Source organism: Rhodococcus sp. 5G237 (genome assembly GCF_053764735.1).
Window position 1 is genome coordinate 1 of the sequence record NZ_JBSNCD010000009.1, and the last position, 56,969, is coordinate 56,969.

Consider the following 56,969-nt stretch of genomic DNA (forward strand, 5'->3'; position numbering starts at 1 on the left):
CCTTGACCGGAATACCGGCGTTGACCAATCGCGTGAGTTGGTTACCGAATCGGTCGCAGTCCTCCTGAAACGACATGATCGTCGCAACCTCTCGTTGAGAGTGTTGCGACGATCATGTGAACCCGCCAATTCTCCGGACGGGCCCTTTCGTGTCTGTCGGCTCAGCCTTCCGCGGCGAGCTGACCGCACGCTGCGGCAATCTCCTGGCCGCGGGTGTCGCGGACGGTGCACGACACGCCCTGGGCCTGCACGCGCCGCACGAACTCGCGTTCGACGTCCTTCGGGCTGGCATCCCACTCGCTGCCCGGGGTGGGGTTGAGCGGGATGAGGTTCACGTGCACGAGCGACCCGAGAGCCTTGTGAAGCTTCTTACCGAGCATGTCGGCGCGCCACGGCTGGTCGTTGACGTCGCGGATGAGGGCGTACTCGATCGAGACGCGCCGGCCGGTCTTGTCGGCGTAGTACCGCGCCGCCTCGAGGACCTCGGCGACCGACCACCGGTTGTTGACCGGGACGAGGGTGTCGCGCAGTTCGTCGTCCGGGGTGTGCAGCGACACCGCGAGGGTGACGCTGAGTCCTTCGTCGGCGAGGCGGCGGATGGCCGGTGCGAGTCCCACCGTGGAGACGGTGACCGAACGCTGCGACAGACCGAGGCCTTCGGGCGCAGGTGAGGTGATGCGCCGCACCGCCGCGACCACGCGCTTGTAGTTCGCGAGCGGCTCGCCCATGCCCATGAACACGACGTTCGACAGCCGTCCTGGTCCGCCGGCGACGTCGCCGTCGCGCAGGGCAGCGGCGGCCGCGCGCACCTGGTCGACGATCTCGGCCGTGGACAGGTTGCGGTCGAGACCACCCTGGCCGGTCGCGCAGAACGGGCATGCCATGCCGCATCCGGCCTGGCTGGAGATGCACAGCGTGGCGCGGTCGGGATAGCGCATGAGGACGCTCTCGAGCAGGGTGCCGTCGTGGGCGCGCCACAGGGTCTTGCGGGTCTCGCCTCCGTCGCACGCGATGTGCCGGACCGCGCTGAGCAGAGGCGGGAACAACGCCTCCCCCACCTTGTCGCGGACGGCGGCGGGCAGATCGGTCATCTTCGCCGGATCGGCCTCGAGCCGCCCGTAGTACTGGCGGGCGAGCTGGTCGGCGCGGAAGGCCGGAAGCCCCAGTTCGCGCACCGCATCACGACGCTGATCTGCGTCGAGGTCGGCGAGATGGCGCGGCGGAAGACCACGCTTGGGTGCATCGAAGACCAGGGGCAGGGAAGAAGCCATAATCACCTATTGTCCCATGATCCGGGACGGATGGGTCCGGGCGTTGCTGTGATACTCGCCCCCATTCCCGGGCCGGTGTCACCGGTCGGTCTCCCTCACGCCGAGTCGCCCGGGCGCGGAGGGGGAATACGGGAGCATGGACATCATGACCGGTCTCGTCGCTCCCGAAGTCGCACGCTCGTGGTTGCTCGTTCCGGGCCGCTCCCCCGATCTCTTCGACGCCGCCGCCGACTCGCCCGCGGATGCGGTGGTGCTCGACCTCGAGGACGCCGTACCTGCCGCGGCCAAACCCGCTGCTCGCAAGGGCATCGTGGCGTGGCTGCGCGAGGGTGGGAAGGCCTGGGTGCGGGTCAACGACGCCACCACGTCGTTCTGGGCCGACGATCTCGCCGCGCTCGCCGGCCTCCCGGGCCTGCAGGGCGTCATGCTCGCGAAGGCGGAGAGTGGTCACCAGGTCGAGGCCACCGCAGATCTGCTGCCGGAGGGCACGCGCATCCTCGTGTTGATCGAGTCGGCGATGGGTCTCGAGGCGGCTCCCGAGATCGCCCGTGCGGAGGGCACCTTCCGCCTGGTCTTCGGCAGCGGCGACTTCCGGCGCGACACCGGCATGAGCGACAGCCCGATGGCGTTGGCGTACGCGCGGTCGAGGTTGGTCATCACGAGCCGCGCCGCGCGCCTGCCGGGACCCATCGACGGACCCACACTCAGCGACGACCCCGAGGTCCTCGAACGTGAGGCCGAGCTGACCCGCTCGATGGGGATGACCGGCAAATTGTGCATGACCGGCGAACGCGCGTCGTACGCGAACGTGGCTCTGAGCCCGAACAGCACGGACGTGGACTGGGCGGAAGGCATCATCGACAAGCTCGGTGAGGACGGGCGCAACGTCCGCGACGGCAGCGACCTGCCGAACCTCGCGAAGGCGAAGAAGATCAGCGAGCTGGCGCGGATGTTCGGTATCGGCCGGTCGCGCTGACCGCTCTCAGTTCAGTTCCAGGCCGAGGGGTCTGCGGCGCACGTGCAGCCGGTAGCGGACGGTGAGCGTCGTGCCGGGTGTCTCCCGGATCGCCCGGGTCGCGACGCATGGTGCGAATTCGATGCCGAGCACCCGCTCGAGGGTCGCGCGGTCCGGAAACTTCCACAGCGTGTCGATGCGGCGCAGATCGAATCCCTGCGCCTCGAAGAACGCCTCGACCGCGGCCGGGTCGTAGTGCGGCAGGTCGTCGCGCATCCAGTCGCCGTAGGGATGGGCGGTGGCGTCGAGATCGACGACGGCGAGCGCGCCGCCCGGACGCAGCACACGCATCGCCTCGAGGATTCCGGCGCCGCACCCCGGGCCGAAGAAGTAGGCGGTGCGGGCGTGGACGAGATCGACCGAAGCGTCGGGCAGCGGCATGTGAGCCGCGGAGCCTTCCGTCACGGTGACCGACGGAAGACCGTCCACGCGGATGCGGGCCGCGGCGACCAGCGGCGGATGCGGTTCGATCCCGGTCACCGTGCGTGCGTCGGCCGCGAACATCGGAAGGTGGAAACCCGAACCGCACCCGACGTCGACGACGTCGCGGCCGGTCCAGTCCGCGGCCTCCCGCAGCGCCGCGTACACGGCGCCGCGGGGATCCTGCGCGCGGTTCTCCTCCTCGTACACCTCGGGCCAGTGCCAGATGTTGGGGCTGGCGATCACACCACTCCCCGACTTCGGCGCACGAAGCTTCGACGAACGCACCATCGGGCGACTACACGAAGGCCGTGAGGATCAGCCAGGTGACGAAGGCCGACGGCAGGATCGAGTCGAGCCGGTCCATGATGCCGCCGTGGCCGGGCAGCAGGGTGCCCATGTCCTTGATGCCGAGATCCCGCTTGACCTGCGACTCGATGAGATCGCCGGCCGTCGCCGTCACCACGAGCACGGCGCCGAGCAGCAGACCGGCCCACCACGGGCCGTCGAGCAGGAAGACGACGGTGAGGACACCGACCGCGATGCAGGCCACCAACGACCCGGCGAAACCTTCCCACGACTTCTTCGGGCTGATCGCCGGGACCATCGGGTGCTTGCCGAACAGGACACCCGAGGCGTAGCCACCGATGTCCGACGCGACACAGACGAGCATCAGGCAGAACACGCGCTGGGCGCCTTGATCCTCGAGGACCATGAGGGTCGCGAACGACGCCAGCAGCGGCAACCAGGCCGCGACGAAGACCGCGACCGCGGTGTCGCGCAGGTAGTTGCGCGGTTGCGCGACGAGACCGTGGTCGAACAGGCGCCACAGCATCGTCACGACGACCGTGCCTGCGAACGCACCGAGCACACCCGTCGTGCCGTACGGCCACCCGAGCCAGATCATCGCCTGACCACCTGCCAGCAACGGCAGTCTGGGGACGAGCACGTCCGCCTCGCGCAGACGCTTGGTGACCTCCCAGGTCGCGATGCCGATGGCGATCGCGACGACGGCGAGCCACGCCTTCGGGGCGAACAGCAGGATCCCGATGACGAGCGCGCCCAGACCACCGCCGACCGCGAAAGCGGCCGGCAGGTCGCGTCCCGCCCGTGAGGGTTTCTTCACCGGCTCCGACGCGGGGTCGGGGGCCGGTGCCGGGTCTGCAGGGGTGGCACCGGAGTCGGCTCCGGCACCGAGTGGAAGCTGCGGGTCGGAGGACCCGTCGGCTCGACCCACTGTCAGACCTCCATCAGTTCGGCTTCCTTGTGCTTGATCAACTCGTCGATCTGACCGACGTACTTGGCGGTCGTCTTGTCGAGTTCCTTCTCGGCGCGGTTCACGTCGTCCTCGCCGGCCTCGCCGTCCTTCTGGATACGTCCGAGTTCCTCCATCGCCTTGCGGCGGACGTTGCGCACGGCGACCTTGGCGTCCTCACCCTTGGCCTTGGCCTGCTTGACGAGTTCGCGACGACGCTCCTCGGTGAGCTGCGGGACCGAGATGCGGATGATGTTGCCGTCATTGGTGGGGTTGACACCGAGATCGGAGTTGCGGATCGCGGTCTCGATCGCGTTCAGCTGCGAGGCCTCGTACGGCTTGACGATGACCATGCGCGCCTCGGGAACATTGATGCTGGCGATCTGCGTGATCGGCGTGGGAGCCCCGTAGTAGTCGACGACGATGCGGTTGAACATGCCCGGGTTCGCGCGACCGGTCCGGATGCCACCCAGATCGTCCCGGGCCACCGTGACGGCCTTCTCCATCTTCTCTTCTGCTTCGAAGAGGGCTTCATCGATCACGGCAGTTCCTCCATGTTCCGTTGTCCGTTCATGACCGTACGAGTGTTCCGATCTTCTCACCGGCGATGGCTCGGGCGATATTGCCCTTGGTCAGCAGATTGAAGACCATGATCGGCATGGCGTTGTCCATGCACAGGCTGAAGGCGGTCGCGTCGGCGACCTTGAGGCCCTGCTCGATGACCTCGCGATGGGTGATCTCCTCGAACAGCACCGCATCCGGGTTCGTGCGGGGGTCGTCGGAGTAGACGCCGTCCACGGCCTTCGCCATGAGGACGACCTCGGCTCCGATCTCGAGGGCGCGCTGCGCGGCGGTGGTGTCGGTGGAGAAGTACGGCATGCCCATGCCGGCACCGAAGATGACCACACGCCCCTTCTCGAGGTGGCGGCGCGCACGCAGCGGCAGGTAGGGCTCGGCGACCTGCCCCATCGTGATGGCGGTCTGCACGCGGGTGTCGATGCCTTCCTTCTCCAGGAAGTCCTGCAGCGCAAGGGAGTTCATGACCGTGCCGAGCATGCCCATGTAATCGGACCGCGCGCGTTCGAGACCGCGCTGCTGGAGTTCGGCGCCGCGGAAGAAGTTGCCGCCACCGATCACGACGGCGACCTCGGCGCCACCGCGCACGACCTCCGCGATCTGCTGGGCCACCGTCGTCACCACGTCCGGATCGAGTCCGACCTTGCCGCCGCCGAACATCTCGCCGCCGAGCTTGAGCAGTACCCGGCGGAATCCGGGCCGATCGTGGGCGTGGTCGGACATGACTCTCCTCTGGTTGCGCATGAATCGGCCCTTATCATCCTGCCTCATCCGCTCGAGGGAACCGAGATCGGGCGGATAGACACGCCACACCTGTCACCGCGCAGCACGCGCGAGCGCCTCCGTGCCCCGAGGCGGCGTGGCCCGACACACCTCGACCCCGCCGGTAGCAGCACCGACGGGGTCGTGGAGTGGAAGAACTAGCTGGCGCCGACCTCGAAACGCACGAAGCGGACGACGTTCGCGCCGGCCTCGTCGAGGATCGCCTTGACGGTCTTCTTCGAGTCCGTCACGGACGCCTGCTCGAGCAGGACGACGTCCTTGAAGTAGCCGTTGACGCGGCCTTCGACGATCTTCGGCAGAGCCTGCTCCGGCTTGCCCTCGGCCTTGGCGGTCTCCTCGGCGATACGACGCTCGTTGGCGACGATGTCCTCGGGAACCTCGTCACGGGTGACGTACTTGGCCTTCAGAGCGGCGATCTGCATCGCGGCAGCGCGAGCGGCCTCGGCAGCAGCGTCGCCCTCACCGGTGTACTCGACGAGCACGCCGACGGACGGCGGCAGGTCGGAAGCACGCTTGTGCAGGTAGACGGCGGTCTGACCGTCGAATGCGGCAACGCGACGCAGCTCGAGCTTCTCGCCGATCTTCGCGGACAGCTCCTGGACGAGGGCGTCGACGGTCTTGCCATCGGCCTCGACGGCCTTGAGCGCCTCGACGTCGTTCGCGCGGGCCTGTGCGGCAGCGGTGACGACCTTGTCGGCGAGAGCCTGGAACTCGTCGTTCTTGGCGACGAAGTCGGTCTCGGAGTTCAGCTCGACGAGAACGCCGTCCTTGGCGACGACGAGGCCCTCGGCGGTGGAGCGCTCGGCGCGCTTGCCCACGTCCTTGGCACCCTTGATGCGCAGCTGCTCGACGGCCTTGTCGAAGTCGCCGTCGTTGTCGGCGAGAGCGTTCTTGCAGTCCAGCATTCCGGAGCCGGTGAGCTCACGGAGACGCTTGACGTCGGCGGCGGTGTAGTTCGCCATGGAAGCGAGCCTCCTGTGTCTGTGGTGGAAAAGTCTCTGGGGGCGGCCCTATCGCGCGGATGAGCTCGGGCCGCGATGCGACGGCCCCGACCAGGATCTCTCGATCGGAAGGTCGGGGCCGGGCAACGAATCAGGCCTCGGGGGCCGCGTCTGCTGCGGGGGCTGCGTCCGCTGCGGGCGCCTCGGCGTCGGCGGCGGGGGTGGCCTGCGCGAGCAGCTCCTGCTCCCACTCGGCGAGAGGCTCGGCGCCGGCCTCGGGCTTGGCCTCGGCGTCGCTGCTCTTGCCGGCGCGGGCCTGCAGGCCCTCGGCGACGGCGGAAGCGACGACCTTGGTCAGCAGCGCCGCGGAACGGATCGCGTCGTCGTTACCCGGGATCGGGTAGTCGACGAGGTCCGGATCGCAGTTGGTGTCGAGGATCGCGATGACCGGGATGTTCAGCTTGCGGGCCTCACCGACGGCGATGTGCTCCTTGTTGGTGTCGACGACCCAGATCGCCGACGGAACCTTCGCCATGTCGCGGATGCCGCCGAGGGTGCGCTCCAGCTTGTTCTTCTCACGCGTGAGCATGAGGATTTCCTTCTTGGTGCGTCCCTCGAAGCCACCGGTCTGCTCCATCGACTCGAGCTCCTTCAGGCGCTGCAGGCGCTTGTGGACGGTCGAGAAGTTGGTGAGCATACCGCCGAGCCAGCGCTGGTTCACGTAGGGCATGCCCACGCGGGTGGCCTCTTCGGCGATGGATTCCTGCGCCTGCTTCTTGGTGCCGACGAACAGCACGGTTCCACCGTGAGCGACGGTCTCCTTGACGAACTCGTACGCCTTGTCGATGTACGTCAGGGTCTGCTGCAGGTCGATGATGTAGATGCCGTTGCGGTCGGTGAAGATGAACCGCTTCATCTTCGGGTTCCAGCGACGGGTCTGGTGTCCGAAGTGGGCGCCGCTGTCGAGCAGCTGCCGCATAGTCACAACAGGCATGCCTGTTTCTCTCTTTCGTGTCGGTTTCCGCGGTGGATCTTCCGATCCCCGCCCTGGCGTCCACATGCCCGTCGAACCCTTGCGGGACCGGCCGACGGCCATTTCCGATGCGGCCCGGAGAAACGGGTCGGCATCGATGCGCGGACGCGCGAAGTCGATCTGCGTATACAGACCGCCCGACAAGTGTACGCGGAGCAGGCGCGGATCCCTAACCGGGAGTCACCGGACCTGTGGACGGATCCGGGGCTGTCCACAGATCGCGTCGCCCCCCTGGTGCGCAGGGACTCCGATTCACGAGGCTGAAGAGCATGGTCCTCGCCGCGCCCCTCCGGACGTTCGCCGTCGTGATCGCCGCGTTCGTCGTGCTCGCCGCCGTCCCGGGAACCGGATCGGCCGACGCCGGGCGGTTCGTGTGGCCGCTCGAGCCCCGGCCGTCCGTGAGCCGGCAGTTCGACCCGCCCGAGCAGAACTGGCTCCCCGGTCACCGCGGTGTCGACCTCGACACGCGTGTGGGGCAGACCGTCGTGGCCGCCGGTGACGGCGTCGTCGCGTTCGCCGGTGTCGTGGCCGGAAAACCCGTGGTCTCCATCGATCACGAGGGCGGGCTGCGCACCACCTACGAGCCGGTCGAGGCATCGGTCGCCGCGGGTCGCCGGGTGACGAGGGGCGATCCGATCGGCACCGTCGTCGCCGGTCACGAGGGCTGCGTCTCCCCCGCGTGCCTGCACTGGGGACTGCGTCGCGGCCGCGACGACTATCTCGACCCGCTGCCCCTCGTCGAGCGCCCGGTGATCCGCCTGTTGCCGGTATGACGCCCGGCTAACGCCCCGCGTGTCGACCCGACAGTGCGGGGAAGTCGTCGGCGACCATCGCGGCGAGTTCGACGAACGCCGTGCGGGTCGCGGGGCGGAGTCGTTCGAGATCGATCTCGGCTCCCTCGGCGAGATGCTCGTCGAAGGGCAGCACCTTCACCGCCCGGCACCGCGCGAGGAAATGTGCGGTCAGCGCGTCCATGTCGATGCTCGCCGCACCCGGCCGCGGCGAACTGATCACCACGACCGTGCGTTCGACCAGGTCGGAGTAACCGTGCGCCTGCAGCCAGTCGAGCGTCGCAGCCGCACTCCGCGCCGCATCGACAGCAGGCGAGGCGACGAGAACGAGGGTGTTCGCCAGGTCCAGCACGCCGCGCATGACCGAGTGCATGATCCCGGTCCCGCAGTCGGTGAGGATCACGTTGTAGTAGACCTGCAGGATGTCGACGACGCGCCGGTAGTCCTCCTCGCTGAACGCTTCCGAGGCAGCGGGATCGCGTTCGCTCGCGAGCACTTCGAGCCGGCTCGGCGCCTGCGATGTGTGGGCCCGCACGTCCGAGTACCGGCGGATGTTCGACGCGTTCGCGAGCAGGTCCCGCACCGTCGAGGTGGTCTGCTGCGGAATCCGCTGCCCGAGGGTGCCGAAGTCCGGATTCGCGTCGACGGCGATGACGCAGTCGCCGCGCAGCGACGCGAACGTCGACCCGAGCCCGACGGTCGTGGTGGTCTTCCCCACCCCACCCTTCAGGGACAGCACCGCGATCCGGTAGTCGCCCGGGATCGGCTGGCGGATCCGGGCGACGAGCTCCTCGCGGCGCTCACTGCCTCCTCCGTCGAGCCTGCCGCCGGTCAGCCGGTCGACCCGCTCCCGCCACCGCCGCGTGGAACGCCGTGACCTGCGGACGAGCACGCCCGAGGCGAGGTCGACGTTCGACGGCTGATGGTCGAACCGATGGGCCTCGTGTTGCAGGTCGTCGACCGTAGCGTCTGCTCTTGCCGGTAGCGGGGCGGGGACCGATGCGTGCCCGGGGTCGAGCGGACCGGATACGACCTCCGTCGCCTCCGGGCTCGCCACCTCCGACTCCGGCGCAGGTGCAGGTGCAGGTGCAGGTGCAGGTGCAGGTGCAGGTGCCCCAGTCTCGGGCTGTGTCTCCACGACTTCGGGTGCCGGCTCTGAGAAGACAGGCTCGGGCTCGGGTTCGGTCACGGCCTCCGGAACCGCCGCATCAGGTTCCGCCGAAACCGCCGCCTCGAGCTCCGACGGTGGGAGCACCGGATTCTCGGGTCGCGCCGGTTCGTGCGCGACGAGCGGTCCGGACGACTCCGGCTCCGGGTCGTCTGCGCTGATCCGGGGCCGCAACGCCATACCGAGAGGCACCGAAGCCGTCATCTCGAGCGGAGCGGAGGGAGTGGGCGGAGTCGCACCGTCGCCGGACGGAGTGGAGGGACCGGGCGTCTCGGCGCCTCTGGCCGCGCGGCGGAGGCCGCGTCGCGCATGGTCGCTTCCGGATTCCGGTGGGTCCTGCAGCCAGGCGGGCACGGCAGGACCCGGTTCGTTGCGTCTCATCTGTTCCCCCGATTCGATGGTGCCGGCGCACGCTATCAAACCGGGACGGCTTCTCGGGCAGGCCGATCAGGCGCGGGGATGGGCCTGATCGTGCGCGGCGCGCAGGCGCGCCACCGACACGTGTGTGTAGAGCTGCGTGGTGGCCAGACTCGAATGGCCCAGCACCTCCTGGACCACGCGCAGGTCCGCTCCCCCTTCGAGCAGGTGCGTCGCAGCGCTGTGCCGCAGGCCGTGCGGCGCGAGGTCGGGTGCGCCCGGCACCGACGAGACGGCGTCGTGCACCACCGACCGCACCTGCCGCTGATCGATCCGGCCGCCGCGCTTGCCCAGCAGCAGCGCCGCACCCGACGACGGTCGTGCGAGATGCGGGCGTCCGTGACGCAGCCACGCGTCGAGCGCCTCGGCCGCGGGACCGCCGTAAGGGACGATCCGTTCCTTGTCGCCCTTGCCGAGAACCCGGACGACCCGCCGCTCGGCGTCGACGTCGTCGATATCGACGGCGCACAGCTCACCGACCCTGATTCCGGTGGCATAGAGCAACTCGACGATCGCCCGGTCACGCAGTGCGACGGGATCGCGTTCACGCGCACCGGATTTCGCGGCCTCCATGATCTCCAGTGCCTGGTCGTCGCGGAGCACGGCGGGCAGTGACCGATGCGGACGTGGCGAGACGAGACGCGTCGCCGGGTCGGCGTCGAGCCGCCGGGTGCGCACGAGCCATGCCGTGAAGACGCGTGCCGACGAGGTGCGCCGCGCGAGCGTGGTGCGGGCCGCTCCCGCCGCCACCATCCCGGCGAGCCAGGACCGCATCAGATCGAGATCGAGGTCGGTGATGCGCGCGTCGGGATCCCGGTCCGCAAGATGCTGCAACAGCGAGCGGATGTCGGTGCGATAGGCGCGGATCGTGTGTTCCGAACGGTTGCCTTCGAGGCGGAGGTGGTCGACGAAGTCCCCGAGGTGCACGTCCAGCGTCGCCGGGAGCATGTCGGATTCGTTGCCTCGCATGGGTCTACCGTGCGGCACGACCGGCTCGGGTGCAACGACCCGCGCCGACTAAGGTGCTTTCGTGAACAAAACGATCCCGGTACCGATGTTGTGCGCCCTGGCGTTGCTGTCGGCGATCGCGCCGCTCGCCACGGACATGTACCTCCCGGGACTTCCCGTCATGGCGGAGAGCCTGGGCAGTTCGACCGTGGGCGTCCAGCTCACACTCACGACGTTCATGGCGGGTCTCGGGCTCGGCCAGCTGCTCGTGGGTCCCCTCTCGGACGGCTGGGGCCGGCGACGACTGATCCTCGCCGGCACGATCGTCCTGGCGGTGAGCAGCGCGATCTGCGCGATGGCACCCACCGTCGAGATCCTGATCGCGGCGCGTCTGGTCCAGGGATTCAGCGGCGGAACAGGCATCGTCCTCGCGCGTGCGGTCATCGCCGACCGGGCGCGAGGCAATCAGGCCGCCAAGCTGTTCAGCCTGATGATGATCATCGGCGGCATCGCGCCCGTCGCCGCTCCCCTACTCGGTGGCGTGCTGCTGGGGCCGATCGGGTGGCGCGGCATCTTCTGGGTGCTCACCGGCCTGGCCGTTCTGATGGCCGTCGGCGCCTTCGCGTTCGTCCCGGAGACCCTGCCGCCGGAGAAGCGGCACGGCGGCGGTCTGAAGACGATGGCCGGCAACTTCGGGTACGTCCTCCGGCAGCGACGCTTCGTCGGTTACGCCGCCGCCATGGCCCTGGGATTCGGCGCGATGTTCTCGTACATCTCTGCCTCGCCGTTCGTCACCCAGAACATCCTCGGTCTGAGCCCGGGCCAGTTCTCGATGGTGTTCGCCGTGAACTCGGCCGGTCTCGTGCTGGCCAACGCCGTCAACACCCGCCTCATCGGCCGGTTCGAGGTGCGGACGCTGCTGCTCTTCGGTGTGACCACCATGTTCACGGCAGGGGCGCTGCTGTTGCTGACGATGGTCGTCGTCGGCTACGTCGCAGTGCTGATCCTGCCGCTGCTGTTCGTCGCGATCAGCATGATGGGCCTGACGCTGGGCAACGCCACCGCGCTGGCCCAGTCACAGGTCCCGAAGGCGGCCGGTACGGGCTCCGCCGTGATCGGTGCCTCTCAGTTCGGTCTCGCTGCCGTGGTCTCCCCGCTCGTCGGGCTCGGCGGCGAAGGCACCGGTATCCCGATGGCCGTCGCCATCGTGGTCTGCTCGGGACTCGCGCTCACCTCCGCGGCGGTGCTGGCGCGCGACTCGGCCTCGGTGCCGGCGCGCGAGTCCGCGAGCTGACCCGAACCGCCGGCCGTCAGTTGCTCTCGACGGCCGCCAGTTCGCTCTTCCACACGCGGAAACCCTCCTCGGTGCGTCCGCGACGCCAGTAACCCGAGATCGACGCGCGTGCCGGCGGTACGGCCCGTTCCTTCCGCAGGTACGGACGGATGTGCTTCATGACGGCCTCGGCTTCACCGTGCACGAAGACCTGCACGTCGCCTCCCGGCCAGGGCAGGGCCCTCACCGCGGCGACGAGGGGCGAGTTGCCGTCGATCAGGTCGGCACCGGCGTCACCGGCCGCGACACCGCGATGGAGCCACGTGATGTCCATTCCCGCCGGGGCGTCGAGTTTCAGTTCGTCGCCGGGACCGATGACCTCCAGGAAGACCGCCCCACGCGCGTCGGCGGGCAGGTCCTCGAGCGCAGCCGCGATCGCGGGGATCGCGGTCTCGTCGCCGGCGAGCAGATGGAAGTCGGCGGAGCGATCGGGCCGGTATCCCGCGCCGGGTCCCCGCACCACGACCTGCGCGCCCGGTTGCACCGAGCGAGCCCACGGGCCCGCGACACCCTCGTCGCCGTGCACGACGAAGTCGATCCAGATCTCCCGGGCGTCCGAGTCCACGCGCCGGACGGTGTAGGTGCGGACGACCGTCTCCTCCCCCGCGGGCAGCTCGATCTTCACGTAGCTGTCGGTCTCCGCGCGGGCCTGGAACTCGCCGAAGCCGTCTCCGCCGAGCACGACGCGGACGAAGTGCTCGCCGATCGCCTCGGTCCGCAGGACCGTGAGTGTTGTCCCCATGGGCGCTTTCCGTGCCACCGAACCTCCTATTAGGGTTACCTATTCTCGCGTCACCGTACTCTGTCGCGGGGTGCGGCGGGAAAGTCACGATCGGGGAGGCTCTAGGCTCGAGAACATGAGCACCACCGCGGCCGACATCGCCACCTGGATGACCGACATCATCACCACCGAACGCAGGGTCACCCAGACCGACATGGTCGACGCGATCGAGGCCAAGTTCGGCTCCGAGTGGATCTACGTGAACGACAACGGCCACCCGTCGATCGACCGCGCCGTCCTCAAGGAGTTCCGCAAGGCCCACCGCGGTGCCGTGAGGTGGGACCGCGACGACCGCGCCTGGTACGTCGAGGACGAGCCCACGACCGAGACCGCCGCCGAGTAAGCGGCCTTCCTCCGAATTCACCCTCGCACGTCCCGGCGGAACGTCCCGGAGTCTGTGAACATACGGTCACGACTCCTTCGCGCGACCGTCTCCGGCACCGCCGAGCGGATCGGCGCGTCGGCGGCAGGTCGGAGGACACCGGGTGGATACCGAGGACGTGCGGGAGCCTTCCGTTCCCCCTCGCGAACTGGCAACGATCTGTGTGCTGGCGATCGTGGCCGGCGCCGTCATCGGCATCGTCGGCGGAGCCTTCCGCTGGTGTCTGGAACGGCTCGAGCGATGGCGGATCCACACCGCGGAGTGGGCGCACGACCTCCCCGGTCCGGGATGGCTCGTGCCGGTGGGAATCACGATCCTCGGCGCTCTGCTCGCGGCGTTGATCGTCCGGATGGTGCCCCTCGCCTCGGGTAGCGGAATCCAGCACGTCGAGGCCGTCGACCGCGGGCAGGCAGAGCCACCACCTTTGTCGGTGCTGCCCTCCAGATTCGTCGGGGCACTCCTGTCGATCGGGTCGGGTCTCGTCCTGGGGCGGGAAGGCCCGATCGTGCACATGGGTGCCGCGGTAGGCGCCGAGACCGCGCGTCGCGCCCGGTGTCCCGAGCACGAACGTCTACTGCAGACCTCGGTGTCCGGTGCCGGACTCGCGGTCGCGTTCAATGCCCCGATCGGCGGTGCGCTGTTCGTCTTCGAGGAGGTCACCGGTAGCTTCCGTGTCCGCACCGTCGTACCCGTCGTCCTGTCGGTGGCCGCCGCGGTGGCGTGCTCGCGGACGATCGTCGGCGATACCCCCGACTTCGCCGTGGACCCCATCGTTCCCCCGTCCATCGTCCTGCTGCCCGTGTTCGTGGTGTTCGGCCTGCTCACCGGACTGCTCGGCGCGGCCTACAACCGGATGGTCCTGGGATCTCTGAGCGTGGTGGAGTCGGTCCGGTCGCTCTCCCCGGTGACGAAGGCCGCGATCATCGGCGGGCTCGTCGGGTTGTTGTCGGTGGTCGCACCGTGGGCCGGCGGTGGCGGCGACTCCCTCGTCCAGCACGTGGTGGGCGGTGGTGCGCTCGCACTGCCGGTCGTCGCCTGGTACGTCCTGCTGCGGTTCGTCGCCGGCCCGCTGTCGTACGCGGCCGGGACACCGGGCGGACTGTTCGCGCCGCTCCTCGCACTGGGCGCTCTCTGGGGTCTGTTGTGCGCCGGGATCTCCGCCGCGATCGTCCCCGGGCTCGGGTCGTCCCTGGCCGTGCCGATGGCGCTCGCGGGGATGGCCGCACTCTTCGGCGCGTCGGTGCGGGCCCCGATCACCGGAGTCGTCCTCGTCGTGGAGATGACCGCGGCGACGGGAGTGACGGTTCCGATGCTCGCCGCGACGATCTGTGCGGTCGTCGTGGCGTATTCCACGCGGGTCCCGCCCATCTACGACAGCCTGCGCGACCGCATGTTCGGCGCCCCTCCCGCCCGGGGGTAGACCGCCCCGGCGTCGATCCGCTGTCACATCCGCCGCCACCCTCCGTCCGTCGCCACCACCAGGCCGTCGAGTTCGAGCAGGGGCAGCGCCGCCCGCACCCGCTCGATCGGCAGTCCCGCCGACTCGGCCAGCATCGCCGGATCGCAGACGTCCGACGACGGAAGCGCCTCGTAGACCAGTGCCATGTCGCCCGACAGTCCGTCCAGGTCGCGGCGGAACAGGCCGTCTCGGTCGTCGTCCCCGCCCGCCAGGAGCGGACCGCACTCCTCGACGACGTCGCGCGCCGCGCCCACCAGACGCGCCTCGCCCTCCTTGATCATGCGGTGACAGCCTTGCGAGGCCGCCGAGGTCACCGGTCCGGGCACCGCCATGACAGGCCGTCCGAGTCGTCGCGCCCACGCCGCGGTGTTGCGCGCCCCGCTGCGCCAGCCCGCCTCGACGACGACCGTGCCGGCGGACAACGCCGCGATCAGCCGGTTGCGGGCGAGGAACCGGTACCGCGCCGGAGTCGTACCCGGCGGATACTCGCTGACCACGAGGCCGGATTCGGAGATCCGCCGCAACATCGTCGTGTGTGCCGCCGGATACGCTCGATCGACCCCGCAGGCGAGAATCGCAACGGTGGTGCCACCCACCCCGAGCGCCGCCCGGTGTGCGGCAGCGTCGACGCCGAAGGCCGCACCGGACACGACCGTCCACCCGTCGGCGGCGAGATCCCCGGCGATCTCGGCGGTGACGTGCTCCCCGTAACCGCTCGCGGCGCGGGTCCCGACGATGCCGATTGCACGTTCGGCCAGTTCGTCGATCCGCCGGCTCCCCCACACCCACAGGGCGAGGGGTGGCCCCTCGGCGTCGGTGGCGGTGTCGAGGGTGCCGAAGCCGAGCATCTGCCAGGCGGGCCATTCGTCGTCGTCGGGCGTCACCAGTCGCCCACCGGCCCGCCCCAGACGGTCGAGATCCCGCGCCGCGGTGTCGAGGTGCGCCCGCATCGAGTACCGCGCCGAGAGTTCACCGAGGCCCGCACCCGACCGGATGGCCGCCGCCACCTCGAGCACACCCCCGGCTTCCACGGCCGCCGACAACGATCGTGACGCACCCTGCGTGACGGTCGACAGATAGGCCCAGGCCAGGCGCCGTTCGTCGTCGTGCCTGCTCATGCGACACCACGATCCCGGAAGTCCAGTGCGGCAGCGACGTGCGTCGCCGACGGCGAATCGGAGCCGTCGAGGTCGCTCAGCGTCCACGCGACCCGCAGTGCCCGATCCGCTCCTCGCGCGGTGATGGCGCCCTTGCGCAGCGCCCATTCGACGGGTTCGAGCGCAGCACGCGGAAGGCGGAACTTCTGTCGGAGGGCCGGTCCGGGCACCTCGGCGTTGGTGGCCCAGCCGTGCTCGGCCCACCGTTCGCGTGCCGCCGCTCTCGCCCGGGCGACACGCGCCCGTACGTCGTCGGTACTCTCGCCCGTCTCCCCCATCAACGCGCTCGTCGCGACGGCCTGCATCCGGACCCGGAGGTCGACGCGGTCGAGGAGCGGGCCCGACAGACGCCCCAGATAGCGGCGACGTGCCGTCGGCGCACACACGCAGTCGGCGTCACGCGGAGGTGCGCACGGGCACGGGTTGGCGGCGAGGATCAACTGGAAACGGGCCGGATATCGTGCGACACCGTCCCGCCGGGCGATGCGCACCTCCCCGTCCTCGAGCGGTGTCCGTAGTGCTTCGAGCGTCTTCGTCCCCATCTCGGCGACCTCGTCGAGGAACAGCACGCCGCGGTGCGCCCGGCTCACCGCGCCGGGTTTCGCCATACCGGTGCCGCCTCCGATCAGCGAACTCACCGACGCCGTGTGATGGGGCGCGATGAAGGGCGGTTCCGTCACGAGCGGACGGTCGCTGGTGAGGGTGCCCGCCACCGAGTGGATGGCCGTCACCTCGAGGGCGTGACTTTCGTCCAGGTCCGGCAGGATCCCCGGAAGTCGCTGCGCGAGCATCGTTTTCCCGATTCCCGGCGGACCGGTCAACATCAGGTGGTGCGCACCGGCCGCAGCGACCTCGATCGCGCGACGCGCTTCGTGCTGGCCGACCACTTCGCTGAGATCGCCACGCACCGCCCGTGGTGGCAGCGCACGCGGATCGGGCCGTTCGAGCGGACCGTCGCCCTGGAGCCAGAGCACCAACTCGCGCAGCGTCTCGGCGCCGTAGACGTCGATGCCGTCGACGAGCGCCGCCTCGGTCATCGTCGCGGTCGGCACCACCACGCGCGACCAGCCGTGCTTCTTGGCCGTGAGCACGGCGGGCAACACCCCACGTACCGGCCTGACGCGTCCGTCGAGCGCGAGCTCACCGAGCAGCACCGTCCGGGAGACGGCCTCGGTCGGCACGATATCCGCCGCGTCGAGCACCGCGCACGCCAGTCCGAGGTCGTAGACACTGCCGACCTTCGGCAGCGTGGCCGGAGACAGTGCGAGCACGACCTTCGAATCCGGCCACTTGGCACCGGAATTCGACACGGCGGCGCGCACCCGGTCGCGCGACTCCTGGAGCGCGGTGTCGGGCAGTCCGACCATCGTCACCCCTGGCAGACCTCGTCCGATGTCGGCTTCGATCTCGACGACCTGCCCGTCGATCCCGGAGACGGCGACCGACCAGGCGCGTCCGAGTGCCATCAGAGGACCTGCTTGCGGTGGGTGATCTCCGGGGCGTGTCCCCGCGCGAGCAGAACGGTGACCACATCGACGCGGATGTGCGACCAGCGGCGCGTCTGCTCGGACAACCACTGCCCGGCGAGGCGACGGATACGTTCGGCCTTCGCGTGCGTCACCGCTTCGGCGGGGGTGCCGTATCCGGTGCCGGTGCGGGTCTTGACCTCGACGAAGACGACGGACGCGCCGTCCTGTGCGATGAGATCGAGTTCGCCGTATCGGCTGCGCCAGTTCCGTTCGAGCACGACCATGCCGGTCGACTCGAGGTATTCCGCGGCGAGGTCCTCGCCTCGCGCGCCCAGATCCCGGTTGTGTGATGTCCGATTCGTCCCCTGCATGCCCCCACTGTGGAGGACCGGGGCACGCGAAATCGGGTCCGAGCACGGAGATCGGGGAATCTGTGGATGAGTACGGTGCCTGTGCACAACCGCGCGCGTCGAGCCTCGGCGGACGGCTCGGTGTCGGCGCCCCGGTTAGGATGCGGCCACTCCGCGCAGGATCGTCCCCGCCGACGTCAGCCCAGCTTGTCGGGCAGTCTCAGTTCGGGCTTGTCGAGCTCTTCGATGTTGACGTCCTTGAACGTGATGACACGGACGTGCTTGACGAAGCGTGCGGGACGGTACATGTCCCACACCCAGGCGTCGGACATACGCACCTCGAAGTACACCTCGCCGTTGGCGTTGTGCGGCAGCAATTCGACGGCGTTCGCCAGGTAGAACCGGCGCTCGGTCTCCACGACGTACGCGAACTGACCGACGATGTCCCGGTACTCCCTGTACAGCGAGAGTTCCATCTCGGTTTCGTACTTCTCGAGATCCTCGGCACTCATCGGTCTCGGTGTCCTCCCAGTCTGGTGTGTCCTGCAATCATCCCGCATCCGCCTCGTCGGTGAACAATCGACGCCCCAGGTCGTCTGCGTACGATCGACGAACCAGGTCGTCGGCGAACAGCCGACGTCGCACTGCGGGCACTCCACACACCGAGCGCACATTGGCCCACGACCGCCGGTGCTGCGGTGACGGGCCGTGCTCGGCCAACGCCGCCATGTGCGTCGGAGTGCTGTAGCCCTTGTGTACTGCGAAACCGTACTCCGGTAGCTCGCCGTCGAGGTCGACCATCATGCGATCGCGTGTGACCTTCGCGAGCACACTGGCCGCCGCGATGCACGCGGCCGCCGCGTCGCCGCCGATCACGGGCAGGGACGGTGCAGGCAGTCCGGGCACCCGGAAGCCGTCGGTGAGCACGTAGCCGGGCGGAGTCGACAGACCTGCCACCGCGCGTCGCATGCCCTCGATGTTGGCGACGTGGATGCCGATCGCGTCGACCTCCTCCGCGGGGATCACCACCACGCTCCACGCCCGGGCGCGTCGCACGATCACCGAGTACAGCTCCTCACGGGTGCGTTCGGTGAGCTTCTTCGAATCGTCGAGCCGGTCGAGCGACGCGTGCGGCCGGTCGCCGAGCACGCAGGCGGCGACGACCAGCGGTCCGGCGCAGGCACCGCGGCCGGCTTCGTCGACCCCGGCGACCGGACCGAGACCGCACCGCACGAGCGCGGACTCCATGGTGCGCAGTCCCGAGGAGCGACGGATCACGGGTCGAGGTGGCCAAGCAGTCACGAGGGAAGGATCTCCGGTGAGTCGATCAGGCCCCATCGGCCGGGAGGCAGCACGATGAAGCGGGCTTTTCCGATGACATTGTCCAGCGGGATCGAGCCCTGATGCTCGTCCCCGACGTGGTAGCGCGAGTCGGCCGAGTTGCTGCGGTTGTCGCCCATCACCCAGACGTGGCCCTCGGGCACGGTGACGGGCCCGAAGCAGCGCCCGGAGGGCACCTCGGTCTCGCACGTGACGACACCCGGGGTGAACGGGAAGTCCATCGTCACGTACGGCTCGTCGAGCGGGACACCGTCGACGAGCACACGGCCCTGGTCGTCGCAGCATTCCACCGTCTGCCCGCCTGTCGCGATCACGCGCTTGACGAGGTCGTTCTCGTCGGGCGGCACGACGCCGACGAGCGAACCGATCTCCTGCAGTCCCCGCACGACGACGTTGTCGGAACGGGTCGAGACGTAGCCGGCCGACCACGAGTCGGGGCCTTCGAAGACGATGACGTCGCCGGGACGGGGATCGGTGAAGCGGTATCCCACCTTCTCGACGACGATGCGGTCGCCGGTGCAGCCCGGGCAGCCGTGCAGTGTCGGCTCCATCGACTCCGAGGGGATGAGATAGACCCGCGCCACGAAGGTCTGCAGCAGGAAGCTCAGGGCCAGTGCGACGACGACCAGGATCGGCAGTTCACGCCAGAACGACTTCTGCTTCTTCGCCTTGGGGGCGGTGTCGTTCGCTACGGGGTCCTCGCGCCGGTGGTGTGCACCGTCGGCTCGATCGCTCCGAGCCGAACCTCGAACATCGTTGCGGTTCACATCCGGTCGAGCCGGATCGTGCGGGGAATCTGCCACCTCGACAGACTAGCGTCTGCGGCACGGCGGCCCGCCGAGGACGACCGTCGGCCGGACGGGTGAGCGACAGACCGCTGCCCACAACGACGACGACCCGGCCGGGACGGAAGTCCGGGCCGGGTCGTCGGATGCTGTATCGGGTGGCTCGGGAGCCGTGCCGAGCAGCCCAGGGGGCTGATCAGCAGCCGAAGATCAGCGCTTCTCCTTGATCTTGGCAGCCTTGCCGCGCAGCTCACGCAGGTAGTAGAGCTTCGCGCGACGGACGTCGCCACGGGTCAGCACGTCGATCTTGGCGAGGTTGGGGCTGTGCACCGGGAAGGTACGCTCCACGCCGACGCCGAAGGAAACCTTGCGGACGGTGAAGGTCTCGCGGATGCCGCCGCCCTGACGCCGGATCACGACGCCCTTGAAGACCTGCACACGCTCCTTGCTGCCCTCGATGACCTTGACGTGCACATCGAGAGTGTCGCCGGGACGGAAGTCCGGGATGTCGTCGCGCAGCGACTTGGCGTCCAGAAAGTCCAGGGTGTTCATCGGTTTTTCATCCTCTTGTTCGCTCGAGCAGAGGAACCTGGCGGCGACCGCCGTGTGGCGGGCTCGACCGGTTCGTGCCCAGGTCAGGTAGGCGTGCCCGAACGGGGCAACCCGTCCATTGTGCCAGACGGAACATCGATCGATGAAATCGGCAGTGGCGCCGGTTTGACGCGACGGTCCAGTTCCGCCTCGGTCGCGGTGCGCGAGTGCTCGACACTGCCCCGCACGGTCTCGAGCGTCGGTGCGCCCGCGACGAGATCCTGCACGAAGATCTTGGCGCGGATCACCGGGCGCCGAAGCCGACGTTCGCGTTCGAGCGCGCGTGCCATGCGACGGGGCCGCTTGCCGTACCGCCAGCGAGCCCAGGGCGCCCCGGGCCGGGAGAGCCGGATCGCGCCGACCCACAGCAGCGGAACGACGAACAACCCGACCAGGCCTGTCCAGATCTTGCCCTTCGCCAGGACGATCGCGGCGAGCAGGAGGTTCACGAGCACGGCCACCACCAGCGCGGCCCGTCCGGCCCAGTCACCGCTGTCCTCGAAGTTCGTGGTGTCCCCGAGTTCGAACGGTCGCAGGCCGAGCAACCACATCCCGGTCACGGCGATCGCCACGAAGACGGCGTCGACGGACACCCGTCCCTGTTCTTCCCAGTACACGTCGTTCAGGTAGAAGATCAGGGCGAACTCGTCGAGGGTCAGCGCGGCGCCGACTCCGAAGAGCGCCGCGAGGATGCACGCGGCGACGCGGTTGGCATCCTCGGAGATCGCGATCAGTCCCCCACCGGCGATCACCATGGTGACGACACCGAACACCACGTGGTGCACGTGCTGACCGCCCGGGGTGATGTTTCCGGGCCACCAGCGCACCTGCGCGCGGATCAACCGCACGCTGATCCGGATGAAGACGAACGCGGCCACGAAACCGAGGAGGAAGAACAGCAGCGGCAGGCGCCCCTGATCGACGATCTCGCGCTGCATCCAGTCGAGCATCACCGGATCACCCCGGCCACCGTGGATCTCATGTCCACAGCATCGCAGGAGTGACCCGGTGATTCGCGTCAGTTGTTGCCGAAACCGGCGCGTCGCAGGGCGTCGGCCATCGATCCGGAGGCGGCCGGTGCCGAACGGCGGTCGCCGCCACGGCCCTGCTGCCCACGATTGCCCTGCTGTCCGCGATTACCCCGGCCGCCCTGGTTGCCGCCGCCCTGGCCTCCGGGACGTCGGCCACCTCCGCGCGGCTGACCTCCCGACTTCTCGGCGCCCGGGGTGGGGACCTCGTCGTCGAGTCGCAGCGTCAGACCGATGCGCTGGCGCGCGACGTCGACCTCGAGGACCTTCACCTTGACGACCTCACCGGACCGGACGACGTCGTGCGGATCCTTCACGAAGCTGCGCGACATCGCGGAGACGTGCACGAGACCGTCCTGGTGCACACCGACGTCGACGAAGGCACCGAAGGCCGCGACGTTGGTGACCACTCCCTCGAGGACCATGCCGGGCTTCAGGTCGGCGACCTTCTCGACACCGGCGGCGAACGTCGCGGTCCTGAACTCCGGACGCGGGTCGCGGCCGGGCTTCTCGAGCTCGGAGATGATGTCGGTGACGGTCGGGACACCGAAGCGATCGTCGGCGAACTCGTCCGCGCGCAGCTGCCGCAGGGTCGCGGTGTTGCCGAGCAGTTCGCGGACGCTGCTGCCGGTCCGGTCGACGATCCGCCGCACCACCGGATACGCCTCGGGGTGCACCGCGGACGCGTCGAGCGGGTCGTCGCCGTTGGGGATCCGCAGGAAGCCCGCGCACTGTTCGAAGGCCTTCGGGCCGAGTCGCGGGACGTCCTTGAGCGCTCTCCGTGCCCGGAACGGACCGTTCTGGTCGCGGTGGGCGACGATGCTCTCCGCGAGCGACCCGGTGATACCCGAGACCCGCGACAGCAGCGGGACCGACGCCGTGTTGACGTCGACACCGACGGCGTTCACCGCGTCCTCGACGACCGCGCCCAGCGACCGCGCGAGCATCGTCTCGGACACGTCGTGCTGGTACTGGCCGACACCGATCGACTTCGGGTCGATCTTGACCAGTTCGGCGAGCGGATCCTGCAGGCGGCGTGCGATGGAGACCGCACCGCGGATGGACACGTCGAGATCCGGGAGTTCCTTGGTGGCGTACTCGGAGGCCGAGTAGACGGACGCGCCCGCCTCCGACACCACGATCTTCGTCAACCCGGGCACCTTCGCCAGCGACACGAGATCGGCTGCGAGAGCGTCCGTCTCACGAGACGCCGTGCCGTTGCCGATGGCGATCAGTTCGACACCGTGCCGCGCGACCAGCGCGGCGAGCACCGCGAGGGCCTCGTCACGCTTGTTGTGCGGCTGATGCGGATAGATGGTGGTGTGGTCGACGACCTTGCCGGTCGCGTCGACGACGGCGACCTTCGTGCCGGTGCGGTAGCCGGGGTCGAGACCCATCGTCGGTCGCGTGCCGGCCGGTGCGGCGAGCAACAGGTCCTTGAGGTTGGCGGCGAAGACGTCGACCGCGTCCTTCTCGGCGGACTGCCGCAGCCGCATCCTGATGTCCAGCGACAGCGACATCTGCAGCTTGGTGCGCCATGCCCACCGCACGGTGTCGAGCAACCACTTGTCGGCGGCGCGTCCCTCGTCTGCGATGCCGAAGCGCGTCGCGATCCGTCCCTCGTAGTAGCTGCGCTCACCGGGCACCGGCTCGTCGATCTCGGGATCGAACGACAGCGACAGCACCTCCTCCTTCTCGCCGCGCAGGAGGGCGAGGATGCGGTGCGAGGGCAGCTGGGTGAACGGTTCCGAGAACTCGAAGTAGTCGGAGAACTTCGCGCCGTCGTTCTCCTTGCCGGACCGCACGGTGGAGCTCACCTTGCCGCGCGTCCACATCGCCTCGCGGAGCTCGCCGACGAGGTCCGCGTCCTCGGCGAAGCGTTCGACGAGGATGGCGCGCGCACCGTCGAGCTGCTCGGAGGTGTATCCGGCGGGATCGGTGGTGGGGTCGCCGATGAGCGCGTCGGCGACGGGTTCATGACCGGCCTCGCGGGCGATCTGCGCCTTGGTGCGCCGCTTCGGCTTGAACGGCAGGTAGATGTCCTCGAGCCGCGCCTTGGTGTCGGCGAGCATGATCTGTCCGCGCAGCGTGTCGTCGAGCTTGCCCTGCGCCTCGATCGATTCGAGGATCGCGACACGGCGCTCGTCGAGTTCCCGCAGATAGCGGAGGCGTTCCTCGAGGGTGCGCAGCTGGGCATCGTCGAGCCCGCCGGTCGCCTCCTTGCGGTAGCGCGCGACGAACGGCACGGTCGCGCCGCCGTCGAGCAGTCCCACGGCCGCAGCGACCTGGTCTTCGCGGACGTCGAGTTCCTGGGCGATCCGCCGGTTCACGGTGTCGAGTTCGGTCGTCACGTCGAACGACCCTACAGTCGCCGTCCCCCGCCCGCGCCTGTGGCAGCGTGGGGCGCCCGCGCGCGTGACGGCACTCGCGCTCGCGCGCGGGGTCCGTGCAGGCTGTCGGGTGGACCGGCGCTATCGTCCACTGCACAATGGAATGCAGGAGCCGGACATGAAGCACGGGCGCGGACGCGCACGATCGGGCGCGATGATGCTCTGCGTGGCCACCGCACTGGCCGTATCCGGCTGCGAATCGATCGATTCCCATCCACTCCCGCACGAGGCGCTCGGTCTCGCCTCCGTGACGGACACCGATTCCGACGAGTCGACCGTGACGCTGTCGACGGCCGAACTGCCCCGGCAGATCGACGCGGCCGTCGCGCTCGCGGACAGCCGCGGAGCGCGCCTGACCGTCGCCGTGCTCGACCGTGAATCCGGGACCCGCGTGCTCGGCGGATCGGACGAACCCTTCGAGACCGCCTCGACGGTGAAACTGTTCATCGCCGAGGAGGTCCTGTACCGCGAGGTGACAGGCGAAGCGACGCTCGCCGACGAGGACCACGAGTTGATCCGGTCGATGCTGCGCTCCTCGGACGACAACGCGGCAACGCTGCTGTGGGAGACCTACGGTGGTCCCGAGATCGTCGAGCACGTCGTGGAACGGCACAACCTGACCGGCACGACTCCCCCGGATCCGGGGTCCTGGTGGTGGAACACAACTACGACGGCGTCGGACCTGCTGACCTGGTACGACGATCTGCTCGGCGACAGCGCCTCCGGTGACGAGAGCGCGGCCCGGATCGTCGGCCATCTGGTGGAGTTCACCGACGAGGGCGTCGACGGATACGACCAGCGTTTCGGGCTTCCCGAGGGTCTCGGCGATTCCACGGAGCTGGGTGTGAAGCAGGGGTGGATGTGCTGCCTGGCCGGTGAATGGCTGCACCTGTCCACCGGATTCTTCGGCGACGATCACCGTTACGTGGTCGTGGTCGCGGCACGGGAGACCGTCACCTACGACGAGTCGGATCCCTTCTACGACACCGGTTTCCTGCCCGACACGGCGATGTACGACGCGACGGACGACGGGAGCGCGCAGCATGCGCGCGAGACCGTCACGCTGGCGGTCGAGACGACGCTCGGAAGCGCACACCGCCCCTGAGGGCCGTCCGGCGCGGCGTCAGTCGTCGGACGGGAGCAGGTCGGGTCGTCGTTCGCGGGTGCGTTCGAGCGACTGCTCATGGCGCCAGCGGGCGACCTTGCCGTGGTCGCCGGACAGCAGCACCGGCGGCACCTCGAGGTCGCGCCACACCGCCGGCCGGGTGTAGCTCGGTCCTTCGAGCAGTCCGTCGGAGAACGAATCCTCCTGGTGCGACTGCTGATTGCCGAGCACACCGGGCAGCAGCCGGACGACGGCCTCGACCATCACGAGAACGGCGACCTCCCCACCGATGAGGACGTAGTCGCCGATGCTCACCTCTTCGACGCGCACGCGCCGCGCGGCATCGTCGAAGACGCGCTGGTCGATTCCTTCGTAGCGGCCGCAGGCGAAGACGATCCGCTTCTCCTTCGACCACCGTTGTGCGGTGGCCTGATCGAAGCGGCGACCGGCCGGAGTCGGGACGACGAGCAGGACGTCGGGATCGGTTTCACCGTCGGGTCCGGCGAGCACGTCGTCGAGCGCCGGTCCCCACACGGTGGGTTTCATGACCATGCCCGGTCCGCCGCCGTAGGGCGCGTCGTCGACGGCCTTGTGCACGTCGTGCGTCCAGTCGCGCAGGTTGTGCACGCCGACGGAGATGAGCCCCTTGTCGATCGCCTTGCCGAGCAGGGCGACGCGCAGGGGTTCGAGATATTCGGGGAAGATGGTGACGACGTCGAGCCGCACGGACTACTGCTTCCCCTCGATCGACTTCTTCTTCTTCTTGGACGGCGGTTCCCCGAAGTCGGGGTCGAGGAGTCCTTCGGGCGGATCGATCTCGATCACGCCGTCCCGGACCGATACCGTCGGGACGATCTCGGTGACGAACGGGACGAGCAACTCTCCGCGCTCCTGGCCGGCAGGCCGGATCGACAGCAGTTCGCCGGCGGCCGTGTGCAGGACCTCGCGGACGGTGCCGACCTCGGTTCCGCCGTCGGGGCGACCGGCGACGATCCGCACCGTCAACCCTTCGAGTTCGTGATCGTAGAACTCGTCCGGGTCGTCGGACGGCGGAAGGTCGGCGCTGTCGACGACGAACAGCACGCCGCGCAGTGCGTCGGCGGCGTCGCGACCGTCGATGCCCTGCAGGCGCAGCAGAAGCCGCCCGGAGTGTTCCCGGGCGGCTTCCACTGTGTACTCGTGCAGGTGCTTGTCGCGAGGCTTACGGCCACGCAGGACCGCGCCGACGGCGAAGCGCTCCTCCGGTTCGTCGGTGCGAACCTCGACGACGACTTCGCCTCGGATGCCGTGCGACTTGGCCACACGGCCCACGACGAGCTCCATCGACGCTCGCCTAGCGGTCGGTGTCGACGACGTCGACACGGATACCCCGGCCACCGATGCCGGTGACGAGGGTCCGCAGCGCGGTCGCGGTACGACCGCCGCGGCCGATGACCTTGCCGAGGTCGTCGGGATTGACGTGCACCTCGACGGTGCGGCCCCGACGGCCCGCGATCAGGTCGACGCGGACGTCGTCGGGATGGGCGACGATTCCACGAACGAGATGCTCGACGGCATCGGCGACCACGGCGCTCATTACTCGGCGGCCTCGGTGGACTCGGCCTCGGTGGACGCCTCGGCGGACTCTTCCTTGGCAGCCTTCTTCTTCTTGGGCGTGACGGCCTCGGCAGCCGGCTCGTTCTCGGCCTGCGCGAGGGCGGCCTGGAACAGCTCGAGCTTGGACGGCTTCGGCTCCGCCTTCTTCAGCGTGCCCTCGGCACCCGGCAGGCCCTTGAACTTCTGCCAGTCACCGGTGATCTTGAAGAGGTTGAGGACCGGCTCGGTCGGCTGCGCGCCGACGTTCAGCCAGTACTGCGCACGCTCCGAGTCGATCTCGATCAGCGAAGGCTCTTCCTTCGGGTGGTACTTGCCGATGGTCTCGATGGCCCGGCCGTTGCGGCGGGTGCGCGAGTCCGCGACGACGATGCGGTACTGCGGGTTGCGGATCTTGCCGAGACGGGTGAGCTTGATCTTGACAGCCACTGCTGTGTTCTCCTTCGGGGTGCGCCGAGGCGCGTGTCACGTGCAATTCGGACGACGCGCCCTTCTGGCACGCCCGGTTTTGCCTCTAGCCTGTGACCGCCGCGCGGTACGTAACCGGATGCGACGACAGCGAACCATTCTGCCAGACGCGTGAGCCAGGACGAAACCGGCACCCGGTGACCCCGCGCACCCCCTACAAGCGCGCAGGGCTCCCCGAGACCACTCGGCCGCGGAGAACCACGAGATCGGGACGCGCGGCCGCGGGGTCGCTGCGCGGATCCTCCCGGTACACGACGAAATCCGCCGACGTCCCCGGCTCGAGACTCGGATGCCCGAGCCACGCGCGGGCCTTCCAGCTCGCCGCGGCGTACGCCTCGGTGGGGTCGAGACCCACGCGCACGAGCGATGCGATCTCGTCGGCGATGCGCCCGTGCTGCACCTGGCCACCGGCATCGGTGCCCGCGTAGATCGGGATGCCGGCCTCGTGGGCGGAGCCGATGGTCTCGTCGAGGCGCGCGTACAGAGCGCGCATGTGCGCCGCGTACACCGGGAATCGCGTCGCCGAATCGGCGATGTCCGGGAAGTTCTCGATATTGACCAGTGTGGGCACGAGCGCGGTGCCGTGCGCGGCCATCGTCGCGATGGTCTCGTCGGTCAGGCCCGTGCCGTGCTCGATGCAGTCGATCCCCGCCGCGAGCAGTCCGGGCAGGGCGTCCTCACCGAAGACGTGCGCCGTCACCCGCGCGCCTTCGCGGTGGGCCGCGGCGATCGCCTCGACGAGGATCTCGTCGCTCCACAGCGGAGCGAGGTCGCCGACCTCCCGGTCGATCCAGTCGCCGATGAGTTTGACCCAGCCGTCGCCGGCCCGGGCCTGACGGGCCACTTCGTCGGGCAGCTGCGACTCGTCCTCGAGGTCGACGGGCAGCCCGCGGATGTAGCGCTTGGGCAGAGCGATGTGCCGACCCGCCCGGATGACCCGGGGCAGGTCCGCCCGCTGATCGAGGGCCCGGGTGTCGACAGGTGAACCGGCGTCACGGAGCAGCAGGACACCCGCGTCGCGTTCGGTGACGGCCTGCGCGAGCAGACCCTCCTCGTCCTCCGCTCCCCCGCCGAACCTGATGCCGACGTGGCAGTGCGCGTCGACGAGGCCCGGCAGGATCCAGCCGTCGGCACAGAGCACCTCGGCGTCGCGGCCGGGCTCGGCCGTAAACGATCCGTCGGCCCCGACGAACAGCTCGACGGTTTCGTCGTCGGCCAACGACCGGCCCCGCACCACGAAGGAACGCGCATCACCCTCGGTCACGGTCATCCCCGGCCCGGCTCAGTTCTTGGGGAACTTCAGCTTCGACAGGTCGAAGTTCTCGAGTCCCGGAGGAAGCTCGTCGAGGCCCTTCGGCATCTTCGACAGGTCGGGCATCCCGGCGGGCATGCCACCCGGGAGACCGGGGAAGCCGCCGGGCATACCGCCCCGCACCTTCGGCGGCGTCGGTCCGCGACCGCCCTTCTTCCCCTTCTTGCCCTTCTTGCGCTGGTTCTTGCGTGCGCCCGGCATGCCCATCTGGCCGGCCATGGCCGTCATCATCTTCCGGGCCTCGAAGAACCGGTCGACGAGCTGGTTGACGTCGGAGACCTTCACACCGGAACCATTAGCGATACGCAGTCGCCGCGAGCCGTTGATGATCTTCGGGTTGGCGCGCTCCTCCGGCGTCATGCCGCGGATGATCGCCTGGATGCGGTCGAGCTGCTTCTCGTCGACGTTGGCCAGGGCGTCCTTCATCTGCCCGGCTCCGGGCAGCATGCCCAGGAGATTGGCGATGGGGCCCATCTTCCGCACGGCCATCATCTGCTCGAGGAAGTCCTCTAGGGTGAGCTCGCCCGAACCGATCTTGTTGGCGGTGGCCTCGGCCTGCTCGGCGTCGAAGACCTGCTCGGCCTGCTCGATCAGGGTGAGCACGTCGCCCATGCCGAGGATGCGGCTGGCCATGCGCTCGGGGTGGAAGACGTCGAAGTCCTCGAGCTTCTCACCGGTGGAGGCGAACATGATCGGCTGGCCGGTGAGCTCGCGGACGCTGAGCGCGGCACCACCACGGGCGTCGCCGTCGAGCTTGGTGAGCACCACGCCGGTGAAGCCGACGCCCTCGCGGAACGCCTCGGCGGTACTCACGGCGTCCTGACCGATCATCGCGTCGAGGACGAACAGCACCTCGTCGGGCTGCACGGCGTCGCGGATGCCCGCGGCCTGCGCCATGAGTTCCTGGTCGATACCGAGGCGACCGGCGGTGTCGACGATGACCACGTCGTACTGCTTGTTGCGCGCCTCGGCGATGCCCTGCTCGGCCACGGCGATCGGGTCGGCAGCGGTGACTCCGAGTTCGTTCTCGCCTCCGCCGATGGAGGTGCCGGGATGGGGAGCGAAGACCGACACGCCGGCACGCTCACCGACCACCTGCAGCTGGGTGACAGCGCCGGGACGCTGGAGGTCGCAGGCGACCAGCATCGGGGTGTGTCCCTGCGCCTTGAGCCACTTCGCGAGCTTGCCCGCGAGGGTGGTCTTACCGGCACCCTGCAGACCGGCGAGCATGATGACCGTCGGCGGGGTCTTCGCGAACTGCAGACGACGGGTCTCGCCGCCGAGGATCCCGACGAGTTCCTCGTTGACGATCTTGACGACCTGCTGGGCCGGGTTCAGCGCGCCGTGCACCTCGGCGCCCTTGGCGCGCACCTTGATCTTCTTGATGAACTCGCGCACGACGGGCAGCGCGACGTCGGCCTCGAGCAGGGCGAGGCGGATCTCACGGCAGGTCGCGTCGATGTCCGCGTCGGACAGCCGCCCCTTGCCGCGCAGGTCCTTCAGGACCCCTGTCAACCTGTCGGAAAGGGATTCGAACACCGAATGCGCTCCTGAGCTCTGACGAAGATGCGGACATTGCTGCGAACCAGGGTAACCGCTCCCGATCCGTCGCGACCGCGGGTGGCCACGCCACAGGGCGGGCCGCCCGCGCGGTCACGATCTGTCGGTCACGGTCTGTCGGCGGGCGCAGGCGGCTCGGGGGCAGGCAGGACCGACAGCAGTTCCTTCTCGAGATGCTCCCGGGAGACACGGGTGTGGGCACCGGCGAGATCGACGCAGAACGAGTCGATCACCGTCGAACCCAGCGTGCTCACCCGTGCCCACCGCACGTCGGCTCCGACATGCTCGAAGACGTCCGCGAGGCGGCACAGCAGACCGATCCGGTCCTCCGACCGGATCTCGAGCACGACCTGGTCCGCTTCGGATCCTTCGAACCAGATGATCCGCGGCGGCGCGAGAGCGGCGCTGACGGGAACCGCCCGGGCCGTTCGCTCGGGAAGCCTGCTCTCACGTTCGGCGCGGTCCTTGGTCTCGAGGGCACCGAGGAGGTCGAGGTCGCCGGAGCGTGCCCGCACGAGTTCCTGCCGGAGCAGCGCCGCTTCGGGCGGTGAACCGAATCTCGGGGCCACGACGAAGCTGTTGACCGTGCTGCCGGCGTGACTGCCGATCGAGGCCGACAGCACCCGTAGACCGTGCAGCGAGAGCACGCCGGCCTCGTCGGAGAGCACACCCCGCTCGTCGGGCGCGACGAAGGTCGCGGTGAAGCTGCGACCGTCCTCGCGTGGTTCGAGCGCGACGTGCAAGGCGCCGTCCTCGGCGAGGTTCGCGAGGGCGGGATCGATCGGATCCGGTGCCGGCAACTCGTCCCCCGCCATCATCATGCGGCACCGGCGCACGAGTTCCCTGATCAGCGACGCCTTCCAGTCCCCCCAGACTCCCGGGCCGGTGGCCTGCGAATCCGCCTCGGCCAAGGCGTGGAGCAGGTCGAGCAGCACCGGATCGCCGTCGAGGGCGTCGACGACCGCGGCCACGGTCTCCGGATCGTCGAGATCGCGCCGGGTCGCGGTGTGCGGCAGGAGCAGGTGGTGTCGCACCATCGAGGTGAGCAGCGCCAGATCCGAGGGCCACAGACCCATCCGCCGTCCGATCTGCAGGGCCAGTTCGGCACCGACCACGCTGTGGTCGCCGCCGCGTCCCTTGCCGATGTCGTGCAGCAACGCGCCGAGGACGAGCAGGTCCGGCCTGGCGACCCGTGTCGTCAGTTCGCTCGCGTAGACGGCGGTTTCGACGAGGTGCCTGTCCACGGTCCACGTGTGGACGGCGTCGCGCGGCGGCAGGTCGCGCACCGCACCCCATTCGGGGAGCAACCGCCCCCACAGTCCTGTGCGGTCCAGCGACTCGATGACGTCGACCGCGCGACGTCCCGAACCGAGCAGCACCAGGAAGTCGTCGAGGGCTTCGCGGGGCCAGGGTTCGCGCAGTTCCGGGGCGTGATCGGCGAGCCGGGTGAGCGTGGCCGCCGAGACGGGCAGTCCGGCCTGCGCGGCGGCCGCCGCGACCCGCGTGATCAGGCCCGGGTCGCGACGCGGATGCGCGTCGCGCGCGAGGGCCACCTCTCCCCCGTGCTCGACGACCCCTTCGTCGAGGGGTCGCCGCACCGGTCCGCGACGCAGACGCGACAGGCCCTTGCGCGGCAGCGAATTGGCCGCGGTGCGCAGACCGACGTCGACGGAGTAGCTGATCGTGCGGGCCGATTCGGTGAGCACCCGCGCGAGATCGAAACGGTCGCCGATCCGCAGCGCCGCGGCGATCTCGTCGGCGTCCTGCGCGCGCAGCTGATCGCGGGAGCGGCCGGCGACGCGGTGCAGCTCGGTGCGTACGTCGAGCAGTCGCCGGTGGGCGGCCGCGAGACCACCCCCCGGGACGTCGGGTCCGAGTCCCGGCATGCCGTCGGTGAGCTGCGCAACGGACAGGGCATTGAGCAACTGCACGTCCCGCAACCCGCCGCGACCGCTCTTGAGGTCGGGTTCGGCCCGGTGGGCGATCTGCCCGCTGCGCTGCCACCGCACCTCGGTCATCTCGATGAGTTCGTCGAAGCGGGACCGGATGCCGGTGCGCCACTGACGTCGCACACCGCCGATGAGCAGATTGCTCAGCTGGGCGTCGCCCGCGATGTGCCGCGCCTCGAGCATTCCCAGTGCGGCCGTCAGATCGGACGAGAACACCTGGAGAGCCTGGGGCACCGTCCGGACACTGTGGTCGAGTTTGATGTGCGCGTCCCACAGCGGGTACCAGAGCTCGTCGGCGACCTTCGACACGACGGACGGCGCCATGTCGTCGTGGAGAAGGATGAGATCGAGATCGGAGTACGGGAGCATCTCGCGGCGTCCGAGCCCCCCGACGGCGACGATGGCGAAGCCTCCCTCGCGCTTGATGCCGAGTTCGGAGCCCTTCGTCGTCAACCAGAATTCATGCAGGTCCACGAGGGCGTGACGCAGGGCCACGGTGTCGAGGCGGCGGCTGCGGGGGCCGCCGGAGAGCAGGGTGTCGCGGGCGGCCGCGAGATCGGCGGCGCCCGCCGGTGCGGTTTTGCGGGCCGAGGACACCGAAGGCCCCGACCCCGCTGCCGAAGCAACGGGATCAGGGCCTCGAGTGCCGGACCCCTGGGGGTCAGAGCGCATCCGAACCTCGTTCTCCGGTGCGGACCCGGACCACGGCTTCCACGGGCGTGACCCACACCTTGCCGTCGCCGATCTTGCCGGTACGGGAGGCCTCGACGATGGTCTCGACGACCTTGTCTACAGCGGAGTCGTCGACGACGACCTCGACGCGGACCTTCGGCACGAAGTCGACGGAGTACTCGGCTCCGCGGTAGACCTCGGTGTGGCCCTTCTGGCGGCCGTACCCCTGCACCTCGCTGACTGTCATTCCGAGCACACCGGCCTGCTCCAGGCCTGCCTTGACGTCCTCGAGCGTGAACGGCTTGATGATCGCCGTGATCAGCTTCATATCCTCATCCTTCCCAGAGCCCGCTGGCCGCTGTCATCCCTGCTCGCTGTCGTGGTCTTCTTATCACTTGAGAGCCGGCGCGAAGTCGTATGCGGATTCCGCATGTTCGGCTTCGTCGATACCGCGGGCCTCTTCCTCGTCGCTCACACGCCAGCCCATGGGCTTGAGTGCGAGGGCGATCACTGCGGTGACGACGGCGGTGAACACCAGGGCGACGACTGCGATGACGATCTGGATGACGAGCTGCTTGTAATCGCCACCGTAGAACAATCCGGTCTCGGTGCCGAGGAAGCCGATGGCGACCGTGCCCCACAGGCCGGACACGAGGTGGACACCCACGACGTCGAGCGAGTCGTCGTAACCGAACTTGTACTTCAGACCCACGGCGAGGGCGGACAGGACACCGGCGATGACGCCGAGGGCGATCGATCCGACCGGGCTCAGCGAGCCGGCAGCGGGGGTGATGGCGACCAGGCCGGCGACGGCACCGGACGCGGCACCGAGGCTGGTGGCCTTGCCGTCACGGATGCGCTCGGTGAGGAGCCAGCCGAGGATGGCGGCAGCGGTGGCGGTGGTGGTGTTGACCCAGGCCAGGCCGGCGGTACCGTCGGCGGCGAAGGCGGAGCCGGCGTTGAAGCCGAACCATCCGAACCACAGCAGCGCGGCACCGAGCATGACGAACGGCAGGTTGTGCGGACGGAAGGCGGTGCGTCCGAAGCCGGCGCGCTTGCCGATGACGATCGCCAGGACGAGAGCGGCGATACCGGCGTTGATGTGCACGACCGTGCCACCGGCGAAGTCGATCGGGTGGACCGCGGCAGTCAGGCCACCTTCACCGTCGTCGACCGTTCCGAACAGTGCGGCCGCGATGCTGTCCTCGGAGCCCGAGAGCAGACCGCCGCCCCACACCATGTGGGCGAGCGGGAAGTAGGCGCAGGTCACCCAGATCGCGACGAACGCCATCCACGTACCGAACTTCACGCGCTCGGCCAGCGCACCGCTGATCAGGGCGGTGGTGATGATCGCGAAGGTCACCTGGAAACCGATGTCGATGATCTGCGGGTAGTTGCCGATGCCGGCGAGGAATTCCCCGTCTTCGCCGTAGATGGCGCCCTGCAGACCGAACTGCTCGAACGGGTTCGCGAAGATGCCGAGCACGCTCTCGGTGCCGTAGGACATCGACCAGCCCCACAGGACGTAGATGACGCCGATCAGTGCCATCGCCCCGAACGACATCATCATCATGTTGAGCACGGACTTGGAGCGGGACATCCCGCCGTAGAAGAACGCCAGGCCCGGGGTCATCAGAAGCACGAGCGACGCTGCTATCAGCATCCACGCTGCGTCGCCGGTGTTCACCACTTCCTCCACTTGCAACCTCCCTGTAGGCCGCGCCGATCGGCGCGTTGTCGAGGGAAAGCTTGCTGCCCGGATGTTTCCGTGGAGGCGCCGCGCTGTTTCGTGGGCGTGAACGCAGGAACCGACCTTGTTTCATCCTTGTTTCACACTTTTCGGACACCGCATCCCCACCGACGGAACCGGCCGCTGCCCGCGTGAGCGGACAGCGGCCGGAACGACGGACGCGGTGCGGATCAGCCCAGCAGAGCAGCGTCGATCAGCCCAACAGGGCGTCCACGAAGGCTTCCGGTTCGAAGGGTGCGAGATCGTCGGCGCCCTCACCGAGGCCCACCAGCTTCACCGGGACGCCGAGTTCGTGCTGCACCTGGAAGACGATGCCGCCCTTGGCGGTTCCATCGAGCTTGGTGAGCACCACACCGGTGATGTCGACGACCTCGGCGAACACGCGGGCCTGCATCAGACCGTTCTGGCCGATCGTCGCGTCGAGGACGAGCAGCACCTCGTCGACGGCGGCCTTCTTCTCCACGACTCGCTTGACCTTGCCGAGCTCGTCCATCAGGCCGGTCTTGGTGTGCAGGCGGCCGGCGGTGTCGACGAGGACCGCGTCGACACCGTTGTCGATGCCCCTCGCGACGGCATCGAACGCCACCGCGGCCGGATCGGCGGCCTCCTTGCCGCGGACGACCTCGGCACCGACGCGTTCGGCCCAGGTCTGCAACTGGTCGGCGGCCGCGGCACGGAAGGTGTCGGCGGCACCGAGCAGCACCCGGCGTCCGTCCGCGACGAGCACGCGGGCGAGCTTGCCGGTCGTCGTGGTCTTGCCGGTGCCGTTGACACCGACGACGAGCAGCACGGCGGGATGGTCCTCGTGCGGGAGGGCCCTGATGGAACGGTCGAGCTCGGGACGGAGCTCGTCGACGAGCACGCTGCGCAGCACGGCGCGGGCGTCGGTCTCGCTGCGCACGTTGTTCACGACCATCTCCTCACGCAGACGGTCGACGATCTTGGTGGTCGTCGCGGCGCCGAGGTCGGCGACGAGCAGCGTGTCCTCGATCTCCTCCCAGGAGTCCTCGTCGAGGTCGCCGCCACCGAGCAGACCGAGCAGGCTCTTGCCGACCGCCGACTGCGAGCGGGCCAGACGGCCACGCAAGCGGACGAGGCGACCCGCGGTGGGTTCGATCTCCTCGATCGGGGCTGCCGGCGGAACAGCGGCCGGTCCGGCCGGTTCGACAATTTCCGGTTCGACGACTTCAGGTTCGGTGACCTCGGGTTCGGCGACCTCGGGTTCGGCGACGGTCTCGGTCGCCGGGGCGGGCTCGACCTCGGGTTCCGGTGTCGGTGCGACTTCCGGTTCGGGGGCGACCTCGGGCTCGACGGGCTCGGGAGCGGGTCGCTCCGACTCCGGAGCGACCTCGGGTTCGACCGGCTCCGGTTCGGCCGGCTTCGGTTCTGCGGGCTTCGGCTCGGGCTTGGGCTCGACCTTCGGCGCAGGCGCAGGCTCCGCCTTCGGTTCTGTGGGTGCGGGTGTGCTCGGCGGAGCTTCGGTGATCTCCTCCGGCAACGGCACCGTGCGGGGCGCGGGCTCCGGCTTCGCCGCAGGCTTCGGTGCCGGTTTCGGCGCCGGTTTCGGCGCAGGCCGGGGGGCCGGCGCCGGCGGCGCGGCCGTGCCCTGCGAGAAACTGAATCCGCTCTGCGCCTTGTAACCGCCCGAGCGGTCCTTGGTCTCGGCGGAATCGAGCTGCGGGGTCTCGGGCGCCTTCAGCGACACCTGCCGCCGCCGGTAGAGGGTCAGACCGACGACGAGCGCGACGAGAACGACCGCCAGCGCGGCGGCGATGACTATCCAGGCTCCGGTACTCACGCACCCATACTGTCAGGCTTGGAGCTCTTCCTCCGGTTCGGGGACCGGTGTCGCGATCTCGCGTCCGCGCAGTCGCTGCGAGATGACCCGGGTGATGCCGTCGCCCCGCATGCTCACGCCGTACAGCGCGTCGGCGACCTCCATCGTCGGCTTCTGGTGCGTGATGACGATGAGTTGGGACTTCTCGCGCAGCTGCTCGAACAGCCCGATCAATCGTCGCAGGTTGGTGTCGTCGAGCGCGGCTTCGACCTCGTCCATCACGTAGAAGGGTGAGGGACGGGCCCGGAAGATCGCGACCAGCATCGCCACCGCGGTCAGGGACTTCTCGCCGCCCGACAGCAGCGACAGGCGCTTGACCTTCTTGCCCGGCGGGCGGGCCTCGACCTCGATGCCGGTGGTGAGCATGTCGCTGGGGTCGGTGAGCACGAGCCGTCCCTCCCCACCGGGGAACAGCTTCGCGAAGACCTGTTCGAACTCACGCTCGACGTCGGCGTAGGCCTCGGTGAACACCTGCAGGATTCGCGCGTCGACCTCCTCGACGACAGCGAGCAGGTCCTTGCGGGCGCTCTTGACGTCCTCGAGCTGGGTCGACAGGAAGTTGTAGCGCTCCTCGAGCGCCGCGAACTCCTCCAATGCGAGGGGGTTGACGCGCCCGAGCGTCGCGAGATCCTTCTCGGCGCGCTTGGCCCGCCGCTCCTGGGTGGCCCGGTCGTAGGGCATCGGTTGCGGAGCGACGACCTGTTCGCCGCGTTCGCGGGCCTGCTCGTACTCGGCCATCTCCAGCGGCGTCGGCGGCAACGGCACGTCGGGGCCGTACTCGGCCACGAGGTCGTCGAGGGCGATGCCGTGCTGCTCGAGAATCGTCTGCTCGAGCTGCTCGATCCGGAGCGAGGCCTGCGCCCGGGCCACTTCGTCGCGATGCACCGCGTCGGTGAGCTGGTCGCGCTGCGCCGACAGTTCGCGGACGAGTTCGCGGGCCCGTTCGAGCTGCTCGGCGCATTCGGCGCGGCGCCGGTTCAGGTCGTCGCGCTGTGCGAGTGCCGTCGCCACGGCCACCTCGAGTTGTTCGGCGAGTCGCTGCCCTGATTCGGCCACCGCAGCGGCGACGGCCGCCGCCTGACGACGCGCGACGCGGGCACGTTCGGCACGAGCACGGGCCTCGCGCTCGGCCTGCGCGGCACGACGAAGCGAATCCGCCTTGCCCCGAAGCGCTTCGGCGCGTTCCTCGGCCGTGCGCGCCGCGAGTCGCGCCTCGACCTCGACGGCCCGGACCTCGGCGAGGGCGGCCGCGGCCATCTCCCGTTCGGCGGCGGTGTGTTCGGTGCCGGCACCGTCGCTACTTCCGGCCGAGTCGTCCTCGGCCAGACGCAGTCGCTCCTCGAGTTCGACCAGCTTCTCTCGTGCCGCGTCGCGTTCCTTCTCCGCTTCGGTGCGCTGGGCCGCGAGCCGTCCGGATTCGGCGTGGGCGGTGCGCGCTGCCTGGCCGAGCCGGCCGAGTTGTTCGTAGACGGCCGACATCGCCGCGTCGGACTCGTTGAGCGCGGCGAGGGTCTGTTCGACGTGTTCGGCGCGTTCGGCCTGCTCCGCGAGTGCGCCCGCGAGGGCTGCGGCCAGTTCCTCGGAGCGGCGTTCGGCCTGTTCGAGACCGGCACGGGAAGTGTCGATCGCCGCCTGGATCTCGAGGGTGCTCGGGGCGCGGTGCGAGCCGCCGACCACCCAGCCCGCACCGGCGAGGTCTCCCCCGCGCGTCACGGCACGCAGGTCGGGCCGGGCGGCGCAGACCCCGAGGGCGGTGGGCAGGTCGTCGACCACGACGGTGCGGGCCAGCAGGCCGTCGACGCCTCCGTGCAGGTCGGCGGGGCACTCGACGACCTCGCGGAGCCATCGGGCACCGGTCGGCAGGTCGCCGGTGTCGGTGGGGCCGGCTGCGCCGGGCAGGACGAACGCCACCCGGCCCTGGTCGGCGTCGGCGAGCGCTGCGACCGCCGAGATCGCGGCGTCGGCCGACTCCACCTCGAGGGCATCGGCCGCGGCGCCGAAGGCTGCTGCGACGGCTGCCTCGTATCCCGGGGACACCCGGAGCCGGTCGGCGAGGCGTCCCACGAGTCCGTCGCCGGACCGCGTGTCGATCAGCCAGGCGGCGCCGTCGGTGCGTTCGAGGCCCATCGACAGGGCCTCGATGCGGGCGCCGAGGGAGGCGACCTCCTTGCCCGCAGCGCGTTCTGCTTCGTGGAGTTCGGTGACCCGCTCGTCGGCGAGCCGCTGCGCTTCCAGGGCTCGTTCGTGCTGCGCGTCGGCGTCGATCTCACCGGCGTCGAGATCGTCGATGCGTGCCTGAGCGGTCTCGAACTCGGCCTGTGCGGCGACGCCGCGGAGCCGCGCCTCCTCGATGGCGACGGTCAGGCGCGCGATCTCCGCGTCGATCGACTCGGCGCGGGTGCGCATCGTCTCGACCTGACCGGCGAGACGCGCGAGGCCCTCGCGCCGGTCGGCGACGGCACGCACCGCGGCCAGATGTGCGCGTTCGGCGGCCGCTGCGGCCTCCTCCTGCTCGGCGAGCTGCTCGCGAGCCGCCTCGAGGGCTCCGTGCGCGATCTCGACGGCCTCGACCAGTTCCGCTTCCTCGGCGGCGATCCGGTCGGCGCGGGCTTCCATCTCGTCGGGATCCTGACCGGAGCGATCCTCGGGTTCGGCGTGCAGGTGCCGGGCGCGTTCCTGCGCGACCCGCACGGTCGCCGACACACGCTCGGCGAGGGCGGACAGGCGGAACCAGGTCTGCGACGCCGCTTCGGCGCCCGGCGTGAGCTGCGCGAGGGCTTGTTCGTGACGGGCGAGTTCGGCGTTCGCGTCGTCGAACGCCGCGAGCACGGTGTCGAGCCGCTCCCGGACCATCTTTTCCTGCTCGTCGTGCCCGGCGAGTTCGGCACGACGCGTGACGAGGTCGTCGGCGGCCAGTCGTAACCGCGCGTCGCGCAGGTCGGCCTGGATGGTCTGGGCGCGACGTGCAACCTCGGCCTGCCGGCCGAGCGGTTTGAGCTGACGGCGCAGTTCGGCGGTGAGGTCGGTGAGACGGGCAAGATTGGCCTGCATCGAGTCGAGCTTGCGCAGCGCCTTTTCCTTGCGCTTGCGGTGCTTGAGGACGCCGGCGGCCTCCTCGATGAACGCGCGTCGGTCCTCCGGGCGGGATTCGAGGATCGCGGCGAGGCGGCCCTGGCCGACGATGACGTGCATCTCGCGGCCGATACCGGAGTCGGACAGCAGTTCCTGCACGTCCATGAGACGGCAGGAACTGCCGTTGATCTCGTATTCGCCCGCACCGTCGCGGAACATGCGGCGGGTGACGGAGACCTCGGAGTACTCGATGGGCAACGCGCCGTCGGAGTTGTCGATGGTGAGCGTGACCTCGGCGCGTCCGAGCGGCGGGCGGCCGGCGGTTCCGGCGAAGATGACGTCCTGCATCTTGCCGCCGCGCAGGGCTTTGGCACCTTGCTCCCCCATCACCCAGGTGAGCGCGTCGACGACGTTCGACTTGCCGGACCCGTTGGGTCCGACCACACAGGTGATGCCCGGTTCGAAACGCAGAGTCGTCGACGAGGCGAAGGACTTGAAGCCCTTCAACGTCAGACTCTTGAGGTACATGGGTGAGAACTCTACCGGCGGGTTGTGACCGCTTTCCTAGGCCGGGTGCACCCTCGAGACGGTCGTGTTGCCTACGTTCAGGTACACGGTGGGACCCTCGACGACGATGCCACCCGGACCGGTCACCTCGGGTAGCACGGTGGTCACGCTGCCGTCGGGAGTGATCCGGCGCAGCGCTCCGGGGCCGACGAAGGAGGTGTCCGAGACGAACGGACAAACAGGACGGATGTCAGCGTTCGACGAAGCCGGTGAGGTCGCCGCGCGCGGGATCCCAGGATTCGACGACGAGCCGCACCTCACCGGGGGTGTCGCCGGATCGCAACCACGCGAGGAGCTGTTCGAGCGCGGACCGGGGGCCTTCGGCGACGACCATCACGCGACCGTCGGGATGATTCGTCGCGTGCCCGACGAGCCCGAGTTCGAGTGCGCGGGCACGCGTGAACCAGCGGAAACCGACCCCCTGGACGCGGCCGTGCACCCACGCCGTGAGCCGTTCGACGTCTGCGGGGGCGCTCATCGATCAGTCCTCGGGGGTGATCGTCAGCGAGACCTCGGTGCCCGCCTTGAGGGTGCGGCCCACCGTGCACACCTTGTCGACGGACCGTTCTACGAGGGCGATGAGACGGTCCCGTGCGTCGGCGTCGAGCTCCGACAGGTCGAGGACCATCTCCTCCTCGAGGTGCGGGTAGACCTCGTTCTCGCGGTCGGCGGCACCGGAAACGCGGATCGTCGCGTCGTAGTCGTCGCCGAGCCGGCGGGACAGCGGGAAGTCCGAAGCCATGCCGGAGCACGCGGCGAGCGCGATCTTGAGCAGCTCGCCCGGGGTGAAGACGCCCTCGACGCTCTCCGAGCCGATGAGCACCTCGGCGCCGCGGGAGCTGCGGCCGGTGTAGCGGCGCGTGCCGGTGCGCTCGACCCACAGCTCGGTGGCGGGAAGGTCGGAAGTCTGGTCAGCCATGGGGGAAATCCTGCCATGTCCCGTCGACCGGGATGTCGCGCAGGATGGTCACGAAGTCCTCGACCGCGGCGGACGACGCGTCGGCACTGCGTCGCAGCACTCCGACCGGTTCGACGGTGCCCGCGGTGGGCACGTCCAGGCGCCGGACCACGCCGTCGGCGAGGTCGTCCCGGGCCGCGCGTTCAGTGGTGATCCACACGGCGTCGCTGCGCCGGACCACCCCGCGTGCCACGGCGAGGTCGAGTGTCTCGATCAGCCCGACCGGCAGTCGCAGGCCGTGACGTTCGAACAACGCCTCGGTCGCGTGGCGCGGCACGGTTCCGCCGGTCGCGACCACCAGGGGGTGTTCGAGCGTGTCGGCGACGGAGACGGAACGCTCGGCGAGGGGGTGGCCGGGCCGGACGACGAGGATCAACGTCTCGGCGTACAGGAGCTCGAACGACAGCCCGACCATCCGGGACGGTTCGGCCATGCGCCCGAGGACGACGTCGAGGGCGCCGGCGGCGAGCGCCGACAGCAGGACGGCATTGGGGTCGGTGCGGATCCGGATGTCCAGATCCGCGCGCATGCGCCGCAGCTCCGCCAGGGCTTCGGGGAGTACGGACCCGGCCACGGTGGGCAGGGCCCCGATCCGCAGCGGTTCGCGGGCGGGTTCGGCCGCTCCTGCCAGTGCGGCCACCGCTGCGTCCAGCGAGGTGGTGACGTCCTGCGCGTATCGCAGGAAGCGGTGACCCGCCACGGTGAGACGCGCACCGTGTCGGCCGCGGTCGAGGAGTTTCGCTCCGGCGAGCACCTCGAGCTCGTTGAGGGTCTTCGTGACGGCCGGCTGACTCAGCTGCAACAGTTCGGCGGCCCGCCCGACCTGACCCTCGCGCGCGACGGTGACGAAACATCTCAGGTGCCGGAGGCGGATGCGTCGCGCCTGCTCCGGGGCGAACGAGGACGGACCGAACTCGGATTGCATCACTGGAAGTTATGAATCAACTGCTGTTTTGTCAATTTACATGAGTTTTTCTTCACCCTATGGTGGTGTCCACAGCTCAGAGATCGGAGATCGCATGTCCACCGGCGAATACGTCGAGCGCGACCACACACTGCACCCACCCGCGCTCACCCCCGGCTACCGCACATCGGTGCTGCGCGCACCGCGCAACGCGCTCATCACGCCGAAGCCGACCCTGTCGGAGATCACCGGACCCGTCTTCCGCAGCGACGAGCTCGGCGCCCTCGACAACGACCTGATCCTGAACTTCTCGAAGGACGGCCTGCCGATCGGTGAGCGCATCATCGTCCACGGCTTCGTCAAGGACGAGTTCGGCAATCCGGTCGAGGGCGCACTCGTCGAGGTGTGGCAGGCCAACGCCGGTGGCCGGTACCGCCACAAGAAGGACACCTATCTCGCTCCCATCGATCCGAACTTCGGCGGTTGCGGGCGGATGCTCACGGACGCGAACGGCTACTACCAGTTCCGGACGATCAAACCCGGCGCATATCCGTGGGGCAACAGCCGCAACGCCTGGCGCCCGGCGCACATCCACGTGTCGATCCTCGGCCGCGGGTGGGCGCAGCGCCTGATCACCCAGCTGTACTTCGAGGGCGATCCGCTCATCGAGAAGTGCCCGATCGCGCGGACGATCCCGACCGTGGATCAGCTCCGCAGTCTGATCGCCCAGGAGGATCCCGCCTCCAACGCTCCGTTCGACGCCCGTGCCTACCGCTGGGACATCACCCTGCGCGGTCGCCGGGCCACATTCTTCGAGAACACCGACCTCCCGGGAGCCCCGCGATGAGCCTGCCCACCGATCCCTACCGGCCCGTGCCCCCGCTGCTCCCCCGCGCGATGGTCACACGTTTCCCGGAGACGCCCTCGCAGACCGGCGGCCCGTACGTCCACATCGGGCTCGCGCCGCAGCAGGCCGGCTTCGACATCTTCGACAACAACTTCGGCAACGTCCTCGTCACCGACGAGACCGAGGGCGAGCGAATCGTGTTGGAGGGCCGTGTCATCGACGGCACCGGCACCCCGGTGCGCGACGCCCTGCTCGAGAGCTGGCAGGCGAACGCCCACGGCCGGTACGCACATCCCGACGACGCACAGGACAAGGACCTCGGTCCGAACTTCCGCGGCTGGGGACGCACCGGCGGCGACTTCGAGACCGGCGTGTTCACGATCGAGACGATCAAGCCCGGCGCCGTCACCAACCCCGACGGCTCCGTCTCGGCACCCCACATCCTGCTCGTGATCTTCGCGCGCGGCATCAACCTCGGCCTGCACACGCGGGTCTACTTCGAGGACGAGGCCGAGCTCAACGCCGACGATCCCGTCCTGAAGGGCATCGAATGGGAGGTGCGGCGCAACACCCTGATCGCGTCGCGTTCCGAGCGCGACGGACGCACCGTCTACACGATCGACATCCGGCTGCAGGACACCCCGGACGGTGGCGCCGAGACGGTCTTCTTCGACATCTGAACCACCACGTTCCGAACGGCCCGGTATGCGCCTGCGCTACCGGGTCGTTCGCGGTCGTGGCTGACACTTCGGGCAGCTGTACGACGAGCGGTTCATGAACTTCTCGCGGCGGATCGGCGCGCCGCAGCGTCGGCACGGCTCGTTCTCGCGCCCGTAGACGTTCAGGGAACGCTCGAAGTAACCGGACTCCCCGTTGACGTTGACGTACAGAGCGTCGAACGACGTACCGCCCTGCCCGAGAGCCTCCGCCATCACCTCGGTAGCCGCATCGAGAGCCGACCGGAGCTTCGGACGCGACAGCGCGTCGGTCGGCCGGTTGCCGTGAATCCTTGCGCGCCACAGCGCTTCGTCGGCGTAGATGTTGCCGATGCCGGAGACGACGGTCTGGTCGAGCAGCGCACGCTTGATCTCGGTGTGCTTGGTGCGCAGCACGGCCACGACCGCGTCCGGGTCGAACCGGGAATCCATCGGGTCGCGGGCGATGTGCGCGACCGGCAGCGGCAGACGATCACCGTCCACCTCGACGAGCGGAGCCAGGGCCCAGCCTCCGAAGGTGCGCTGGTCGACGAAACGCAGATCGGCACCGTTGTCGAGGACGGCGCGGATACGCAGATGCTTCTCGTCCGGCACGGTCGGAGGCTGCACGAGCATCTGCCCGCTCATCCCCAGGTGCACCACGAGCGCCAGATCGGCCGGTTCGAGCACGAGCCACATGTACTTGCCGCGACGCTCGACCGAGGCGACCTTCTGACCGGTCACCTGCAGTGCGAGATCGCGCGGACCGGGCTCGTGCCGGCGGACGGCACGCGGATGCAGCACCTGTACCGAGTCCACCGTCGCGCCGACGACGTGCGCGTCGAGTCCGCGACGGACCACCTCGACCTCGGGAAGTTCGGGCACCTGCGGTCAGTTGCTCTCGGTGGGCGTCTCGGCGGATCCGGACTGCTGATCGGAAGCCCCGACATCACCGGCTTCGGCAGCAGTGCCCTCGGTCAGCGCGTTCCACGCGGCCGACGCGGCCTTCTGCTCGGCTTCCTTCTTGGTACGTCCGACACCGGTGCCATAGGGATTGCCACCGATGAGGGCGGTGGCGGTGAATTCCTTGTCGTGGTCGGGACCCGTGGCGGTGATCTCGTAGGCGGGAACACCGAGACCGCGTTCGGCGGTGAGTTCCTGCAGACTCGTCTTCCAGTCCAGACCGGCACCGAGGCGGGGGCCGCGTTCGAGCAGTGCGGCGAACAGGCGCAGGACCACTTCGCGCGCGACGTCGATGCCGTGGGCGAGATGGACGGCGCCGAGAAGCGATTCCATTCCGTCGGCCAGGATGCTGGCCTTGTCGCGTCCGCCCGTCAGCTCCTCGCCCTTACCGAGCAGGAGGTGCACTCCGAGCCCACCTTCTCCGAGGCCGCGCGCCACCTCGGCGAGCGCGTGCATGTTGACGACGCTCGCGCGGATCTTGGCGAGTTCGCCCTCGGACTTGTCCGGGTGGGTGAGGTAGAGCTTTTCGGTCACCGCGAGCCCGAGGACGGCATCGCCGAGGAACTCGAGACGTTCGTTGGTGGGCAACCCGCCGTTCTCGTAGGCGTACGAGCGGTGGGTGAGCGCCAAGGACAGCAGTTCTGCGTCCAGAGGCACGCCGAGGGCGGCGAGGAGAGACTCGTGGCTCTCTTCGCCGCCCTCGGTAGCTGTTTCGGAGGACTTGCTCGTCACGTGAATACCGATTAGACGGGCGCGGTCACCTGACGGCCGTTGTAGGTGCCGCACGACGGGCACGCCACGTGGGGCAGCTTCTTCTCTCCGCAACCCCGGTTCGGGCAGGTGACGAGCGTCGGCGCAGTGGTGTTCCACTGGCTGCGCCGCGACCGGGTGTTGGAACGCGACATTCTGCGCTTGGGGACGGCCACGTCTACTTCTCCTCGTTGTTCGAGCTGTCGATTTGACTGCTGGGTTCTTCGGAGCCCGCGCCGAACTTGGCTGCCAACCCAGCCCAGCGAGGATCCATTGTCTCATGACGGTGCCCGGATTCTGCAATCGCCAGGCGAATGCCGCATTCGGGGCACAATCCCGCACAGTCGTCACTACACAACGGCTGCAGCGGAAGTTCCAGACCCACCGCGTTCACGAGGACCGGTTCGAGATCGATCAGATCGTTCTCGACGCGGTACACCTCGTCGTCCTCGGTGGTCTGCTCCGTAACGCTGTTCGGGTAGGCGAACAGCTCGGTGAGGTACACGTCCACCGGCTCGGTGAACGACTCGAGGCACCGAGAGCACTCACCGACGGCGTCGGCACGAACACTACCGGTGACCAGGACGCCCTCGGACACCGACTCCAGGCGGAGATCGAGATCGATCTCGGAGCCTTCCTCGATCGCGATCAGATCGAGCCCGATGCGCGAGGGTGACGGCACCTTCCGCTCGACCGTACGCATCGAACCGGGCCGACGGCCCAGGGAGAGCGTGTCGAACACCAGCCCGGAGTCCCGGCCGGAACGGGACGTGCTGGAATCACGGGTGGACACGGGGAACTCACCTTCTTCGGACGACGCAGGACACGACTCGGTCGTGATAGGGCAACCGCTCCATGATACGCGATGGGCGGCAGGAGCGAAAATCCCGCGGGTCAGCGGCGACGGCTCGCCCGGTGGTCGGCCTCCGCGAAGTCGGGAGCACCCGACAGCCGCAGCTGCTGCCGGCCGCGGCCGACGGACCGCAGCGTGGTGCCGAGCAGTTCCTCGAACTCCGCCAGCTTGCCGTCGATGTACTCGTCGCACTCGGTCCGGAGACGGTCGGACTCGGCGTGGGCCGAATCGATGACTCGCGCCGACTCGGCGTGTGCGGCCTGCACGACCTCGGTCTGCGACACCAGGCGTGCCTTCTCGGCCTCACCCTCGGCCACGGAACGCTCGTAGGACGCCTGCCCGGACTCGACCAGGCGGTCGGCCTCGATGCGGGCACGCCCGGTCACGCTCTCGTACTGCTTGTTGCCCTCGGCCACGAGATCGTCGGCCTCGGCCTGCGCATCGCGCACGAGTTCCTCGGCGTGGGCGCGGGCCTCCTTGACCATGCGGTCCGCCTGGGCCTTCGCGTCCGCGAGCATCCGGTCGGCGTCGGCGCGCGCGTCCTCGAGGAGGGTGCGCGCCTCCTCGTCGGCGTCCCCGACGGTCTTGTCGGCCTGGGCCCGCGCATCGTTGATCAGCTTGTCGCGGTGATCGAGGACGTCCTGCGCGTCGTCGAGTTCGGGCGGCAGCGCGTCGCGCACGTCGTCGAGCAGTTCGAGGACATCGCCGCGCGGTACCACGCAGCTCGCCGTCATCGGAACGCTACGTGCCTCTTCGACGATTGCGACCAGCTCGTCGAGTGCCTCGAATACCCGGTACACGCCCAACCCCAATCACTCGCTCGACACGACCGGTGCGGTCGCGCCGCCGTCCAGTCTGCCGCAGCGCAGGGCACGCTCGTGTGCCCTGCGCTCGGTGTGTCGGGATACGGCCGTCACAGGCCGCGCGGGAGGGTGCGGTCTATTTCGCGGCGGCCCGCTCGGCCAGGCGCGCGAGCAGACGATCGTGCACGGAGCCCGGCAGCATCTCGGAGACGTCGCCACCGTAGGTCGCGACCTCCTTGACGAGCGAGCTCGACAGGTAGCTGTAGACCGGGTTGGTGGCGACGAACAGCGTGTCGACGCCGGTGAGCTTGTGGTTCATCTGCGCCATCTGCAGCTCGTAGTCGAAGTCGTTGGCGCCGCGCAGACCCTTGACGATCGCGGTGATCCCCCGCTCCCGGGCGTAATCGACGAGCAGGCCCTGCCAGGCGTCGACCGTGACGTTCGACAGGTGCGACGTGGCCTCGGTGAGCATCTCGAGGCGTTCGTCGATCGTGAACATCCCCTGCTTGTTGGGATTGATCGTGACGGTCACGACGACCTCGTCGAACTGGGCCGAGACCCTGCCGATGACGTCGAGGTGTCCGTTGGTGACCGGGTCGAAGGATCCTGGGCAGACCGCGCGGCTCATGACCCAGCACCGTAGCAGGTGGCGATCTCCACTCTCGTCTCGCCGTAGCGCTTCGACCTGCCGACCTCGAATCCCTGCGGCCACACCGTTTCCGGTGATCGCGACGACCGTTCGACCACGACGATCGAGCCGTCCTCTACCCAGCCTCCGGACACGAGCGTCTCGAGCATGCCGGTGACGGCCTCCTCGGTCACGGCGTAGGGCGGGTCGGCCAGGACGAGGTCGTAGACGCGGTCCGGGGTGCCCGCGAGTACAGCGGATACCGGTGCGGTGCGCAGCACCGCACCGGACAGTCCGACCGTCGCGATGTTCTCGCGGATCACGCCCGCCGCCTTCGCGTCGGACTCGACGAGCATCGCGTGCTCGGCGCCGCGGGACAGCGCCTCGAGACCGAGCGCCCCCGACCCCGCGTAGAGGTCGAGGACGGCGGCTCCGTCGATGTCCATGCGTGCGTCGAGCGAACTGAACAGGGCTTCGCGCACCCGTTCGGAAGTGGGCCGGGTCCCGCGGGGCGGCACCTTCAGGCGCCGCCCCCCGGCCCGGCCGGCGACGATCCGTGTCACTCGGCGCTGTCTCCCGTGGACACCTCGACGAGCAGGTCGCCACCTTCGACCTGTTGCACCGGCCCGATCGCGACGCGCGTGATGCGTCCACCGCGCGGCGCGGTGATCGCGGCCTCCATCTTCATGGCCTCGATCGTGGCGACGGTGTCGCCGGCCGAGACGCTGTCGCCCTCGGACACGACGAGGGTGACCATGCCGGCGAAGGGCGCCGCGACGTGACCGGGATGGTTGCGGTCGGCCTTCTCTGCGGCAGGGATCTCCGCAGCCACCGAGCGGTCGCGCACCGACACCGGGCGCAGCTGCCCGTTGAGGATGCACATGACCGTGCGGTAGCCCTTCTCGTCGGCATCGGAGATCGCCTCGAGGCCGATGAGCAGTTCGACACCCTTGTCCAGGCGCACCCGGTGCTCGTCGCCGTGACGCAGACCGTAGAAGAACTGGTTGGCCGACAGCTCGGTGGTGTCGCCGTAGGTCTCGCGGTGCTGCTCGAACTCCTTCGCGGGGCCCGGGAAGAGCAGGCGGTTGAGCATGCGGCGACGCTCGTCGGACGAACCGCCGAGGGCCTTCTCCTCCTCCGGCGCGAGCGGGGTGACCGGTTTGGGCTCGGCGCGGCCCGACAGCGCCTTGCTGCGGAAGGGCTCGGGCCAGCCGCCGGCCGGGGTTCCGAGATCGCCGCGCAGGAAGCCGATCACCGAATCGGGGATGTCGTACTTGCCGGGCTCGGCGGCGAAGTCGTCGACCGAGACGCCCGCGCCCACGAGGTGCAGCGCGAGGTCGCCGACGACCTTGCTCGACGGCGTGACCTTGATCAGGCGGCCCAGGAGGCGGTCGGCGCCGGCGTAGGCGGCCTCGACCTCCTCGAAGCGGTCGCCGAGGCCCAGCGCGATGGCCTGCTGGCGCAGATTCGACAGCTGACCGCCGGGGATCTCGTGGGTGTAGACGCGGCCGGTCGGTGCGGGCAGGCCCGACTCGAACGGTGCGTACACCTTACGCAGCGCCTCCCAGTACGGCTCGAGATCGCACACGGCCTGCAGGTCGAGACCGGTGTCGAACTCGCTGTTCGCCGCGGCGGCGACGATCGCCGACAGGGCGGGCTGGCTCGTCGTACCGGCCAGCGCCGCGGACGCACCGTCGACGGCGTCGGCACCGGCATGCCAGGCCGCGAGGTAGGTGGCGAGCTGACCGCCCGGGGTGTCGTGCGTGTGCACGTGCACGGGCAGATCGAAGTTGCTGCGCAGCGCCGACACGAGCGTCGCGGCAGCCGGGGCGCGCAGCAGACCCGCCATGTCCTTGATGGCCAGGACGTGCGCACCGGCCTCGACGATCTCCTCGGCCAGACGCAGGTAGTAGTCGAGCGTGTAGATCGTCTCGTTCGGGTTCGACAGGTCGCCGGTGTAGGACATCGCGACCTCGGCGAGGGTGGTGCCGGTCTCGCGGACGGCGTCGATCGCCGGGCGCATCTGGTCGACGTTGTTCAGCGCGTCGAAGATGCGGAAGATGTCGATGCCGGTGTCGGCGGCCTCCTGCACGAAGGCGCGGGTGACGGCCTCCGGGTAGGGGGTGTAGCCGACGGTGTTGCGTCCGCGCAGCAGCATCTGCAGGTTGATGTTCGGGATCGCCTCGCGCAGCGCCGCGAGCCGCTCCCACGGATCCTCGTGCAGGAAGCGCAGAGCGACGTCGTAGGTCGCGCCGCCCCACGCCTCGATCGACAGCAGCTGCGGCGTCATCCGGGCCACGTGCCCGGCCACGGTCAGCAGGTCCTTGCTGCGCACGCGGGTCGCGAGCAGCGACTGGTGGGCGTCGCGGAAGGTGGTGTCGGTGACGCCGATCGCCTTCTGCTCACGCAGCGCACGGGCGAAGCCCTCGGGGCCGAGCTCGAGCAGACGCTGACGCGAACCGGCCGGCGGCTCGGCGTTCAGATCGATCGCGGGCAGCTTGTCGTGCGGGTAGACCGTGGTGGTGCGTTCACCGTGCGGCTTGTTCACCGTCACGTCGGCGAGGTACCGCAGGATCTTGGTACCGCGGTCGGCGGACGAGCGCAGCGTCAGCAGGTGCGGGCGCTCCTCGATGAACGAGGTGTTGACGTTGCCGCCGCGGAAGTCCTCGTCGTCGAGCACCGCCTGCAGGAACGGGATGTTCGTGGCGACGCCGCGGATGCGGAACTCGGCGACCGCGCGGCGCGCGCGGGCGACCGCGGTCTCGAAGTTGCGGCCGCGGCAGGTGAGCTTGACGAGCATCGAGTCGAAGTGGGCGGAGATCTCCGCGCCGACCGAGGTGCCGCCGTCGAGACGGATGCCGGCACCGCCCGGGGTGCGGTAGCCGGTGATGCGGCCGGTGTCCGGACGGAATCCGTTGGCCGGGTCCTCGGTCGTGATGCGGCACTGCAGCGCCGCGCCGCGGATGGTGATGCTGTCCTGCGACAGGCCCAGTTCCTCGAGCGACTCGCCCGCGGCGATGCGCAGCTGGGACTGCACGAGGTCGACGTCGGTGATCTCCTCGGTGACCGTGTGCTCGACCTGGATACGCGGGTTCATCTCGATGAACACGTGGTTGCCGCGTTCGTCGACGAGGAACTCGACGGTTCCTGCGCACTGGTAGCCGATCTCCTTGGCGAAGGCGACGGCGTCGGCGCAGATACGGTCGCGCAGCTCGGGATCGAGATTCGGGGCAGGGGCGAGCTCGATGACCTTCTGGTGGCGGCGCTGCACCGAGCAGTCGCGCTCGTACAGGTGGATGACGTTGCCGTGCTTGTCGGCGAGGATCTGCACCTCGATGTGCCGCGGGTTGACCACGGCCTGTTCCAGGAAGACGGTGGGATCGCCGAAGGCGGCGTCTGCCTCGCGGGAGGCGGCTTCGATGGCCTCGCGCAGCTGGGAGGGTTCGGCGACCCGGCGCATGCCGCGTCCGCCACCACCGGCGACAGCCTTGACGAAGACCGGGAAGTTCATCGTCTCCGAGGCGGCGACCAGTTCGTCGACGTCCGACGACGGCTCCGACGACGCCAGCACCGGGAGGCCGGCGGCCTTCGCCGAGGCGATCGCGCGGGCCTTGTTGCCCGTCAGCTCGAGGATCTCCGCCGACGGACCGACGAAGGTGATGCCCGCTTCGGCGCACGCCGCGGCGAGGTCCGGATTCTCGGAGAGGAAGCCGTAGCCGGGATAGATCGCGTCGGCACCGGCCGACACGGCCGCTTCGACGATCTTCTCGACCGACAGGTATGCGCGGACCGGGTGCCCCTCCTCACCGATCTGATAGGCCTCGTCGGCCTTCAACCGGTGCAGGGAGTTCCGGTCTTCGTACGGGAACACCGCGACCGTCCCGGCACCCAGTTCGTAGGCGGCACGGAACGCGCGGATCGCGATCTCGCCACGGTTGGCGACAAGCACTTTCGAGAACATTGGTCGACGGTACCGCGACGTAACATGCCGCCTTCGACGCGCGTTCCACATCGTGGGACAAGGCGTCCGGATGGCACGACTGGAACGATGCAGTCGGCCCTGTCGTAACACGGCGTCAACATGCCGGGCACGGCCACCGAAACCTCACCGCGGGCTCTGGGGCACGGTGTACGGAACGTAACTCACGACTTGTCGAGATACGCCACGCGTTCGGCGTCGAGCGCGGCCCGCACCATGCTCGCGAGCCCCGGGTGGTGTTCGAGGCCGGGATCCTTCTCCGTCACCGTCCGGGAGAAGTCGCGGGCTGCCTCGATGACGTCGGCGTCGTCGACGAGCGAGAGCAACCGCAGCGTCGACACGGTGCCGGACTGGGCGACACCGAGGACATCGCCCTCGCGGCGCAACTGCAGATCGAGCTGGGCGAGCTCGAAACCGTCGGTGGTGCCGGCCACGGCCTCGAGCCGCATCATCGTCGGGGTCGCGGGCTTCGCGTCGGTCACGAGCAGGCACAGGCCCTGATGGCCGCCACGACCGACGCGACCGCGCAGCTGGTGCAGCTGGCTGACACCGAACCGGTCGGCATCGACGATCACCATCACGGTCGCGTTCGGCACGTCGACACCGACCTCGACGACGGTCGTGCACACGAGCACGTCGAGCTCCGCGGCGTTGAAGGCCTGCATCACCGCGTCCTTCTCGTCGCCGGGGAGGCGGCCGTGCAGCAGCCCCACCCTCAGGTCGCGCAGCGGACCGGAGGTGAGGAACTCGAACTGCTCGAGCACCGAGACGGTCTCGGGCGGGGCCTGCTTGCCCTTCGTCGATCCCGACGGCTCGGGCCCGTCCGGATCGAAGAGCGCGTCGTCGTCGGAATCGCCGTCGCCGATGCGGGAACACACCACGTAGGCCTGCCGTCCGTCGGCGACCTCCTCGCGGATGCGCTCCCACGCGCGGTCGACCCACTTCGGATGCACCTTCGCCGGGACCACGCGGCTGACGATCGGCGACCGTCCTCGAGGGAGTTCGCGCAACGTCGAGACCTCGAGGTCGCCGAGCACCGTCATCGCGATGGTGCGCGGGATCGGCGTCGCGGTCATCACCAGCACGTGCGGGGACGCGCCGTCGCGACCTCGCGACCGCAGTGCGTCGCGTTGTTCGACACCGAAACGATGCTGCTCGTCGATCACCACGAGACCGAGGTCGAAGAACTGCACCGTGTCCTCGATCAGCGCGTGCGTGCCGATGACGATCCCGGCATCGCCCGTCACCGTCTCGTTGAGCGCGGCCCGCTTGCGTGCGACCCCCATCGAGCCGGTCAGCAGAGTCACGCGGGTCGCGAGTTCGTGGGCGCCGAGTTCGCCCGCCGCGGCGAGATCGCCCAGCATCTTCGTGAGCGAGCGCGCGTGCTGCGCCGCGAGCACCTCGGTGGGTGCGAGCAGCGCGCACTGCCGACCGGAGTCGATCACCTGCAGCATCGCCCGCAGCGCCACGATGGTCTTGCCCGAGCCGACCTCGCCCTGGAGCAGCCGGTTCATGGGGTGTTCGCGTGCGAGATCGGCCGCGATCTCGTCGGCCACCGAGAGCTGCCCGGCCGTCAGCTCGAAGGGCAGCCGCCGGTCGAACTCGTCGGCGATTCCGCCCTCGCGACGCGGGCAGGACGGCGCCGACCGCACCTCGACGTCGTGCCGGCGTCCGGCGAGCACGAGCTGCACCGCGGCGGCCTCGTCGAACCGCAGGCGGTCGCGTGCCCGGTCGATCTCCTGCTTCGTGTCGGGCAGGTGGATCGAGCGGAGCGCCTCGTCGAGGCCCACGAAGCCGTGCTCGTCGCGCACCCACTCGGGCAGCGGATCGTCGACGTGATCGAGCTGGTCGAGCACCTGCCGCACGCAGCGCATGACGGTCCACGACTCGACCTCGCGAGTCGCGCGGTACATCGGGATCAGCGCTCGGTCGAAGACCGACATATCGACCCCCGACCCATCCTGCGCGGTGCGGGCGAGACCCGCCAGGGCGCCGGCGCCCCGCACCCGTGCGGGGGTTGCCGAGACCAGATCCTCGGCGTCGCGCGGCTCGGGCAGCACGAGATAGCTCGGATGGGTCAGGCTCCACTTGTCGCGGAAGTACTTCACGGTGCCCGAGAACATCGCGCGCACGCCTGGCTTGATGTTGTGCTTGACCCGGTGCGGGTTGAAGAAGGTGACGTCGATGCTGTGGCGATCGGAGCGCAACCGCACCGCGAGGCGCTTGCCGGCGCGGGACTTCATCGGCACCTCCTGCGCCGACTCGACCCGCGCGATGATCGTGATGTGCTGGCCCTCCGCGGGCCGACTCTCGCCGAGCTCGGCACCCTGGGTGGCGTAGCGGTGCGGATAGTGCCTCAGCAGATCCTCGACGGTGGTCATCCCGAACGCGTCGTGCAAGGCGTCCGCCGTCTTGCGGCCGAGGACATGATCGAGCCGGTCCGCGAGTGTCGCCACTGCCGTCCCTTCCGCTACTCCTGCGGTGGCCTCGCGGCGCACCGGCTACTCGACGCCGAGCTGCAGCAGGTCGCTGCGCTGACCGCCCTGGTAGACCACCACGTCGATCTCCGGGTGACGGCGATCGAGGTGAGCGGCCAGTTGCTCGACGAGTCCGTCGGGGGCGTCGGCGCCGACCAGCATCGTCACGAGCTCGCCGCCCGCGGCGAGAATCCTGTCGAGCAGCGACGCTCCCGCTGTCACCAGATCATGCTCGATCACTACGACATCATGGCCGGCCAGTCCGAGACTGTCGCCGGGCTCGCACGTTCCGACCCAGGTCAGCGCACGTTCGTTCGCGTACCGCAGCGATCCCCAGCGCACGCACGACGCCGCCTCCGACATCGCGAAGGCGTCGTCGACGGTGGCGCGCATCGGGTCGTGCACGGCCAACGAGGCCAGTCCCTGGACCACGGAGGAGGACGGCAGGAACATCACGTCGCGGTCGTCCCGCCGCGCCCGGGCGCCCACGGCGACGACGTCCTGCGCGGAGAGCGCACCGTTGGGGAGCACGAGGACGTCCCGGCTCGGCAGTTCCCGGATCGCCTCGAGCAGTTCGTCCGGGGCCGAGATCTCCTCGGCCCGCAGCACCCGGGCACCCTCCGCCTCGAACAGTTCGGCCGCGCCCTCGCCGCCCACCACTGCGAGGACCGCCCGGGACTGCTCCTCCGCCGGCTCGGCACGGACCGGGGCGGGAGCCGTGCCGAGCGCCCCAGCGCCGTCGCCGCACCCGCGACGCGCGGACTCGAGCGCGAAGCACGTGATGTCGATGCGGCTCAGCGAACCCGCCGCGAGACCGGCCTCCACGGCGGCTCCGGGATCGCAGCAGTGCACGTGCACGGACCAGCACCCCGATCCCCCGGCGACGATCGCGACCGAGTCGCCGAGCGCGTCGAGAGACGACCGCAGGGCGTCCATGCACGCGTCGTCGGAGTTCCCGACGAGATACATCACCTCGTATTCCTGCTGGTCGCCGTCGTGACGTTCGTCGACGATCTCGGGTTCGACCACGGGCCGCGAGGCGCCGGCGAGCACCATCCGGCGATCGGGACGTGTTCCGGTGGCGACCTCCACCAGGCAGTCGAGCAGCACGAGCAGGCCGAGACCGCCGGCGTCGACGACCCCGGCCTCGGCGAGGACGTCGAGCTGAGTGGTGGTGCGCTGCAGCGCGTCGGCGGCGGCATCGGCACTCGCGACGGCGACATCGCACACGGTCGCATCCGTCTCCGAGGCGACGCGGGTCGCGCCGTCGGCCGCAGCTTCGAGGACGCTGACGATGGTGCCCTTCGCGGGTGCACTGAGCGCTCCGGTCACGAGCGTCGCGGCGTTGGAGAAGGCGGCGGCGAGGTCCCGGGCGCCGATCGTCGTCAGTCCCGCGATCGCGTCGGCGAGACCGCGCAGTGCCTGCGCCAGGATGATCCCGGAGTTGCCCCGTGCCCCGGCGAAGGCGCCGCGCGCGAGCCCTTCGGCGACGTCGGATGCGGTGAGCGCGCCGTCCACGGGCCCGCCGATCCGGGCCGCCGCGGCCTGCAGGGTGATCAGCAGATTGTTTCCGGTGTCCCCGTCGGGCACCGGGAAGACGTTGAGCGAGTTGATCTCCGCTCGGCGCTGTTCGAGCGCTTCCACACCGAACTCGACCCACCGGCGCAGCGCCCGCCCGTCCACCGTGTCCTCGGCTCCGAGCAACGATTCCACCCCCTTCGCCTCGTCCTACGGGCATCGTCCACCTCTACGATCGGTACCGTTGCGCACGGTGCCGAGCCCTGGCGAACAGGTTAGCCGCGACCCGGCGCACCGTCCGGTTTGGCCAACCGCCCTCGAGTTCGCTAAGCTTGCCGGGTTGCCTCGCACGGGCGGCTCGTTCCCCGTGTTCGCAAGGCGAAACAACAGACAGAAGATCTATCCACTAGACACAAGGAGTTCGCGACATGGCTGCCGTCTGCGACGTATGCGCCAAGGGCCCCGGCTTCGGGAAGTCGGTCTCGCACTCGCACCGGCGTACCAACCGTCGCTGGAACCCGAACATCCAGAGCGTGCGCGCTCAGGTTGCACCGGGCAACACCCGCAAGATGAACGTGTGCACCTCCTGCCTCAAGGCCGGCAAGGTCGTCCGCGGCTGATTCCCGGTCGAGTCGTAGCGAAGGCCCCCTGCGCTGATTGCGCAGGGGGCCTTCGCCGTTCGATCCCGCGGCCGGATATCGTGCGGGAATGACCGAGAACCAAGTTTCCTTCCCCGACAGCGACTCTCTCCGTTCACTGGTGAGTGTGGAGGACCGCGTCCTGCGGATCGCCGTGGCGACCTCCGAGCACGGCACCTCCCTGTCCCCCGCAGGGATGGAGCAGGGCATCGCGGCCCTGCGCGCGGCAGGCCCCGAGATCGGCGCCGTGCTGCTCGTCGGTGAGGGTGCGAACTTCTGCGCGGGCGGCAACGTCCACGGATTCGCCGCGGCCGAGGACCGCGGCGCCCACCTGCTCGAGATCGCGAACCTCTTCCACGACTTCGTGCGCGAACTGGAGAAGGCGGCCGTGCCGGTCGTCGCCGCCGTGCACGGCTGGGCCGCCGGCGCCGGCATGAGCCTGGCGTTGCTCGCCGACATCGCACTCGCCGGCCCCGGCACGAAGATGCGCGCCGCGTACCCGTCGATCGGCTTCTCCCCCGACGGCGGCATGTCGTGGACCCTGCCGCGGATCGTCGGCCCGTCGCGGGCACGGGAGATCATCATGACCGACGCCGTGATCGGCGCCGACGAAGCCGTGCGCCTGGGTCTGCTCAGCCGGCTCGTCGCCGACGGCGAGATCCAGAGCGAGGGGTTGCGACTCGCACGGACCCTCGCGCACGGACCCACGCAGTCCTACGCCGCCATCCGCTCGCTCGTGGCGGGCTCGGCCGGACGATCACTGTCCGACCACCTCGATGCCGAAGCCGCCTCGATCTCCGCCGCCGCGACGACGCCCACGGGTATCGAGGGTGTCGACGCCTTCATCGCCAAGCGGCGCCCGGACTGGGATTCGGCCCGCGCCTGACATCCGGGCGGCGGATCGGTGGTCAGGGCAGCCGCCAGTCCACCGGTTCGCCGCCCCGCTCGACGAGCAGAGCGTTCGAGCGGCTGAACGGACGCGACCCGAAGAATCCGCGTGAGGCCGACAGCGGGGACGGGTGCGCCGACTTCACGGTGGGCACACCGCCGAGCATGGGTTCGAGGGTCGCCGCGTCGCGGCCCCACAGGATCGCGACGAGCGGGGTACCGCGCGCGACCAGCGCGCGGATCGCCTGCTCGGTGACGGCCTCCCAGCCCTTGCCGCGGTGCGAGGCCGGCTGGCCCGGCGCGACGGTGAGGACCCGGTTGAGCAACAGGACACCGTGCTCGGTCCACGGCGACAGGTCGCCCGTGGAGGGCTGCGGCAGACCGAGATCGTCGGTGTACTCGCGATAGATGTTGGCGAGACTGCGCGGGATGGGACGGACGTCCGGAGCCACCGAGAAGCTCAGTCCCACAGCGTGACCCGGAGTGGGATAGGGATCCT

At 69.4% G+C, this 56,969-nt stretch carries 54 protein-coding genes (1 of these 54 running past the window's edge); 10 read left to right on the top strand and 44 right to left on the bottom strand.

The window, feature by feature from the left end:
* Window positions 1-161: 161 nt before the first annotated feature.
* Window positions 162-1,271: a 23S rRNA (adenine(2503)-C(2))-methyltransferase RlmN gene (rlmN, locus tag ACWPOC_RS20460; RefSeq protein ID WP_016691228.1), complete on the bottom strand. Its 1,110-nt coding sequence runs from the start codon at window positions 1,269-1,271 to the stop codon at window positions 162-164.
* A 136-nt stretch (window positions 1,272-1,407) separates the two neighbouring features.
* Between rlmN and ACWPOC_RS20465 the strand changes: the two genes are divergently transcribed.
* Entirely contained in the window at window positions 1,408-2,247 is an 840-nt protein-coding gene (locus tag ACWPOC_RS20465) for an HpcH/HpaI aldolase/citrate lyase family protein (protein WP_455409243.1), read from the top strand.
* 6 nt (window positions 2,248-2,253) lie between these two features.
* Here ACWPOC_RS20465 and ACWPOC_RS20470 read toward each other — a convergent pair whose 3' ends face one another.
* From ACWPOC_RS20470 to rpsB, 6 genes are all read right to left on the bottom strand, one after another.
* Entirely contained in the window at window positions 2,254-2,997 is a 744-nt protein-coding gene (locus ACWPOC_RS20470) for a class I SAM-dependent methyltransferase (RefSeq protein WP_455409244.1), read from the bottom strand.
* Window positions 2,998-3,004: 7 nt separating this feature from the next.
* Window positions 3,005-3,943, bottom strand: coding sequence for a phosphatidate cytidylyltransferase (locus ACWPOC_RS20475; RefSeq protein WP_071934800.1), 939 nt, complete (start codon window positions 3,941-3,943; stop codon window positions 3,005-3,007).
* 2 nt (window positions 3,944-3,945) lie between these two features.
* The gene (frr, locus tag ACWPOC_RS20480) at window positions 3,946-4,503 is read right to left on the bottom strand and encodes a ribosome recycling factor (RefSeq protein ID WP_024100638.1); all 558 of its coding nucleotides are present in this window, start codon (window positions 4,501-4,503) and stop codon (window positions 3,946-3,948) included.
* A gap of 28 nt (window positions 4,504-4,531) precedes the next feature.
* Complete coding sequence (gene pyrH, locus ACWPOC_RS20485) at window positions 4,532-5,260, bottom strand: UMP kinase (RefSeq protein WP_006550976.1); 729 nt, start codon at window positions 5,258-5,260, stop codon at window positions 4,532-4,534.
* Between the two features lie 197 nt (window positions 5,261-5,457).
* On the bottom strand, window positions 5,458-6,282 hold the full coding sequence (gene tsf / locus ACWPOC_RS20490) for a translation elongation factor Ts (protein WP_006550975.1): 825 nt from the start codon (window positions 6,280-6,282) through the stop codon (window positions 5,458-5,460).
* Window positions 6,283-6,412: 130 nt separating this feature from the next.
* Window positions 6,413-7,255, bottom strand: a complete 843-nt coding sequence (gene rpsB / locus ACWPOC_RS20495) for a 30S ribosomal protein S2 (protein WP_060650992.1) — start codon at window positions 7,253-7,255, stop codon at window positions 6,413-6,415.
* A gap of 308 nt (window positions 7,256-7,563) precedes the next feature.
* Between rpsB and ACWPOC_RS20500 the strand changes: the two genes are divergently transcribed.
* On the top strand, window positions 7,564-8,067 hold the full coding sequence (locus ACWPOC_RS20500; protein WP_120282261.1) for a M23 family metallopeptidase: 504 nt from the start codon (window positions 7,564-7,566) through the stop codon (window positions 8,065-8,067).
* 7 nt (window positions 8,068-8,074) lie between these two features.
* On the opposite strand, the gene ACWPOC_RS20505 is transcribed toward ACWPOC_RS20500, so the two are convergent.
* Window positions 8,075-9,634, bottom strand: a complete 1,560-nt coding sequence (locus tag ACWPOC_RS20505; protein WP_455409245.1) for an AAA family ATPase — start codon at window positions 9,632-9,634, stop codon at window positions 8,075-8,077.
* Window positions 9,635-9,700: 66 nt separating this feature from the next.
* The gene (locus ACWPOC_RS20510) at window positions 9,701-10,639 is read right to left on the bottom strand and encodes a tyrosine recombinase XerC (protein WP_071934797.1); all 939 of its coding nucleotides are present in this window, start codon (window positions 10,637-10,639) and stop codon (window positions 9,701-9,703) included.
* 85 nt (window positions 10,640-10,724) lie between these two features.
* Between ACWPOC_RS20510 and ACWPOC_RS20515 the strand changes: the two genes are divergently transcribed.
* The gene (locus tag ACWPOC_RS20515; protein WP_071934796.1) at window positions 10,725-11,912 is read left to right on the top strand and encodes a multidrug effflux MFS transporter; all 1,188 of its coding nucleotides are present in this window, start codon (window positions 10,725-10,727) and stop codon (window positions 11,910-11,912) included.
* A 16-nt stretch (window positions 11,913-11,928) separates the two neighbouring features.
* On the opposite strand, the gene ACWPOC_RS20520 is transcribed toward ACWPOC_RS20515, so the two are convergent.
* Complete coding sequence (locus ACWPOC_RS20520; RefSeq protein ID WP_120282259.1) at window positions 11,929-12,693, bottom strand: siderophore-interacting protein; 765 nt, start codon at window positions 12,691-12,693, stop codon at window positions 11,929-11,931.
* A gap of 115 nt (window positions 12,694-12,808) precedes the next feature.
* On the opposite strand from ACWPOC_RS20520, the gene ACWPOC_RS20525 reads away from it, so the two are divergent.
* Together ACWPOC_RS20525 and ACWPOC_RS20530 are read left to right on the top strand one after the other, a co-directional pair.
* A complete protein-coding gene (locus ACWPOC_RS20525; protein ID WP_230787533.1) occupies window positions 12,809-13,075 on the top strand; it encodes a DUF6953 family protein in 267 nt (88 codons plus the stop codon).
* 142 nt (window positions 13,076-13,217) lie between these two features.
* Complete coding sequence (locus ACWPOC_RS20530; RefSeq protein WP_159418587.1) at window positions 13,218-14,534, top strand: ClC family H(+)/Cl(-) exchange transporter; 1,317 nt, start codon at window positions 13,218-13,220, stop codon at window positions 14,532-14,534.
* A gap of 23 nt (window positions 14,535-14,557) precedes the next feature.
* On the opposite strand, the gene dprA is transcribed toward ACWPOC_RS20530, so the two are convergent.
* From dprA to ACWPOC_RS20575, 9 genes are all read right to left on the bottom strand, one after another.
* Window positions 14,558-15,691 carry a DNA-processing protein DprA gene (dprA, locus tag ACWPOC_RS20535; RefSeq protein WP_159418588.1) on the bottom strand — a complete coding sequence of 378 codons (1,134 nt, stop codon included), beginning with the start codon at window positions 15,689-15,691 and terminating at the stop codon, window positions 14,558-14,560.
* Window positions 15,688-17,196 carry a YifB family Mg chelatase-like AAA ATPase gene (locus ACWPOC_RS20540; protein ID WP_120282255.1) on the bottom strand — a complete coding sequence of 503 codons (1,509 nt, stop codon included), beginning with the start codon at window positions 17,194-17,196 and terminating at the stop codon, window positions 15,688-15,690. The genes dprA and ACWPOC_RS20540 overlap by 4 nt, the downstream gene beginning before the upstream one ends.
* Window positions 17,196-17,570, bottom strand: a complete 375-nt coding sequence (locus ACWPOC_RS20545) for a YraN family protein (protein WP_120282254.1) — start codon at window positions 17,568-17,570, stop codon at window positions 17,196-17,198. Before ACWPOC_RS20545 ends, ACWPOC_RS20540 begins: the two co-directional genes overlap by 1 nt.
* 176 nt (window positions 17,571-17,746) lie before the next feature.
* Complete coding sequence (locus tag ACWPOC_RS20550; RefSeq protein WP_006550963.1) at window positions 17,747-18,061, bottom strand: DUF2469 domain-containing protein; 315 nt, start codon at window positions 18,059-18,061, stop codon at window positions 17,747-17,749.
* Window positions 18,062-18,098: 37 nt separating this feature from the next.
* Window positions 18,099-18,851: a ribonuclease HII gene (locus ACWPOC_RS20555; RefSeq protein ID WP_455409246.1), complete on the bottom strand. Its 753-nt coding sequence runs from the start codon at window positions 18,849-18,851 to the stop codon at window positions 18,099-18,101.
* Window positions 18,848-19,657 (bottom strand): signal peptidase I, encoded by an 810-nt coding sequence (gene lepB / locus ACWPOC_RS20560; protein WP_120282252.1) that lies wholly within the window; start codon window positions 19,655-19,657, stop codon window positions 18,848-18,850. Before lepB ends, ACWPOC_RS20555 begins: the two co-directional genes overlap by 4 nt.
* Before the next feature lie 228 nt (window positions 19,658-19,885).
* Window positions 19,886-20,227 carry a 50S ribosomal protein L19 gene (gene rplS / locus ACWPOC_RS20565; RefSeq protein ID WP_006550960.1) on the bottom strand — a complete coding sequence of 114 codons (342 nt, stop codon included), beginning with the start codon at window positions 20,225-20,227 and terminating at the stop codon, window positions 19,886-19,888.
* A gap of 83 nt (window positions 20,228-20,310) precedes the next feature.
* Window positions 20,311-21,216 carry a hypothetical protein gene (locus ACWPOC_RS20570; RefSeq protein WP_455409299.1) on the bottom strand — a complete coding sequence of 302 codons (906 nt, stop codon included), beginning with the start codon at window positions 21,214-21,216 and terminating at the stop codon, window positions 20,311-20,313.
* A 68-nt stretch (window positions 21,217-21,284) separates the two neighbouring features.
* Entirely contained in the window at window positions 21,285-23,645 is a 2,361-nt protein-coding gene (locus ACWPOC_RS20575; RefSeq protein WP_120282251.1) for a Tex family protein, read from the bottom strand.
* A gap of 157 nt (window positions 23,646-23,802) precedes the next feature.
* On the opposite strand from ACWPOC_RS20575, the gene ACWPOC_RS20580 reads away from it, so the two are divergent.
* A complete protein-coding gene (locus tag ACWPOC_RS20580) occupies window positions 23,803-24,789 on the top strand; it encodes a hypothetical protein (RefSeq protein WP_455409247.1) in 987 nt (328 codons plus the stop codon).
* Between the two features lie 18 nt (window positions 24,790-24,807).
* Here the strand turns inward: ACWPOC_RS20580 and trmD are convergent, their stop codons facing one another.
* From trmD to ACWPOC_RS20650, 14 genes are all read right to left on the bottom strand, one after another.
* The gene (gene trmD, locus ACWPOC_RS20585; protein ID WP_120282249.1) at window positions 24,808-25,515 is read right to left on the bottom strand and encodes a tRNA (guanosine(37)-N1)-methyltransferase TrmD; all 708 of its coding nucleotides are present in this window, start codon (window positions 25,513-25,515) and stop codon (window positions 24,808-24,810) included.
* Window positions 25,516-25,518: 3 nt separating this feature from the next.
* Window positions 25,519-26,112: a ribosome maturation factor RimM gene (gene rimM / locus ACWPOC_RS20590; protein WP_455409248.1), complete on the bottom strand. Its 594-nt coding sequence runs from the start codon at window positions 26,110-26,112 to the stop codon at window positions 25,519-25,521.
* 10 nt (window positions 26,113-26,122) lie between these two features.
* On the bottom strand, window positions 26,123-26,365 hold the full coding sequence (locus ACWPOC_RS20595) for an RNA-binding protein (RefSeq protein ID WP_006550954.1): 243 nt from the start codon (window positions 26,363-26,365) through the stop codon (window positions 26,123-26,125).
* Window positions 26,365-26,811: a 30S ribosomal protein S16 gene (rpsP, locus tag ACWPOC_RS20600; protein ID WP_016691249.1), complete on the bottom strand. Its 447-nt coding sequence runs from the start codon at window positions 26,809-26,811 to the stop codon at window positions 26,365-26,367. Before rpsP ends, ACWPOC_RS20595 begins: the two co-directional genes overlap by 1 nt.
* A 193-nt stretch (window positions 26,812-27,004) precedes the next feature.
* The gene (locus ACWPOC_RS20605; RefSeq protein ID WP_120282248.1) at window positions 27,005-28,120 is read right to left on the bottom strand and encodes an amidohydrolase family protein; all 1,116 of its coding nucleotides are present in this window, start codon (window positions 28,118-28,120) and stop codon (window positions 27,005-27,007) included.
* A 12-nt stretch (window positions 28,121-28,132) separates the two neighbouring features.
* A complete protein-coding gene (gene ffh / locus ACWPOC_RS20610; RefSeq protein WP_060651070.1) occupies window positions 28,133-29,701 on the bottom strand; it encodes a signal recognition particle protein in 1,569 nt (522 codons plus the stop codon).
* 128 nt (window positions 29,702-29,829) lie between these two features.
* Entirely contained in the window at window positions 29,830-32,343 is a 2,514-nt protein-coding gene (locus tag ACWPOC_RS20615) for a [protein-PII] uridylyltransferase (protein ID WP_120282247.1), read from the bottom strand.
* Window positions 32,333-32,671, bottom strand: coding sequence for a P-II family nitrogen regulator (locus ACWPOC_RS20620; RefSeq protein WP_016694628.1), 339 nt, complete (start codon window positions 32,669-32,671; stop codon window positions 32,333-32,335). Before ACWPOC_RS20620 ends, ACWPOC_RS20615 begins: the two co-directional genes overlap by 11 nt.
* Before the next feature lie 63 nt (window positions 32,672-32,734).
* Window positions 32,735-34,042: an ammonium transporter gene (locus ACWPOC_RS20625; RefSeq protein WP_120282246.1), complete on the bottom strand. Its 1,308-nt coding sequence runs from the start codon at window positions 34,040-34,042 to the stop codon at window positions 32,735-32,737.
* A 244-nt stretch (window positions 34,043-34,286) separates the two neighbouring features.
* Window positions 34,287-35,891: a signal recognition particle-docking protein FtsY gene (gene ftsY, locus ACWPOC_RS20630; RefSeq protein ID WP_455409249.1), complete on the bottom strand. Its 1,605-nt coding sequence runs from the start codon at window positions 35,889-35,891 to the stop codon at window positions 34,287-34,289.
* A 12-nt stretch (window positions 35,892-35,903) separates the two neighbouring features.
* The gene (gene smc / locus ACWPOC_RS20635) at window positions 35,904-39,530 is read right to left on the bottom strand and encodes a chromosome segregation protein SMC (protein WP_455409250.1); all 3,627 of its coding nucleotides are present in this window, start codon (window positions 39,528-39,530) and stop codon (window positions 35,904-35,906) included.
* A 229-nt stretch (window positions 39,531-39,759) separates the two neighbouring features.
* Entirely contained in the window at window positions 39,760-40,047 is a 288-nt protein-coding gene (locus ACWPOC_RS20640) for an acylphosphatase (RefSeq protein WP_120282241.1), read from the bottom strand.
* A gap of 3 nt (window positions 40,048-40,050) precedes the next feature.
* A complete protein-coding gene (locus ACWPOC_RS20645) occupies window positions 40,051-40,488 on the bottom strand; it encodes an OsmC family protein (protein ID WP_120282240.1) in 438 nt (145 codons plus the stop codon).
* Window positions 40,481-41,452, bottom strand: coding sequence for a LysR substrate-binding domain-containing protein (locus ACWPOC_RS20650; protein WP_455409251.1), 972 nt, complete (start codon window positions 41,450-41,452; stop codon window positions 40,481-40,483). The genes ACWPOC_RS20645 and ACWPOC_RS20650 overlap by 8 nt, the downstream gene beginning before the upstream one ends.
* A 94-nt stretch (window positions 41,453-41,546) precedes the next feature.
* Between ACWPOC_RS20650 and pcaH the strand changes: the two genes are divergently transcribed.
* A complete protein-coding gene (pcaH, locus tag ACWPOC_RS20655) occupies window positions 41,547-42,278 on the top strand; it encodes a protocatechuate 3,4-dioxygenase subunit beta (protein ID WP_006551212.1) in 732 nt (243 codons plus the stop codon).
* Window positions 42,275-42,958 (top strand): protocatechuate 3,4-dioxygenase subunit alpha, encoded by a 684-nt coding sequence (gene pcaG / locus ACWPOC_RS20660; RefSeq protein ID WP_120282239.1) that lies wholly within the window; start codon window positions 42,275-42,277, stop codon window positions 42,956-42,958. Before pcaH ends, pcaG begins: the two co-directional genes overlap by 4 nt.
* Window positions 42,959-42,994: 36 nt before the next feature.
* Here pcaG and mutM read toward each other — a convergent pair whose 3' ends face one another.
* The 10 genes from mutM to ACWPOC_RS20710 all read right to left on the bottom strand — a co-directional run bounded on the left by mutM (window position 42,995) and on the right by ACWPOC_RS20710 (window position 55,139).
* Window positions 42,995-43,858, bottom strand: a complete 864-nt coding sequence (gene mutM, locus ACWPOC_RS20665; protein ID WP_120282238.1) for a bifunctional DNA-formamidopyrimidine glycosylase/DNA-(apurinic or apyrimidinic site) lyase — start codon at window positions 43,856-43,858, stop codon at window positions 42,995-42,997.
* 6 nt (window positions 43,859-43,864) lie between these two features.
* Window positions 43,865-44,668: a ribonuclease III gene (gene rnc / locus ACWPOC_RS20670; protein ID WP_120282237.1), complete on the bottom strand. Its 804-nt coding sequence runs from the start codon at window positions 44,666-44,668 to the stop codon at window positions 43,865-43,867.
* A gap of 11 nt (window positions 44,669-44,679) precedes the next feature.
* Entirely contained in the window at window positions 44,680-44,862 is a 183-nt protein-coding gene (rpmF, locus tag ACWPOC_RS20675) for a 50S ribosomal protein L32 (RefSeq protein ID WP_006551208.1), read from the bottom strand.
* A gap of 2 nt (window positions 44,863-44,864) precedes the next feature.
* A complete protein-coding gene (locus ACWPOC_RS20680) occupies window positions 44,865-45,479 on the bottom strand; it encodes a YceD family protein (protein ID WP_120282236.1) in 615 nt (204 codons plus the stop codon).
* Between the two features lie 101 nt (window positions 45,480-45,580).
* Window positions 45,581-46,339 (bottom strand): DivIVA domain-containing protein, encoded by a 759-nt coding sequence (locus ACWPOC_RS20685; RefSeq protein ID WP_120282235.1) that lies wholly within the window; start codon window positions 46,337-46,339, stop codon window positions 45,581-45,583.
* 139 nt (window positions 46,340-46,478) lie between these two features.
* Entirely contained in the window at window positions 46,479-46,970 is a 492-nt protein-coding gene (gene coaD / locus ACWPOC_RS20690) for a pantetheine-phosphate adenylyltransferase (protein WP_120282234.1), read from the bottom strand.
* Window positions 46,967-47,533 carry a 16S rRNA (guanine(966)-N(2))-methyltransferase RsmD gene (gene rsmD / locus ACWPOC_RS20695; protein WP_120282233.1) on the bottom strand — a complete coding sequence of 189 codons (567 nt, stop codon included), beginning with the start codon at window positions 47,531-47,533 and terminating at the stop codon, window positions 46,967-46,969. Before rsmD ends, coaD begins: the two co-directional genes overlap by 4 nt.
* Window positions 47,530-50,931 carry a pyruvate carboxylase gene (locus tag ACWPOC_RS20700; protein WP_120282232.1) on the bottom strand — a complete coding sequence of 1,134 codons (3,402 nt, stop codon included), beginning with the start codon at window positions 50,929-50,931 and terminating at the stop codon, window positions 47,530-47,532. The genes rsmD and ACWPOC_RS20700 overlap by 4 nt, the downstream gene beginning before the upstream one ends.
* A 182-nt stretch (window positions 50,932-51,113) precedes the next feature.
* A complete protein-coding gene (gene recG, locus ACWPOC_RS20705; RefSeq protein WP_120282231.1) occupies window positions 51,114-53,405 on the bottom strand; it encodes an ATP-dependent DNA helicase RecG in 2,292 nt (763 codons plus the stop codon).
* A 45-nt stretch (window positions 53,406-53,450) separates the two neighbouring features.
* Window positions 53,451-55,139 carry a DAK2 domain-containing protein gene (locus tag ACWPOC_RS20710; protein WP_120282230.1) on the bottom strand — a complete coding sequence of 563 codons (1,689 nt, stop codon included), beginning with the start codon at window positions 55,137-55,139 and terminating at the stop codon, window positions 53,451-53,453.
* A gap of 233 nt (window positions 55,140-55,372) precedes the next feature.
* Between ACWPOC_RS20710 and rpmB the strand changes: the two genes are divergently transcribed.
* Both rpmB and ACWPOC_RS20720 read left to right on the top strand, forming a co-directional pair.
* A complete protein-coding gene (rpmB, locus tag ACWPOC_RS20715; protein WP_006551201.1) occupies window positions 55,373-55,564 on the top strand; it encodes a 50S ribosomal protein L28 in 192 nt (63 codons plus the stop codon).
* Between the two features lie 88 nt (window positions 55,565-55,652).
* Window positions 55,653-56,468, top strand: coding sequence for an enoyl-CoA hydratase-related protein (locus tag ACWPOC_RS20720; protein WP_120282229.1), 816 nt, complete (start codon window positions 55,653-55,655; stop codon window positions 56,466-56,468).
* A 22-nt stretch (window positions 56,469-56,490) separates the two neighbouring features.
* On the opposite strand, the gene ACWPOC_RS20725 is transcribed toward ACWPOC_RS20720, so the two are convergent.
* On the bottom strand, window positions 56,491-56,969 hold the 3' portion of the coding sequence (locus tag ACWPOC_RS20725) for a uracil-DNA glycosylase (RefSeq protein WP_216850655.1). Its footprint extends 250 nt past the window's final position; 479 of the gene's 729 nt are visible here — the last part of the coding sequence; the start codon falls outside the window, past its right edge — the gene reads right to left on this strand; it ends in the stop codon at window positions 56,491-56,493.

Excerpts from the sequence above, each read along its gene's own strand:
- ACWPOC_RS20515 (WP_071934796.1), top strand. The coding sequence starts at position 10,725 with ATGTTGTGCGCCCTGGCGTTGCTGTCGGCGATCGCGCCGCTCGCCACG.
- dprA (WP_159418588.1), bottom strand. The coding sequence starts at position 15,691 with ATGAGCAGGCACGACGACGAACGGCGCCTGGCCTGGGCCTATCTGTCG.
- ACWPOC_RS20525 (WP_230787533.1), top strand. The coding sequence starts at position 12,809 with ATGAGCACCACCGCGGCCGACATCGCCACCTGGATGACCGACATCATC.
- ACWPOC_RS20595 (WP_006550954.1), bottom strand. The coding sequence starts at position 26,365 with ATGAGCGCCGTGGTCGCCGATGCCGTCGAGCATCTCGTTCGTGGAATC.
- ACWPOC_RS20550 (WP_006550963.1), bottom strand. The coding sequence starts at position 18,061 with ATGAGTGCCGAGGATCTCGAGAAGTACGAAACCGAGATGGAACTCTCG.
- ACWPOC_RS20620 (WP_016694628.1), bottom strand. The coding sequence starts at position 32,671 with ATGAAGCTGATCACGGCGATCATCAAGCCGTTCACGCTCGAGGACGTC.
- pcaG (WP_120282239.1), top strand. The coding sequence starts at position 42,275 with ATGAGCCTGCCCACCGATCCCTACCGGCCCGTGCCCCCGCTGCTCCCC.
- rpsB (WP_060650992.1), bottom strand. The coding sequence starts at position 7,255 with ATGCCTGTTGTGACTATGCGGCAGCTGCTCGACAGCGGCGCCCACTTC.
- ACWPOC_RS20500 (WP_120282261.1), top strand. The coding sequence starts at position 7,564 with ATGGTCCTCGCCGCGCCCCTCCGGACGTTCGCCGTCGTGATCGCCGCG.
- ACWPOC_RS20465 (WP_455409243.1), top strand. The coding sequence starts at position 1,408 with ATGGACATCATGACCGGTCTCGTCGCTCCCGAAGTCGCACGCTCGTGG.
- ACWPOC_RS20640 (WP_120282241.1), bottom strand. The coding sequence starts at position 40,047 with ATGAGCGCCCCCGCAGACGTCGAACGGCTCACGGCGTGGGTGCACGGC.
- rpmB (WP_006551201.1), top strand. The coding sequence starts at position 55,373 with ATGGCTGCCGTCTGCGACGTATGCGCCAAGGGCCCCGGCTTCGGGAAG.
- ACWPOC_RS20505 (WP_455409245.1), bottom strand. The coding sequence starts at position 9,634 with ATGAGACGCAACGAACCGGGTCCTGCCGTGCCCGCCTGGCTGCAGGAC.
- ACWPOC_RS20470 (WP_455409244.1), bottom strand. The coding sequence starts at position 2,997 with ATGGTGCGTTCGTCGAAGCTTCGTGCGCCGAAGTCGGGGAGTGGTGTG.
- ACWPOC_RS20510 (WP_071934797.1), bottom strand. The coding sequence starts at position 10,639 with ATGCGAGGCAACGAATCCGACATGCTCCCGGCGACGCTGGACGTGCAC.
- ACWPOC_RS20645 (WP_120282240.1), bottom strand. The coding sequence starts at position 40,488 with ATGGCTGACCAGACTTCCGACCTTCCCGCCACCGAGCTGTGGGTCGAG.
- ACWPOC_RS20700 (WP_120282232.1), bottom strand. The coding sequence starts at position 50,931 with ATGTTCTCGAAAGTGCTTGTCGCCAACCGTGGCGAGATCGCGATCCGC.
- ACWPOC_RS20520 (WP_120282259.1), bottom strand. The coding sequence starts at position 12,693 with ATGGGGACAACACTCACGGTCCTGCGGACCGAGGCGATCGGCGAGCAC.
- rlmN (WP_016691228.1), bottom strand. The coding sequence starts at position 1,271 with ATGGCTTCTTCCCTGCCCCTGGTCTTCGATGCACCCAAGCGTGGTCTT.
- ACWPOC_RS20605 (WP_120282248.1), bottom strand. The coding sequence starts at position 28,120 with ATGACCGTGACCGAGGGTGATGCGCGTTCCTTCGTGGTGCGGGGCCGG.
- rplS (WP_006550960.1), bottom strand. The coding sequence starts at position 20,227 with ATGAACACCCTGGACTTTCTGGACGCCAAGTCGCTGCGCGACGACATC.
- ACWPOC_RS20540 (WP_120282255.1), bottom strand. The coding sequence starts at position 17,196 with ATGGCACTCGGACGCGCCTGGTCGGTCGCCGTCTCCGGGATCGACGGG.
- ACWPOC_RS20720 (WP_120282229.1), top strand. The coding sequence starts at position 55,653 with ATGACCGAGAACCAAGTTTCCTTCCCCGACAGCGACTCTCTCCGTTCA.
- ACWPOC_RS20580 (WP_455409247.1), top strand. The coding sequence starts at position 23,803 with ATGAAGCACGGGCGCGGACGCGCACGATCGGGCGCGATGATGCTCTGC.
- pyrH (WP_006550976.1), bottom strand. The coding sequence starts at position 5,260 with ATGTCCGACCACGCCCACGATCGGCCCGGATTCCGCCGGGTACTGCTC.
- pcaH (WP_006551212.1), top strand. The coding sequence starts at position 41,547 with ATGTCCACCGGCGAATACGTCGAGCGCGACCACACACTGCACCCACCC.
- ACWPOC_RS20545 (WP_120282254.1), bottom strand. The coding sequence starts at position 17,570 with ATGCAGGGGACGAATCGGACATCACACAACCGGGATCTGGGCGCGCGA.
- coaD (WP_120282234.1), bottom strand. The coding sequence starts at position 46,970 with ATGAGCCGCGCGGTCTGCCCAGGATCCTTCGACCCGGTCACCAACGGA.
- ACWPOC_RS20615 (WP_120282247.1), bottom strand. The coding sequence starts at position 32,343 with ATGCGCTCTGACCCCCAGGGGTCCGGCACTCGAGGCCCTGATCCCGTT.
- ACWPOC_RS20650 (WP_455409251.1), bottom strand. The coding sequence starts at position 41,452 with ATGCAATCCGAGTTCGGTCCGTCCTCGTTCGCCCCGGAGCAGGCGCGA.
- smc (WP_455409250.1), bottom strand. The coding sequence starts at position 39,530 with ATGTACCTCAAGAGTCTGACGTTGAAGGGCTTCAAGTCCTTCGCCTCG.
- tsf (WP_006550975.1), bottom strand. The coding sequence starts at position 6,282 with ATGGCGAACTACACCGCCGCCGACGTCAAGCGTCTCCGTGAGCTCACC.
- ACWPOC_RS20570 (WP_455409299.1), bottom strand. The coding sequence starts at position 21,216 with ATGCTCGACTGGATGCAGCGCGAGATCGTCGATCAGGGGCGCCTGCCG.
- rimM (WP_455409248.1), bottom strand. The coding sequence starts at position 26,112 with ATGGAGCTCGTCGTGGGCCGTGTGGCCAAGTCGCACGGCATCCGAGGC.